Genomic DNA, 55830 nt, shown 5'->3' with positions numbered 1-55830 from the left:
AGGTGCACGACGAGCCCGACGATCGCGAGCAGCGCACCGACGACGATGATGCCGGACAGGGCGAGTGGGATGCCGCCGATCTTGGTCGCCGCACCGATCGGGGCGATGAACGCGAACGACGAGCCGAGGTAGCTCGGCAGGCGGTTGCCCGTGATGAGCAGGAACAGGATCGTGCCGATGCCGCTGAACAGCAGCGTCGTCGACGGCGGGAACCCGGTCAGCAGCGGCACCAGGAACGTGGCGCCGAACATCGCGACGACGTGCTGCACCCCGAGGCCGATCGTCCGGGGCCAGGTGAGCCGTTCGTCGGGTGCCACGATCGTCGTCGCGGAGACGGTCTTGCCGTCTCCGTGCAGCTTCCACGGAAGTCCCATGCGATGACCGTACCGGCAGCCGTCCACAGCAGGCGACCCGGATCGACCTGCCCCATGGGGTCGGTGGCTATCGTGGACCGCATGACCGACGTCGCACGTGCCTCCGGCATCCACACTGACGAACTCGACCCCGCGGTGCGCCCCCAGGACGACCTGTACCGCCACGTGAACGGGACCTGGATCGAGGCGACGCCGATCCCCGACGACAAGGCCCGGTACGGCTCCTTCACGGTGCTGGCCGAGGCTGCCGAGATCGCCGTGCGCGACATCATCGAGCGCTCGCAGCAGGCCGCCCCCGGCACCGAGGAGCGCAAGGTCGGTGACCTCTTCACCTCGTTCACCGACGAAGCGCGGCTCGAGGAGCTCGGCACCGCACCGATCGAGCACCTGCTCGCCGAGATCACCGAGATCCAGTCCGTGCGCGAGGTCATCGCCGCCGTCGGCCGCTTCGAGCGCCTCGGCCTGCCGAGCTTCCTGCAGCTCTTCGTCGACAACGACCCGGGCGACCCCGAGTCCTACGTCGTGTTCCTGGAGCAGTCCGGCCTCGGGCTGCCCGACGAGTCGTACTACCGCGAAGAGCGCTTCGCCGACATCCGCGAGAAGTACCGCGAGTTCGTCGCGGCGATGTTCCCGCTCGCCGGCCTCGACGACGGCGGTGCCCGCACCGAGCACGTCATCGCGCTCGAGACGGCGCTCGCCGCCCAGCACTGGGACAACGTCACGACCCGCGACAGCCAGAAGACCTACAACAAGCTGCCCTGGGCCGACGTCGCCGCGCTCGCGAAGGGCGTCGACCTGCAGCTCTGGTGGCAGGCCATCGACGCCCCGGCCGGCGCGTTCGAGACCGTCGTGGTGCGCGAGCCCTCGTTCATCACCGGCCTCGCCGACCTGCTGAACGACCAGCCGCTCGAGGTCTGGAAGGACTGGCTGCGCTGGCAGGTCATCCGTGGCTCCGCCGCGTACCTGACGAGTGCGTTCTCTGCCACGAACTTCTCGTTCTACGGCACCGCACTGACCGGTGCGCCCAAGCAGCGCGAGCGCTGGAAGCGCGGCGTCTCGCTGGTCGAGGGTGCGATGGGCGAGGCCGTCGGCCGCATCTACGTGCAGGAGCACTTCGACGAGACCTCGAAGGCCAAGATGGACGACCTCGTCGCCAACCTGGTCGAGGCGTACCGGCAGAGCATCACCGCGCTCGACTGGATGACCGACGAGACCCGTGCCCGTGCGCTCGACAAGCTCGACAAGTTCACACCGAAGATCGGCTACCCGGTCAAGTGGCGGGACTACTCGGCGCTGCCCGTCCGCGCCGACGACCTGGTCGCGAACGTCCGTGCCGTCGCCTCGTTCCAGGTGGACCGCGAGCTCGGCAAGATCGGCAAGCCGATCGACCGCGACGAGTGGTTCATGACCCCGCAGACGATCAACGCGTACTACAACCCCGGCTTCAACGAGATCGTGTTCCCGGCCGCCATCCTGCAGTTCCCGTTCTTCGACGCGAACCGCGACGCCGCCGCGAACTACGGCGCGATCGGTGCCGTCATCGGGCACGAGATCGGCCACGGTTTCGACGACCAGGGTTCGCAGTACGACGGTGACGGCAAGCTCGAGAACTGGTGGACCGAGGCCGACCGCGCCGCGTTCGAGGAGCGCACGAAGGCCCTCATCGCCCAGTACGACGCCCTGGTGCCGACCGAGGTTCCCGACAGCCACGTGAACGGTGCCCTGACGATCGGCGAGAACATCGGTGACCTCGGTGGCCTGTCGATCGCGTGGAAGGCGTACCTGCTGTCGCTCGACGGCCAGGAGCCCCCGGTCGTCGACGGACTCACCGGTGCCGAGCGCTTCTTCCTGAGCTGGGCCCAGGCCTGGCGCATGGCGATCCGCCCGGAAGAGGCGGCTCGACTGCTGAGCATCGACCCGCACTCGCCCAACGAGTTCCGCTGCAACCAGGTCGTGCGGAACATCGACGTCTGGTACGACACCTTCGGCGTGACCGAGCAGGACGCGATGTACCTCGACCCCGCCGAGCGCGTCGCGATCTGGTGATGACGGAGCCGGACGCGGCCCGGTCGTCGCGCCGCCGGCGACCGGATGACCGCCCAGCAGGTGGCGGCCGCGGTCGTGGGCGGCACAGCGGCCGGTCCGACGACCGCTTCACCGCCACCACGGAGGCCCTCGGTGCGCTCGCGCTCGAGGGTGCCGGAGTCAGCGCCTCGGTGATCGACACCTCCAGCGGCAAGGCCCTGCTCGCGATCGACGACACCCTGGTGCAGCCGGTCGCGAGCCTGGGCCGTGTCCTGCTGCTCATCGAGGTCGCCGCCCAGCTCGAGGACGGCCGCCTGCACGGTGACCGGCTGCAGCGGATGGCCCGGGACACCGCGACCGGCGCCGGCCTGTGGCAGTTCCTGCAGGAGCCGACCATGCAGGTGCCCGACCTGGCCACCCTTGTCGGGGCCACCGCCGACGCCTGGGCCATGAACGCGCTGCTGACCACGGTGGGCATCGACGCCGTCAGGGAGCGTGCGGAGTCCCTGGGCATCGAGCGCACGGCGTTGATCGACCGGGTGCGGGACCGCCGCGGGCCGGACGACGCCCCCGACGCTTCCGTCGCACCGACCGGGGAGCTGTCGTGGGTGATGCGCGGGCTGGCGCTCGGCGAGGTCGTCGACGAGGCGGTGTCGAACCGGGTGCTCGGCTGGCTGTCCCTGGCGAGTGACCTCACCCTGGTCGCCGGGTCGTTCGGGCTCGACCCCCTGGCGCACCGTGCACTCGACCACGGGTTGCAGGTCGTCGCGGTCACCGGGTCGAGCACGGGCGTGCGGGCGGAGGCGGGGATCTTGCGGGGGCCAGGGTCGTCGGTCAGCTACGCCGTGACCGTCACGTTCGACGACGCCTCGTTGCAGCGGCGGTTGGCCGTGGTCGAGGCGCTGCGGATCATGGGGACCGAGGTGCTCGAGGCGGTGCACGCGCCGGCTCGGCGCTGACGGCGCTGACGGCGCTGGCCGGTCGCCGCTGGCTGGCCGCCGCTCGCCGCGCGCCGCCGTCGCTCAGCGCAGGAGCACGAAGGAGCGCAGCGGCTGCGGGTCGACGTCGTGGGCCTCGACGAACCCACGTGACTCGTAGAACGCCCGCTGCCCAGGCTCCGCGTCGGTGAGGAGGACCGTCTGGCGAACGTCGGCGTACCGCTGCAGGACGGCGTCGAGGAGTGCGCCGCCGATGCCGGACCGGTGCGCGGACGGCAGGACGAGGACGTCCTGCACGTACAGGATCGTCACGCCGTCGGAGACCGTGCGGAGCAGGCCGAGCAGGTGTCCGTCGTCGTCACGGGCGGTCAGCACGGTGTGGGAGCCGGCGATCGCCGCGGTGAGGGCTGCGGGGTCCTGCGTGTACGCGGTCCACCCGACGGCGTCGTACAGCGCCACCAGCTCGTCGGTGTCCGGGCGTTCGTCGCTGATCGTCGTGCTCACGGACCCATCGTGCCCGCGCTCCGGGGGATGCGACCGACCGGCGAGTCGCGCCGGTCGGTCCCTTGACGCCCGGACCGATCCGGACGAGCATCGCTGCTGGCGACGCGTGGGGGCCCAGCGTCGCCTCGCACACGATGACGTGTGAAGTGAGCGCCGTCGTGTTGACCCGAATCCCCACGACGGCGCTCCCTGGCGTGCCCGTACCCTCGGTCACTCCAGGACATGCAGCGGGTGATGCCTCTGCTGCATGGTGATCCGGGGAGTATCGCTCGCGTGCCTGGGGGTCTCGTCCGTGCAGGCGATTCGCGGTGCCCCCAAAACGGGGTCCCCGCTCCGCGGCTGCCGAGCCCCGCCCGCGATCACCACGCGGACGGGGCCGCAGCTCAGGCCGGCGTCGAGGTCAGGTAGGCGTAGAGGATCGCCGCGATGACGTCGTAGCCCGTGTCGTTCGGGTGGATCCCGTCGTACATGTACGTGTTGCCCGCCGTGCCGGTCTGACCGAAGTACGGCGGTACGTAGGCACCGAGATCGAAGAAGCCGATCGCGACGCCCGGGTTCGCGGACCGGAACGTGGTCACCGCCTGCTGCTGAGCGGTGCGGTACTTCGCCCACTCGGTGGTCGACGCCTTTCCCAGCTGGAACGGCATGATCACGAGCAGCGCCGAACCCGGGCTCCGGTCGTGCACGAGGTCCAGGTAGTTGATGGTCTGCTGCGTCAGGACCGCGGGGGTGACCACGCCGTAGTCGTTCGTCCCCCACATCGACGTGATCAGGTCGGGGGAGAAGCGACGGAGCGCGTCCGCCCAGGTGTCGTTGCCGTTGGCGGCCGAGGACGCGAGGGAGAAGCCCTCGGTCCGCGAGGTCGACTGCGACGCCTCGAGGACGTGGAACCCGCCGCCCTCGTCGCCGTCGAAGAGCTGCCAGCCCTCGACGAAGGGCTCGCCGCTCTGCCACGTCACCGTCACGGTGCGGGTCGCGGAGGCCGACCGCGGGCTGGTCCAGGTCTGCTCACCACTGGACACCGCGGGCAGGGTGACCCTGGTGCCGTCGATGGTGACCGAGATCGCGTCACGGGTGCTCGTCGCCCGCCACGACAGCACGAACGACGTGAAGGCCTGCGTGAACGAGGCGGACCGGACGCTGGTGCCGGTCAGTGCGACGGCGCGTCGGCCGAGCCCGGACTTCGTGCTCCGGGCACCGGCGTAGGTGGCGGAGCGGAGGTCGAGCGCGGCGCCGTTCGCGCCCGTGTACGAGACGTAGGTCACCGTGGTCGGAGGCTTGTCGACCGTGGCGTACTGCGAGCGAGCGGGGACGTAGTCGAGTCCGCCGGGCGCCTGCCCGGCACGGTTGCGGAGTCGTGCCCGCACCCGTGCCGGGTACCCCTTCTGCGGCGAGGCAGCGCCGAACGCCTCGGTGATGGAGTCGCCCGCCGTGACGATGGTCGCGGTGCCGGCGGCGACCTTGCGGAAGAACCCGGCGAGCGGGTCGTTGGCCGGGTACGTCAGCCCGGACGGGATGAACGGCTTGGTGGCTGCCGCGGACGCCGGCGACGCCGCTGCGCCGGCCAGGGCCGATCCGCCGATCGTGACGGCGGCGCCCTGCAGCAGACCCCGCCTCGAGATCCCTCGGCCGCTCTTCGAACTGTGATCCGTCATGTTTCCCCCAGGAGCATCGATGCGTGGTCACGGCACGAGCGTGCTCCCCGGTCCTGCCGACGTGCGGCGACCGGAGAAGACCCCCATCCCACGATGACCATAGGCCAGTTCTGTCGGGAGCGACAGACCTGTCCACCCGGCACGACCAACGTGCCCCGCGCCCGACAACCGTCGTCGAACGTCCGACCGCTACGAGGTCGCCTGCCCCTCCGGCACGAACGCCTGCACCGACAGCAGCGAGGCATCGGCAGACGCGCACGCCTGGAAGTCGGTGTCCTTCACGAACAGGGACTGCTTCGACCCGGGCGGGTACACGCGGAAGCCGTCCGGGGTCTGCGGCGAGCAGTCGCCCGCCGAGTAGTTCTCGGCCCGGACGATCTTGAGCGGAGCGACGGCGGTCTTGCCGGGCGCCAGCGTCACGGTGGGGTGTGGCGAGCTCTTCTCCGCCACGGCCGCCGCACCGATCTGCTCGCCGTTCCCGCCCCCGACGAACGAGACGCCCGGCCACCCCTGCACGGTGCAGGTCGTCGAACCAGTGTTCTCGAGCACCAGGTGCACGACGACGCTGCCGGCGGCGCCACCGCTGCCCGCCTCGATGCGTCCGGCGAGCGACGACACCGCGCACCGGTCGCCGGAAGCCTGGCCAGTGGCACCGGATCCGGCGGACGACCCAGAACCGGACCCGTCCGACGGTGCGGCCGAGGCGGACTCCTCCGACGACTGCGGTGTGGACGCCGACGCGGACGGCGACGGCGCGGGCGCCGTGACGGTCTCGGTGGCGGCGGGCTGCCCGTCCGAGGCGCACCCCGCCAGCGTCCCGACGGCGACGAGCCCGGTCACGACGAGCAGGAACTTCGATCGGCTGCTGCGTTGCATGGTGCACAGGCAACCACCGAACGCCGCATCCGGTTCGGTCGGCGTCCAGGGACCGCGGGCACACTCCGAGGCAAGCAACCCGAGCAGCGGAGGTCGGACATGACGGGCAAGCACGAACAGGCACGAGGCGACGAGGGACGTGCGGACGGGGTCGAGCCCCGCGCCGGAGCCTTCACGGACAGCGAGATCCCGGGCGAGGAGCACGTCGAGTCGACGGAGCCGGTCGGCGAGTTCGTCTCGAGCGACATCCCCGGCGAGACCCGTCCCGACGGAGCCGGACCCGACGGTGAGTACGTCGACTCGGACATCCCCGGCGAGGCCGAGCCGGCCCAGAACGGCGAGGTCGGGGAGTACACCGACACCGACAAGGTCTGACGAACCCGAGTGGAACGCGTCCCATGATCAAGGATAGGCAGTCATCCTTGATCATGGGATGATCCATGTATGGCTTCGTACGAGACGATCCGCCGCACGGGCGACCCGGCAGCCGCGACACGCGCCTTCCGGATGCCGATGGTCTTCGACGCCTACGTGCCGGATCCGCTGCAGGGCCGAACGGTCGATCTCGGACCGACCGAACAAGCGGCCGTGCTCGAGGCCACCGCTGCGGTGACGGAAGCCGAGACGAGATCTACGCTGCTCGGCAGCGGAGACGCACTGGGCCGGATGCTCCTCCGAGCCGAAGCGGTCGGGTCGTCGATGATCGAGGGCCTCGAGGTCTCCCCGCGGAAGCTGCTCGAAGAAGAGGCGCGCGGACGGAGCCCGCTCGGGCAGTGGAGCACCGCAACCGAGGTCCTCGGCAACATCGACGCGATGACCTTCCTCACCGAGTCGGTCGGTCCGGGTTCCCCGGTGACCCTCGACCTGCTCCTCGAGGCGCACCGGCGGCTGATGGAGGCCTCGGCGACCCCCGAGGTCGGGGGCACGGTCCGAGCGGTGCAGAACTGGATCGGCGGACCGACGCCTGCCGCAGCGGTGTTCGTCCCTCCCGTGCCGGAGCGGGTGCCAGGACTCCTCGACGACCTGTTGGCGTTCGTGAACTCGAGCACGCTGCCGACGATCGCCATCGCCGCCGTCGCACACGCGCAGTTCGAGACGATCCACCCGTTCGCCGACGGCAACGGTCGCATCGGACGCGCACTGATCCACGCTGTCCTGCGGTCACGGGGTCTGACCGTCGAGTCGTCTCCACCGGTGTCCCTGGTCCTGGCGACCCGTGCTGTCGACTACGAAGCGGGGCTCCAGCGGTTCCGCTCCACCGAGCCGCCGTCATCGGAGCCAGCGCAGCGGGCCGTCGGGCAGTTCGTCCGGCTCTTCGCCGAGGCGATGGCCGAGGTCGTGGACCGGATGGCGCAGTTCGAGCACGAGCTCGTCCGGATCAAGGAGTCCTGGCGATCTGCGCTCGTCGGAGTCCGCTCTGACTCCGCTGCGTGGTCGGCGCTCGAACTCGCGCCCCGTATGCCCGTGCTCACCGCGCAGACGTTCGCCGCCGCGACGGGCCGGAGCGAGCAGGCCGCGAACACGGCCTTGGGGGTCCTCGTCGAGCGTGGCGTCCTGACACAACGATCGGCGGGACGGCGGAACCGTGTCTTCGAGGCAGACGCCGTGATCGGCGCGCTGGCACTGCTGGAACGCCGTCTCGCCTCTCCTGCCGGTGACACCGGCGTTGTGCCGCCGACCAGGCACGTGCCGGCAGCTCCGCCGCGAGCCTGACGGTCAGTCGATGAGCTCCGCCGCCACCAGGCGGCGGAGCGTCTCCACGCCTGCAGGTGGGCAGCGGTCCGCGTCGGCCGAGGTGACCCACTCCACTTCGTCCACCTCCGCCGAGGCGACGGGCGTGGCGGAGTCCAGCGGGCCTCCAGGCCGGACCAGGAACAGCGTCATCGCGACCATGGTCCCCGGAGCCTGCCCGTGGGCGGGCTCGAGCACGACGCCGAACGGGTCGACGTCGGCTGCGGCGAGCTGCAGGCCGGTCTCCTCGTACGCCTCGCGGACGGCCGCTTCGACGTCGGTCTCGTGCGGCTCCGCCTTGCCCCCGGGCAGGTAGAGCACGTCGCGCGCCCGCGCGCGCACCATCAGGACACGTCGGTCACGCACCAGCAGCAGCGCACTCACGCGCAGCGTGGGTGGTTGCGGAGCGGCCTGGAGGCTCAGCTCGCGTCCGCCTGGTCGTCGCGATCCGAGGCGGTCGGGTCCAGTGCCGTGCGGTCGGCCAGCGGGACGACGGGCGCCGGCAGCTCCGCTTCGGCCTCGGGGCGGACGCCGTACAGGGAGTCGATGGCCCCGACGAACTCCTCGCCGCGACCGGCGCGACCGAGCTCACGGGCGCGCACCGAGGGGCGGTGCAGCAGGACGCCGACCAGGTGCCGGAGGGCTCGCTCGGTGTGCTCGACGGACTCGCCGTCGGCATCCGCGCGGCGCTTGGCCCGCTCGATCTCGTCGTCGAGGATGTCGAAGACGTGCTTGCGGAACGCCACGAGCGCCGGCGTCGTCGACTGCTCCATCGCCTGCGCGCGGAACCGGGACACGGCGTCGTCGACCATCGCGCGGGCCTCGGACTCGGCATTGAGCTCGGAGATCGGGGCGTGGATGCTGATGGTCTCGAGGTCGAGCAGCTCGACGCCGTCGACACCGGCCGCCGCGGGGTCGACGTTGCGGGGGAGCCCGAGGTCGATGACGATGCGGCGGACCCCGTCGTCGAGGTCGGCCGGTGCGACGACCGGGACCTCGCTCGAGGTGCAGGTGATCAGGACGTCGCTCTCGCCGATGGCCTGGCGCAGGTCACGGGCGGCGACGAGGTCGTGCTTGGCGGCGAACCAGGGCGCCCGGCCCGAGGGCGAGAAGACCTGGATGTTCGTGGCGCCGCGGTCGCGCAGGGCGGCGATCGTGGTGGCGGCGTAGCTGCCGGTGCCGACGAGCAGCACGCGGGTGCGGGCCCAGTCGGTGACGCGGGACGACGCCAGTTCGAGGCCGAGGCGCACGAGTGACCGACCGGCGGCGCCGATGCGGGTGTGGGTCTTGACGCCGCGGGAGGTGTGCGCGGCCTCCTGGAACAGGCGCTCGAGGTCCGAGGTGGTGGTGCCGTTCGATCGGGCGTCCTCGAGCGAGCGACGGACCTGGCCGGAGATCTCCGTCTCGCCGACGACGACGGACTCGAGACCGCTCGACACGGCGAACAGGTGCTGCACGACGTCCTTGCCGCCGAGCACGTTGACGGATTCGAGGACCTCGGTGGCGTCCAGGTCGCTCGCGGCGGCCACGGCCTGCACGGTGGCGGAGACGGCGGAGTCGCTCTCGTCGCCCGCGATGTCGAGGTACGCCTCGAACCGGTTGCAGGTCGCGAGGACCACTGCACCGTCCAGGACGCCGGCATCCGTGACGAGTCGGCTGGCTGCCGCGGGTGCACCGATGCTCAGTCGCTCCAGGAGATCGAAGCTGGCGTTGCGATGCGACGCCGTGAGACAGATGAGCACGTAGTCAATGGTAACGCGCTCGATGGGAGAATCATCCGGTGACCGAAGCGACGACCACATCCCTCCCCGACTCCCACCCCCTGGCATCAGGGCGGACGAGTGGTTCCCGCCTGGTACGGGCCCTGCGGGGTGACCGTCCGGAGACGCTCCCGGTGTGGTTCATGCGGCAGGCCGGTCGCTCCCTGCCCGAGTACCGGGAGCTTCGGATCGGCACAGCCATGCTCGACGCGTGCCTCGACCCGGAGATGGCGTCGGAGATCACCCTGCAGCCGGTGCGCCGGCACGCCGTCGACGCGGGCATCTTCTTCAGCGACATCGTCGTGCCGATCAAGCTCGCGGGCGTGGACGTCGAGATCGTCCCCGGCCGTGGCCCGGTGCTCTCGTCGCCGATCCGCACCCCCGCCGACGTCGACGCCCTCGAGCAGCTCGACCCCGCGGCCCTCGCCCCCATCGAGCAGGCCGTCCGGCGCACGGTCGAGCAGCTCGGTGACACCCCGCTGATCGGCTTCGCGGGGGCACCGTTCACCCTTGCCGCCTACCTGGTCGAGGGCGGCCCGTCGAAGGACCACATCCGGGCCCGCACGCTCATGCACGCCGACCCCGAGACCTGGTCGCGGCTGCTCGCCTGGGCCGCCGAGGTGTCCGGGATGTTCCTCCGGGCCCAGGTGCTCGCCGGGGCCTCGGCCGCGCAGCTCTTCGACTCGTGGGTCGGGTCGCTCTCCCGCGCCGACTACGTCCGCTACGTCGCACCACACTCCGCCCAGGCGATGTCGCACGTCGCCGAGCTCGGGGTCCCGCGCATCCACTTCGGCGTCGGCAGCGGCGAGGTCCTCGCCGACATGACGACCTTCGGCACGGACACCGTCGGCGTCGACGCGGTCGGGGTCGACTGGCGCCTGCCCCTCGACCAGGCGGTCCAGCGCGTCGGCACCGGCGTCAGCGTGCAGGGCAACATCGACCCGGCGATGCTCTCGGCGCCGTGGGATGTCCTCGAAGCGCACGTCCGCGACGTCGTCCGTCGGGGCGGTGCTGCACGGGCCCACGTCGTGAACCTCGGCCACGGCGTCCCGCCCGAGACCGACCCGGACGTCCTGACCCGCGTGGTCGAGCTGGTCCACTCGCTCGGCGACGGCCGAGCGGACGACGCTGCAGCGCAGGACGGAGCCGGCGCGTGACCGACGTCGTCGTGGTCGGCGGTGGTGTCGCCGGGCTCGTCACCGCCCGTGACCTCGCGAAGGGCGGCGCCCACGTGGTGCTCGTCGAGTCCTCGGGCGAGCTCGGGGGCATGGTCCGTCGGCACACCGTCGGCGGGATCGACCTCGACATGGCGGCGGACTCCTTCGCCACCCGCACGGACGCCGTCGGCCGTCTGGCGATCGAGCTCGGCCTCGGCAACGACGTCGTCGCCCCCGACCCCCGCGGCGCCTGGCTGATGACCCGCGACGGCCGGACCTCCCCGATCCCGGCGACCGGGCTCCTCGGCATCCCGAGCACCCCGATGGCGGCGGACGTCCTCGCCGTCGTGGGCCAGAAGGGCGGACTCCGCGCCCAGATGGACTCGCTGCTGCCGGGGCCGGTCGGCGCCAAGGCCACGTCGCTCGGCGAACTCGTCCGGCGGCGCATGGGGGAGCGGGTGCTCGACGACCTCGTGGTGCCGATCGCCGGGGGCGTGCACTCCACCCACCCCGACCAGCTCGACCCCGACCGGGTGGCTCCGGGCCTGCGCGCCGCACTGCTGCGCGAGGGCTCACTCGCCCGGGCCGTCCTGTCGCTGCGGGCTCGTGCGGCCGCCGGCACCCCGGTGCAGGGGATCCGGGGTGGCACGGTGCGCCTGGTGGACGAGCTCGTCGCCGACCTGGAGACCTACGGGGTGGACGTCCGGCTGCACAGCCGGGCGACCCGGATCGAGGCGCACGCGGTCGAGATCGTCAGCGCCGACGGCACGACCGAACGGCTACCGGCCCAGCACACCCTGTCCTCCGTCGCCGACCCGGAGCGCACCGCCGCCCCCGACCGGACCGGCATCCAGCTCGTCACCCTCGTCGTCGACCAGCCCGAGCTCGACGCCGCCCCACGTGGCACCGGGATGCTCGTGCACCCGGACGCGCAGGCGGTGTCGGCGAAGGCCCTCACGCACGCAACGGTGAAGTGGCCGTGGCTGGCCGCCGTGACGGACGGACGCCACGTCCTGCGACTCAGTTACGCGACCACCGCGACCGACCCGGCGGGCGTCGCCACGAGCCTCCCGGTCGACCCGACCGACCCCGTCGGGTCCCGCGCGCTGCAGGATGCCTCGACCCTGCTCGGTGTGCCGATCACGGCCGACCGCGTCAGCGGCGCCGCGCGCGTCGGGTGGTACGGACCGGACCTCGCCGCCGCGGGGCTCGCCGAGGGTGTCGTCGGGATCGGAGAAGCCTCCACGGGACGGGGCTTGGCGGGCATCATCGCGGCCGCTCGGACGGCAGCCGGGCAGATCCTCGGATCCTGAGCGGACCGCGCAGCGTCCGAGGGCTACTGTTGGTGAGACCGCCGGACGTATTCCGTTCGGTGCATGACCACCGCACAACCAATGCACGGAGGAATCGCACATGCGCGGAAAGCTCCTGTTCGTCGCCGGCGCCGCACTCGGGTACGTCCTGGGATCGCGAGCCGGACGGGCGCGGTACGAGCAGATCAAGACCGTCAGCGGCAAGGTCTGGAACAGCAACGGCGTCCAGAAGGGCGTGCACGTCGCCGAGGACTTCATCGCCGACAAGACGCCGGACGTCGCCGAGTTCATCGGTGAGACGACCAAGAAGGCCGTCCGCAAGGTCGGCCAGAAGAAGGACACCACCACCTCATGACGGACACCCGCGATCGCAAGTCGCGTTCGCTGTTCGGCCTGGTCGGTGACGTCCCGAAGCTCGTCAAGGGCCTGGTCAAGGGCGAGATCGACCTGCTCAAGGCCGAGATGCTCGCGAAGGCGAAGATCTTCGGCCTGGCAGCCGGCCTGCTGGTCGGGGCGCTCGTCGTCGTGCTCTACGCGATCGGCGTCCTGCTGACCGCAGCCGTGATGGGTCTCGCGACCGTGATGCCCGCGTGGCTGGCCGCCCTGGTGGTCGCCGTCGTCATGCTCATCATCGCCGCGATCCTCGGGCTGATCGGCTGGAAGCGGCTGAAGAAGGGCCTGCCGATCACGCCGAAGCGCACGATCGACAGCGTGAAGAACGACATCAACGCGGTCAAGGGCCTCGGCAAGAAGCCGACCCCGCCGACGCAGTACGGCAGCCGCAAGCCGGACGTCGACGGCCGCTCCTGAGCGCCGACAGCCTCGACAGCCGCACCACCGACGGAGGAACCGTGACCGATCCGCACGACGATCTCGCTGCCCGCGTCGCCGCGACCCGAGCCCAGTTGTTCGACACCCTCGACGCGATCGAGGACAAGCTCAACGTCCCGAAGCAGATCGGGATCGCGGCCTCGAAGTTCAAGCGCGGCCTCGACGAGAAGCCGGTGCCCTACCTGGCCGGTCTCGCAGCCGGCGTGGCGGTGGTCGGGGGTATCGTCGTGATGGTGCTCCGACGGCGGTAGACCGCCCGAGCGCGGTCCACCGGATGCGGGGCGGCCAACACCCTGGCAACCGATAGGACAATGGATCCATGAGCTCCGACGCGCCCACGAACACCGGGCCCGTGCCCGCGCACGACCATCCCCACACGGAACCCGCCGAGACCGGTCACCCGGACTCCGGGATCGACCCGAACCTCCTGACGGCGTACGCCCTCTGGGCGGTGTTCCGCCGGCCCCTCGGTCCGGTCCACCGCGTCGGCGACGACGCCGTGGCCGAACTCGACACCGTGATCGCCAGCGCCGCCGAGCGCGGTGTCACGATCCGTGGCTTCTACGACGTCTCGGCCTTCCGTGCCGACGCCGACGTCATGGTCTGGCTGCACGGCGACGACGCGCAGGCCATCCAGGCCGTGCTGCGCGAGGTCCGTCGCACCGGGCTGTTCCAGGACGCCGAGCCGGTCTGGCACGTCATGGCCATGCACCGCGAGGCCGAGTTCAACAAGCGGCACACCCCCGCGTTCCTGCGCGGCAAGGACCCCGAGGCGTGGATCACGGTGTACCCGTTCGTCCGCTCCTACGAGTGGTACCTGCTGCCGGAAGAGGAGCGCTCGAAGATGCTCCGCGACCACGGCATCGCCGGCGCGAAGTACCGCCGCGTGCTCACGAACACCATCGCGACCTTCGCCCTGAGCGACTACGAGTGGATCCTGCCGCTCGAGAGCCCGGACCTCGTCGACCTCGTCGACCTGATGCGCGATCTCCGCTACACCGAAGCGCGCATGCACGTGCGCGAAGAGGTCCCCTTCTTCACGGGTCGTCGCGTGACGACCGCCGAACTCCCGGAGGTGCTGTCATGACCGACACCAGCATGATCACGAACGGCCAGGTCCTCGCCGCCACCCCCGCGGCGGCGTCCGGCCCCGAGCACGTCGAGACCCCGACCGCCTACGACGCGATCCTGCTCGCCGGCTTCGGTGGCCCCGAGGGCCAGGACGACGTCATCCCCTTCCTGCGGAACGTCACGCGTGGCCGCGGGATCCCGGACGAGCGGCTTGAAGAAGTGGCGCACCACTACCGTCACTTCGGCGGCGTGAGCCCGATCAACGCGCAGAACCGTGCGCTCAAGGCCGCGCTCGAGGCCGAGCTGGCGTCACGCGGCATCGACATGCCCGTGCTCTGGGGCAACCGCAACTGGGCGCCCTACCTCGAAGAGGCCTTCACCGAGGCGGCCGACAAGGGGTACACCAAGCTCGTCGCGATTGCCACGAGCGCGTACTCGTCGTTCTCGAGCTGCCGGCAGTACCGCGAGGACTACGCCCGCGTGCTCAACGAGACCGGTCTGATCGACACGATCCAGATCGACAAGATCCGCCAGTTCTTCGACCACCCCGGCTTCGTCCGTCCGTTCATCGACGGCGTCCGCGACGGCATGGCCCGCGCGATCGCCGAGAACGAGGGCCTCGACGTCGCGACCGAGCTGCAGGTGCTGTTCTCGACGCACTCGATCCCCTCGACCGACGCCGCCAAGTCCGGCCCCGACTACCGCGGGTTCGACGAGCACGGCGCGTACGAGGCGCAGCACCTCGCCGTCGGCGAGGTCGTCCTCGACCAGGCCTGGGCCGAGCTCCTCGAGCAGCCCGAGCACGCACACCTGCGGGGCACGTCGAAGCCCGGCTGGAAGCTCGTCTACCAGTCGCGCTCCGGTCCCCCGACGCAGCCGTGGCTCGAGCCCGACATCAACGACTACATGAACGAGGACCTCAAGGGCGGACCCACCCGTGCCGTGCTGATCGTCCCGCTCGGCTTCGTCAGCGACCACATGGAGGTCATGTGGGACCTCGACGAGGAAGCCACCGAGACCGCCGGTGAGCTCGGCTTCTGGTCGCTCCGCACGCAGACCCCCGGCATCGACCCGGCCTACGTGTCCGGTCTCGTCGACCTGGTGCTCGAGCGGGTCAACGGCACGCCGAAGGCCGAGCGTCCGCACATGACCGACATCGGCCCCTGGTACGACGTGTGCCGTCCGGGGTGCTGCGAGAACGTGCGAGCGGGGTTCAAGCCCGCCGCCGCGGGCGTCGCTCCGTGACCGACACGACCGTGAACGACCCCAGCGCCACGGCGCCCGACGGTCCGACCCCGATCCGACTCGGCACCCGTGCCAGCCGGCTCGCGGTCGCGCAGTCGCAGGACGTCGCCAACCGGCTGGCGAAGGCGGCCGGCCGACCCGTCGAACTCGTCACCGTCACCAGCGAGGGCGACACGAACCGTGCGTCCCTGGCCTCGCTCGGCGGCACCGGCGTCTTCGCCAGCGCCCTCCGTGAAGCACTGGTCGCCGGTGAGGTCGACGTGCTCGTGCACTCGCTCAAGGACCTGCCGACGGCTCCGTACCCGGGCCTGACCATCGGTGCCGTGCCGAAGCGCGCGGACGCCCGTGACGTCCTCGTCGCCCGGAACGGCGCCACCGTCGAGACCTTGCCCGAGGGCGCGAAGGTCGGCACCGGTTCGCCCCGCCGTGCGGCGCAGCTCCGTGCGACGCGTCCGGACCTCGACGTCGTCGACATCCGCGGCAACATCGACACCCGCCTCGGCCGGGTGGACGACGACCTCGACGCCGTGGTGCTCGCCGCCGCCGGCCTCGGCCGCATCGACCGCCTGTCGGCCGCGACGGAACTGCTCGACCTCGGCTTCTGGCCGAGTGCTCCCGGACAGGGTGCGCTCGCGGTGGAGATCCGCACGGACGAGACCGACCGCGGGTTGCTCGCCGCGCTCCGCAAGATCGAGCACGCCCCCACCCGCCTGACGGTGACGGCCGAGCGCGAGGTCCTCGCCAAGCTCGAGGCCGGCTGCTCCGCCCCGATCGGTGCGACGGCCGTCGTGGACGCCGAGCTCCTGCTCGTCTCCGCGACCGTCTACCGCCCTGACGGCACCGAGTACCGGACGGCATCGCACGCTGCCGTGCTCGACGGCTCTGCGCAGGACCGCCTCGACGAGGCGCTCGCGGTCGGTGGCCGCGTGGCGACCGAGCTCCTCGAGAACGGCGCAGCCGACCTCGCCGACCTGGCGACCACCGTCGCCGAGGACACCACGGACGGGCCGCACACCGCGGGTCCCGGCCTCGCGACGCCGTCGGAGTAGGCGGTCACCACGGAACCCTCCACCCCCGCGACGGACGAGGCGCGACCCCCGGTCGTCCTCGTCCCACGCGGCGGTGCGTGGGGGGACCGGGTCGCCGAAGCGGCGCGGGCCCGCGGGCTCGCCCCCGTCGTCGTCCCCCTCATCACGGACGCTCCGCCGTCCGACCCCTCCGCGCTCGACGCTGCGGTCCGCCGCCTGGTCACCTCCGGTGCGGCCGGGAGGAACGGATCACCGCGTTCCATCGGTGACCGAACCCCTGTGGCTGGTTACGCGTGGGTGGTGGTGACCAGTGCGACGGCCGTGACGGTCCTGTCGGAACGCGTGGCGGGCCTCCCGGCCGGGGTGCGTGTCGCCGCGGTCGGCGAGCCGACCGCCCGTGTCGCCCGTGCCGCGGGCTGGGTCGTCGACCTGGTGCCGGACGAGACGTCCGCCGCCGGCCTGGTGCAGGAGTTGCCGGACACCGACGGCACCGTCCTGTTCCCCCGCTCGGAGATCGCGGCACCGACACTCGTCGACGGGCTCCGCGCCCGCGGCATCGACGTCGACGACGTGGTGGCGTACCGTACCGTGGGGACCGGCGACGAGCCGATCACCCTCGACACGGCGCCCGCAGCGGTGCTCGTGACGAGCGGCAGCGTCGCCCGCGAGATCGCCCGCCGGATGACCCCGCTCGACCCCCGCACCGTCGTGGCCTGCATCGGTCCCGGAACCGCCGACGACGCCCGTGCCGCCGGACTGCCCGTGCACGCCGTCGGGCGCACCCGGTCCGCAGAAGCCCTGCTCGACGCCGTCGTCGAGGCACTCAACCCCACCACCCCCCACCAGGAAGGTCACCCGTGACTGGACGCTTCCCCCAGGTCCGCCCCCGTCGGCTCCGCGCCACCCCCGCGATGCGACGACTCGTGGCCGAGACCCGGCTCCACCCCGCCGAGCTCGTGCTGCCGATGTTCATCCGCGAGGGCGCGACCGACGCCGTCGACATCTCGAGCATGCCGGGCGTGCAGCAGCACTCCCTGGACTCGTTCCGCCGCGCGCTGGTCGAGGCTGCGGAGGTCGGGGTCGGCGGTGTGAACCTGTTCGGCGTCCCGACCACGAAGGACGCCGAGGGCTCGGGTGCCACCGACCCCGACGGCATCCTCAACGTGGCGATCCGCGTCGCTCGCCAGGAGGTGGGGGATGCCCTCGTGGTGCAGTCCGACCTGTGCCTCGACGAGTTCACCGACCACGGACACTGCGGTGTGCTGGCCGCCGACGGCTCCGTCGACAACGACGCCACCCTGCTGCGCTACCGCGACATGGCGGTCGCGCAGGCCGAGGCCGGCGCAGAGCTCGTCTGCATGAGCGGGATGATGGACGGCCAGATCGCCGCGGCACGTGACGCGCTCGACGGCGCCGGGCACAGCGGCACCGCGCTGCTCGCGTACGCGGCGAAGTACGCCTCGGCGTTCTACGGGCCCTTCCGCGAGGCCGTGTCGTCGTCGCTGGTCGGTGACCGCCGCACCTACCAGATCGACGCGGCGAACGGTCGCCAGGGCCTCCGCGAGGTCGAGCTGGACGTCGACGAGGGCGCCGACATCGTGATGGTGAAGCCCGCGATGAGCTACCTCGACGTGCTCGCCGAGACCGCGGCCACCTCGCCGGTCCCGGTCTGGGCGTACCAGATCTCCGGCGAGTACGCGATGATCACCGCAGCAGCGCAGAACGGGTGGATCGACCGCGACGCCGCCGCCATGGAGTCGCTCGTCGGCATCAAGCGGGCCGGTGCCGACGCGATCCTCACCTACTTCGCCGTGGACATCGCGCGGAAGCTCAACGAGGAAGCGGGCCTCCGCACCTCCGGCAGCACCGCGGACGTCGCCGGCATCGCCTCGACCGGGAAGGCCCCCGAATGACCACGAACGACCAGCTCTTCGGCCGCGCCAAGAACGCGATCCCCGGCGGCGTGAACTCCCCGGTCCGCGCCTACGGATCGGTCGGCGGCACCCCGCGGTTCCTGGTGTCCGCGAAGGGCGCCTACGTCACCGACGCCGAGGGTCGCGAGTACGTCGACCTCGTCGCGTCGTGGGGCCCCGCGATCCTCGGGCACGCGCACCCCGGCACGGTCGAGGCCGTGCAGCAGGCCGCTGCGCGCGGGCTCTCGTTCGGGGCGTCGACCCCGGGCGAGACCGAACTGGCCGAACTCGTCAAGCAGCGGGTGTCGGTGGACGGCGACGGCCCCATCGAGAAGCTCCGCATGGTGTCGACCGGCACCGAGGCCACGATGACCGCGATCCGGCTGGCCCGCGGCTACACCGGCCGCGACCTGCTCGTGAAGTTCGCCGGGCACTACCACGGGCACTCGGACTCCCTGCTGGCCGAGGCCGGCTCGGGCGTCGCGACCCTGGCCATGCCGGGCAGCGCGGGCATCACCGCCGAGACCGCCGCGCAGACCCTCGTGCTGCCGTACAACGACCTCGACGCCGTCCGCCGGGCGTTCGACGAGCACTCCGAGCGCATCGCGGCCGTCATCGTCGAGTCGGCCGCCGCGAACATGGGCGTCCTGGCACCCGAGCGCGGCTTCAACCGGGCACTCGCGCAGATCGTGCAGTCGCACGGTGCGCTGCTCATCGTCGACGAGGTCCTGACCGGGTTCCGCGTCGGCGCCGCCGGCTGGTGGGGTCTCGAGGCGTCCAAGGTCGTCCCCGACGGTGCCGGCTGGAAGCCCGACCTCATCACGTTCGGCAAGGTCATCGGCGGTGGCATGCCCCTCGCCGCCCTCGGTGGTCGGCGCGAGGTCATGGACTTCCTCGCCCCGCTCGGGCCGGTGTACCAGGCGGGAACCCTGTCCGGCAACCCGCTGGCCGTGGCCGCCGGGACCGCCACGCTCCGTGCGGCGACGGCCGATGTGTACGAGCACCTCGACCGGACGGCCTCGACGATCGCGACCGCCACGAGCGAGGCGCTGTCGGCCGAGGGCGTCGCGCACACCGTGCAGCACGCCGGCAACCTGTTCTCGTTCGCGTTCACCGAGCAGGCACCTCGGAACTACGACGACGTGCGGGCACAGGACGTGTTCCGCTACGCGCCGTTCTTCCACGCGATGCTCGACGCCGGGGTGACGCTGCCGCCGAGCGTGTTCGAGGCCTGGTTCGTCACGGCCGCCCACGACGACCGCGCGGTCGGCCGGATCCTCGACGCCCTGCCCGCGGCCGCGAAGGCTGCTGCCGCCGCGACCGCCTGACGGGCGTCGGGGCCGCGACCGCCTGACGGGCGTCGGGGCCGCGACCGCCTGACGGGCGTCGGGGCTCAGGAGCAGTCGGCCTTCGTGAACGTCGTGTCGACGGTCTTCGACGAGCCCTCGAACGCGTAGGTGTACCGCATGTCGACGTCCTCGTCGAGGAGCTTCTTGGTCTCGCTGTTCGAGCAGAGGTTCGGCCCGACGGCGTCGCGGATGACCGTCTCGGTGATCGAGGCCGGGTCGACGTCGGTCGAGACCGTGTAGTCGTAGTGGATCGCGGAGCCCTCGGCCTCGATCGCGGTCCACGTCGTGACGGAGTCGACCTGCTTGGGCAGGTTGCTCTGCTCGCGGATCTGCTCGACGGCCTTGGACACCTTCTCCTCGGTGGAGTCGCTGAAGGCTGCGTTCAGGCCCTGGCGGACGAGGAACGCCACCACCACGGCCACGACGACGCCGAGCACGGAGATCAGGACGCGCTTGCCGCGGGATGCCTTGGGCGGGGGTGCGTAGGGCGCGCCGGCGGGGGCTGCCTGGGCGGAGGGCTGCTGGGCCTGCTGCTGGCCGGAGTACGGCTGCTGCGCGTACGCCTGCCCGGCAGGCTGCTGCGCGTACGCCTGCCCGGCGGGCTGCTGCGGGTACTGCTGGTCGTTCGGCTGGCCTGCGTCGGGCTGCCCGTCGTTCGGCTGCGGCTCGGACCCCGGGTAGGGCGGCGGCGTGTTCGTCATGGTTTCCCCTGGTGACGGTCCGCGGCATGACACCGTGGTGCGCGGTGCCGGGTCCCTCCCCGACACGGGCCGCGGACACTGAACGGCCATTCAAGCACGCGTCAGGCGGATCGGCGCGCGGCCCACCGGCCCTCGGCCCGCAGGATCGCGAGCGGGAAGTCGAAGGCGTGCGAGACCGCCGACGACGTGATGACCTCGTCCGAGGTGCCCTGGGCCACCGCGGTGCCGTCGCGGAGCAGCATCGCGTGCGACGTCGAGGCCGGCAGGTCCTCCAGGTGGTGCGTCACCATGACGCTGCCGAGTTCGGGGTGCCGGTGCCGGAGCGCGTCGACGGTCTCGAGCAGGTGTTCCCGCGCGGCGACGTCGAGCCCCGTCGCCGGCTCGTCGAGCAGCAGCAGTTGCGGTTCGGACATCAGGGCCCGGGCGATGAGGGCCCGACCCCGCTCGCCCTGCGACAGCACCGGCCACCGGGCGTCCCGTCGCGGGGTCAGCCCGACGTCGGCGATGTGCTGCTCGGCCAGGGCGACCTGCTCGGCGGAGGGCTCCCACCGCATCATGAGGTCGGTCGTGCCGGTCAGCCCGGTGAGCACCGTCTCGAGCACGGTGAGCGGGGAGAGCATCCGGTGGCGGGGATCGACGTGTCCGATGTGCTCGCGGAGTTCGCGCACGTCGACGCGACCCAGTCGGCGCCCGAGGACCTCGACGGTGCCGGCGGTGGGGTGTCCCATCGCGCCGAGGACGGCGAGCAGCGTGGACTTGCCGGCGCCGTTCGGCCCGAGCAGTGCCCAGTGCTCACCGCGTCGGACGGTCAGGTCGACGTCGTGCAGCAGGTCGCGGCCGGAGCGCGTGACGCGGACCCCGGTGGCGTGGATCAGGACGTCGTCGCTCGCGTCGGTCATGCCCCCATCGTGCCCCACCGCGCCGTGACGTCGTCCACGTGTGCCCGTGCGACGCCGACGAACAGACGAGCAGCGAACCGGGCGGTCCCGACGTCCCCGCTGCCGGCGGCGCCGTCCAGCGAGAGCCAGAGCGCCTCCGCGTCCCACTGCCGGAACGCCGGAGCCTCGGGGAGCGCGTAGGCAAGCCGCGCCATCACGAGGCGCAGGGCCTCACGCGTCCAGCGGTTGCCGGACCGCTCGGACAGGAACCGGGTGACGGCGAAGGCGCTCTCCGTGTACCGGTGGTCGCGGACCTGGCCGTCGGCGCGGGCTCGTTCCACCAGTCGTCGGAACTCGTCGAGCTCGGGTCCGTGGAGCCCGGGAAGCACGTGGACGGTCGCGTGGGTGAAGACCCCGGTGAGCAGTTCCATCGTGTCCCGCCAGGTCGCGAGCGATGGTTCGACGACGCGGAACCGATCCCCGTCGCTCTCGACCAGGCCCAGGTCGTGCAGCCATCGGACTGCCTCGAGGACCGCCGGGAACGGGGCGCCCGTCCGGACCACCAGGCCCTCGAGCGAGTGCGTCGACCCGATGGGCAATGCCCTCGAGCGGAGGTCGCGGAGCAGCGCACGGTGCACCGCACCCGCACGGCGGTCGGTGGCGTCGGCGGCCGGTCGGTCCGTGCGGGGGATCCCGATGTTCCGTCGGTGGACCTCGAACAGGCCGTCGATGATCTCGCTCGCGTCGGTCGCCACGGCCGGGTCGCCGGTGTCCACCGCTCGGGTGATCGCAGCGAACCAGGGTCGGACCTCGTGGACCGACCACGGTCTCGTCGGCACACGCGACCACCGCATCCGTTCGAACGCCCGCAGCCCGAGGTCGCGCACGAGGGTGTTCGGGGAGTGCTCGAACCAGAACTGGCAGGCGGCCGAGAACGTCGTCGGGTACTCCGTCAGGCGGAGTGCAGCGGCGGTGCGGGCGCGTGCGGTCCGGCGATCGAGCTCGGCCCGCAGTTCGGGGGTGAGTGCCGGGATCGTGGCACGAAGTGCCGGACCGACGAGCGCGACCCAGAAGTCGAACGCGTCGGACAGGTCGGCGTCGGACAGCTCCTCGTACTGCCACGTGCCGTCCTGCCCGCGTGACAGGATGCCGAGGTCCTCGAGCCGGGCTGCCGCTGCACGGACGTGGCCGCGGGAGGTGTCCCACTCCCACGCCAGTGCGTCGAGGTCGACCGGCACCGGACCTCGGGGGCCGGTGCGGACGTGGGCGAGCAGGGAGGCGTAGGCGTCGTCGTTCCCCGTCGCCCAGGGATCGGCGTCACCCCACTCGCCGTCGGCCACGGTCAGCCGCGGTCTGCGCGGACCGTCTCGATGTGCTGCTCGAAGTTGCGGGTGAGGGCGCGTCCGGCCTCGGCCGCACCTTCGCCGTCGCGCTCCGTGAGGGCCTCGCGCAGGATCGAGAAGAACGCCTCGGACCCGTACTGCTCGAACGCCGGCGTGGGGTTGAGCGTGAAGCGGACCCGCTCCATGGCACCGACTGCGGCGTTCTGCACCAGGGGGTTGCCGGAGTGCTCGACCGCGAACTCGATGATCTCGGTGAGGGCGCCGCTGAAGCCGTAGTCCCGCACCTTGCGCATCCGGTCGGCCTTGTCGAGCAGCGCGCTGAGGGCTTCGACGTCCTCGTCGCTGTACTCGGGGACGCCCCAGCGGAGGCTGAGCTCGAAGAACCCGGCGGTCGCGCGGGTCGCGGTGACCCAGTCCTCGAAGGTCGGGGTGGCGACGCGGGTGTACCGGTTCGCCTCCATCTCGACCAGGCCGATGTCGACGAGCTTCGCGATCGCCTCGCGGATCGGGGTGCGACTCACACCCAGCCACTGGACCAGCTCGTCGTCGTTCAGGCGTTCGCCGTGCTGCAGTGTGCCGTCGCGAAGGGCCGCGAGCATCTTGTCGTACACGACGTCGCGCAGGAGCTTCCGGGGAGAGCTCTCCACGGTGGACTTGGGGACCGGCATGTCATCTCCTCGAGGACGAAATCGACACTCGAAATCCTAGCGTGCCAATATGCAAACGTTTGCTAAAAAACACGCTGTCCGAGCCGGGGAGTTCATCCGGCCACGGCGACGACCGTCCGCCCGTGCACGCGCCCCGCTACCACCTCGGCCCCCACCGCGATGGCCTGCTCCGGGGTGACCGTCCGTGTGACGTCGGCGAGCAGCGCCGCGTCGAGGTCGGTCGCGAGCCGGTCCCACGCTCGACGTCGGAGCTCGAGCGGGGCATCGACGGAGTTGATCCCGAGCAGCGAGACCGACCGCAGGATGAACGGCAGCACCGTCGTCGGCAGCGCAGAGTCCTGGGCCAACCCACACGCGGTCACCGCTCCTCCCCACCGGGTCGAGGCCAGCACGTTCGCCAGGGTGGCCCCGCCGACGCTGTCCACCGCACCTGCCCACGTCGCCCGCTGCATCGGCTTGCCCGGATCGGAGAGGGTGCCGCGGTCGACCACCTCGGTGGCGCCGAGTCGGCGAAGCGACTCCGTGTTGGCCGCGCGACCCGTCGACGCCGTGACCCGGTACCCGCGGGCCGTGAGGAGTGCGATCGCCACGGTGCCGACGCCGCCCGACGCCCCGGTCACGAGCACCGGCCCGTCGTCCGGCGCGACGAAGCGCTCCAACGCCAGCACACTGAGCATCGCCGTGAACCCCGCGGTGCCGATGGCCGCCGCGAACGAGTCGTCGATCGCCTCGGGCAGTACGACGAGCGACCCGGACGGCACCACGGCCTGCGTTGCCCAGCCCCCGTGCCGGGTCTCACCGAGTCCGGCACCGTTCAGCACCACCCGGTCGCCGATCGCGACCTCGTGCACACCCGGCCCGAGCCCGGAGACCGTGCCGACGACGTCGATCCCCGGCACGAGGGGATCGAGCCGGGCGACGCCGGGGTTCCTGGCGAGCGCGAGTCCGTCCTTGAAGTTGACGCTCGAGTACGTGACGTCGACGAGGGCCTCGCCCTCGGCCGGATCCGGCAGGTCGACGTCGGTGACGGTGGGCGGGGCTGCACGGGACACGAGGACGGCGCGGGTCATGCGCCGGACGCTACCCCGGGCCTCCCGGCCAGCGGTCCGTTCTTTCCCAGAACGCGCGCGATGCCTGGCGAATTCGGGCGTACCGGGCCAGAACAACCGACCTGGTACGCCCGATCCGACCAGGTACGCCCGATTTGACCGGGCGCAGAGTCGGCGGACCCGGCGGCGTGCCCGTTCTTTCCCAGAACGCGCGCGATGCCTGGCGGAATCGGGCGTACCGGGGCAGAACAACCGACCAGGTACGCCCGATTCGACCCGGTACGCCCGATTCGACCCGGTACGCCCGAAGCAGCCAGCCAGCCCGCTCCCCACCTACCCGAACATGATGGCGGCCTCGTCGAACCGCGCCTGCGGCACCGTCTTGAGCTCGCCGAGCGCCTCCTCGAACGAGACGTGCTCGATCTCGGTGCCCCGGAGCGCCACCATCCGGCCCCAGCGCTCCTCGACGACCGAGTCGATCGCCGCCAGCCCGAGCCGCGTCGACAGCACCCGGTCGTACGCCGTCGGGGTCCCACCGCGCTGGATGTGCCCGAGGGTCGTGGCCCGCGTCTCGATGCCCGTCATCTCCTCGATGAGCGGCGCGAGGCGCTCGCCGATGCCACCGAGTCGCGGGCGCCCGAATGCGTCGAGCCCGCGCTCCGTGTGCGCGGTGTCCTCGTGGTCGGGCACGAAGCCCTCGGCGACCACCACGAGCGGTGCGCGACCGCGGTCGTAGGCCGCGCGCACCCACTTCGCGATCTGCTCCATGCTCGTCTTCTGCTCGGGGATGAGGATCGCGTGCGCGCCCGCGGCCATGCCCGAGTGCAGGGCGATCCAGCCCACGTGCCGGCCCATCACCTCGGCGACCATGCAGCGGGAGTGCGACTCACCGGTGGTGCGCAGGCGGTCCATCGCCTCGGTCGCGATGGCGACGGCGGTGTCGAACCCGAACGTGTAGTCGGTCGCGCCCAGGTCGTTGTCGACCGTCTTCGGCACGCCCACGATCTTCAGGCCGGCGTCGGTCAGGCGCTTCGCGGCGGCGAGCGTGCCCTCGCCACCGATCGCGACGACGGCGTCGATGCCGTGACGCTGCAGGGTCGCGGAGATGTTCTCGACGCCGCCGTTGGCGCCTTCGAACGGGTTCGTGCGGCTGGTGCCGAGGATCGTGCCGCCCTGCTTCGCGATGCCCTGGATGTCCTTGCGGCCGAGCGGGACGATGTCGCCGTCGACGACGCCGCGCCACCCGTCGCGGAAGCCGACGAAGTCGTGTCCGTAGATGGCGATGCCCTTGAGGACGATCGCGCGGATGACCGCGTTCAGGCCGGGGCAGTCGCCTCCGGAGGTGAGGATGCCGATGCGCATGGGAACTCCGTCGTCGGGTGGTGGGGATCAGTGCCCATCATGACTGACGGTGGTTCCGCATTACCATCCCCGTGTGTCCCCGCTCGCTTCCGCCTCGTCGCCTGCTGCTGCAGGCGAGTCCGGCGACGCGACGGCAGCAGCTGGTGCGTCCGACGATGCGGCTCGCGTCGACACGGTGTACCGGCCTGGAGGCGCGGTGGACGTCGCGTCGACCCTGCGGCCCCTGCAGCGCGGCTCCGGCGACCCGGCCTTCCAGGTGGCTGGCGGCGTCGTGTGGCTCGCGCTGCGCACGCCCTCCGGTCTCGCCTCCGTGGCGATCCGGCGGGCCGGCGACACCATCGCGGTGTCGGCGTGGGGGAGTGGTGCACCGTGGGCGGTCGAGCACGCCCCCGACCTGCTCGGACGCGGTGACGACTGGTCGTCGTTCGACGTCTCGGGCAACGAGTTCCTCGCCGCCGCACGACACCGGCAGCCCGGGCTCCGGCTGCTCCGCACGAACACCGTCGTCGCGATGCTCGTGCCGGCGATCATGGAGCAGAAGGTGACCTCGCGGCAGGCGTGGGGCGCGTGGCGGTACCTGCTCCGTCGGCACGGCACCCCTGCGCCGGGCCCGGCCCCCGCGGGCATGATGGTGCCGCCGGACGCCTCGACGTGGGCGCGGATCCCGAGCTGGGAGTGGCACCGCGCCGGCATCGAACCGGGGCGCTCGGCCACCGTGATGCGTGCCGTGAAGCTGGCTCCGGCACTCGAGCGGACCCTGGCGCACGGCCGCGGCGGAGCCGAGGTGTCCGCGAAGCTCCAGTCGATCCCCGGGGTGGGTCCGTGGACCGCCGCCGAGACCGCGCAGCGCTCCCACGGCGACCCGGACTCACCGAGCGTGGGGGACTTCCACGTGCCGGCGCTCGTCGGGTGGGCGCTGACCGGTGCCCCCGTAGACGACGACGGGATGCTCGAGCTGCTCGAACCCTGGCGCGGGCACCGGGAACGTGTCGTGCGGTTGATCGGCGGCTCCGGGTTCCGGAAGCCGTCGTTCGGGCCGCGGATCACGATCCAGGACCACCGGGGGCACTGAGCGCGAGCGACGCTTCCTCAACGTCCGTACGTGCTGGTCCGCCTACCGTGACCGCCGGTCCGGGGCGCGCCCGGCACGGAGAGGACGCGATGACGACCACCACCGACGAGGACGAGCACGACAAGGTGCCCGGCGTCCCCCCGGAGATCCCCGAGGACACCGGGTCGGCCGAGACGGCTCGTGTCACGAAACGGCACGTCACCCGGGTCGCGTTCGTCGCCGCACTCGGCGGACTGCTCTACGGCTACGACACCGGTGTCATCTCCGGCACGCTCATCGAGATCGGCAAGGAGTTCTCGATCGGTTCCGCCGTCAAGGAGTTCATCACGGCGTCGATCCTGGTCGGCGCGATCCTCGGCGCACTCGTCACCGGTCCGATCTCGGCGAAGATCGGCCGGCGGCGCACCATCCTGCTCATCGCGGGCGTCTTCGGCCTGGGCGTGCTCTTCGCCGCGGTGTCGCCGAGTCCGGTGTTCCTGATCCTCAGCCGGCTGTTCCTCGGTCTGGCGGTGGGTGGTTCGACCCAGACGATCCCGACCTACATCGCCGAGATCGCCCCGGGCCCGCGCCGCGGCAGCCTGGTCACGGTGTTCAACTGCGCGATCGGCGTCGGCATCCTGTCCGCCGCCATCGTCGGGGTGGCACTGAACGGCGTCGTGTCCTGGCGCTTCATGATCGGGGTCGCCGCCGCCCCCGCCATCGTGTTGCTGCTCGGGATGCTCCGCCTGCCCGAGAGCCCGCGCTGGTTCGTGTCGCAGGACCGCATCGGTCCGGCCCGTCGGGTGCTGCGCTGGCTGCGGCCCGACCACCGTGCCGCCGAGGACGAGCTCGACGACATCCGCAAGCTCGACGAGGCCGAACCGAGCGCCGGTGCCGGGCAGTGGGCCCAGCTGCGCAAGCCGTGGGTCCGGCCGGCCCTGATCGCGGGGCTCATCGTCGCCGCGTTCACGCAGCTGACCGGCCTCGAGATGATGATCTACTACACGCCGACGATCCTCACCGACGCCGGGTTCCCGCACGTCTACTCCCTGTGGGCGAACGTCGGTGTGGGCGTCGTGTACCTCGTGATGACGTTCGTCGGGTCGCGACTGGTGGACCGGATCGGGCGTCGACGGCTGACCCTCGTGATGCTGCCGGGTGCCGCGGTGAGCATCGGCCTGTTCGGTGTGCTCTTCTACGTGCAGGACGGCAAGCCCTCACCGGTGCTCACGCTCGTGCTGATCCTGGCGTTCATGTTCTTCCAGGCCGGGGGCATCCAGGTCGTCGGGTGGCTCGTCGGTTCCGAGATGTACCCGCTGCGGATCCGAGCCGCCGCGACGAGCCTGCACGCCATGGTGCTCTGGGGTGCCAACCTGCTGGTGACCTCGACCGCGCTGACCCTGACCGGCTGGATCAGCCTCGGCGGCACGATGCTCGTCTACGCCGCGCTGAACGTGCTCGGCTGGGTGCTGGTGTTCCTGCGGGTGCCGGAGACGAAGGGCAAGTCCCTGGAACAGATCGAGCAGTCCCTGCGGGACGAGACGTTCCTGCCGCACCGGGGCGGACGCGAGCGTCGCGCGGTCGACGGGACCGCCTGACGGACGGGAGGCCCGTGGCGGTGTCGCCACGGGCCTCCAGTCCGCCTGTGGTCGCGTCGGTGCGCGTCAGGGGTGGCGGGTGCCCTCGCCGGCCAGCACGGCGCGGTAGCCCTCGCGGAACGTCGGGTACTGGGGTGTCCATCCCGTCGACCGGAGGAGCGCGTTCGACAGGCGCTTGTCGCCGCCGGCCTGCCGCGCGTCACCGTCGCCCGTCGACGGCTCGGCGACGTGGAGTTCGTCGGCCAGGAACCGCAGCACGTCGTCCAGCCGGCTCGGCTCGTCGTCCGTCCCCAGGTAGAGCGGCGCCGGGTCGGGCAGGGCCGCCAGGTGCACCAGCGCGGCGGCGGCGTCGTCACGGTGGATGCGGTTCGTGTGCGGTGAGGTGCCCGGCGCCAGTCGTGCCGAGCCGGACCGGACCTGGTCGATCAGGCGCTCCCGCCCGGGGCCGTAGACGCCCGACAGCCGGACCAGCACGGCGCCGGGAGCGCGCTCGCGCAGCAGGACCTCGGCCTCGACCAGGACCTCGGCGGTCGGCGTCGCCCCGCGCGCCGGGGTCTCCTCGGTGACCTCGCTGCCGTCCGAGACGTCGTACACGGCGGTCGAGGACACGACGAGCACCCGGGGGTCGGCCTCCGAGGCGTCGATGCCGTGGAGCACGTTGCGCAGGCCGTCGACGTAGGTGGCGCGGTACTCGTCGACATCGCGGCTGCCGGCGGCGAAGGCCACGACGACGACGCTCGTGTCGGCGGGGATCTCGGGGACCTCGTGGCGCAGGTCGACGCTCCGGCCGGTGATCGGTGCGGGGACCAGCTCGGCACGGCGGCGGAGGCCGAGCACGTGGTGGCCCTGGTCGGCGAAGCGCAGGCCGGCTTCGGTCCCGAGGTCGCCGCATCCGGCGATGACGACTGTCGTGGAGTTCTGCACGGCTCGACCCTGGCACGGCCGGTTGGTGGAAGGCGGGGAGGCACGCACATCGCGGATCACTAGGGTCGGCGCATGGGGCGGCAGCGGCGACGGGTGGTGCGTGACGTGGCGATCGCCCTGCCCCCGGTCGTCGAGATCGTGCTCGTCGTCGCCGGCTCGATCGTCTCCGTCGGAGCCGTGGGGGAGAGCGCGGAGTCGTGGGCGCCGTTGTCGTGGCCGATGTACGCCGTCCTCGTGACGTTCCCGTTCGCGGTCGGCGCGCTCGTCGCGGCGGTGCGGCTCCGCGGACTCGAGGCCAGGACACCGGCGATCTGCTTCGCTGCCCTGTCGGTGGCCGTGGGTGCCATCCCCTTCGTCGGGATGCTGAGCGTCTTCGTACCGTTCTGGATCGCCTCGTTTAGATGAGAACGGTTATCGTTTAGACGACCGTCATCCGACACTGCACCCCAGGAGCCCCATGTCCGCTCGACCTCCACGTCTGCTCCCAGCACTCGTCCTCGCGGGGCTCGTCCCCCTCGTCGCCACCGCGATCGCCGTCCCCGCGTCGGCTGCATCCGCCGTGACCCGGACCGCCCACCACAGCTGGCTCGTCACGGCTGACCCGACGGCGAAGCGCGTGTACGTCAACGACGCCGTGACCGGTCGGCGGACCGCCACCCTGAGCGGGATCGAGTTCGGCACCCACGCGGGCTCCGTGCAGCTCGGCCACGGGCGGATCGTGTTCATGGACGAGTCGAAGCCGCAGCTCGACGTCCTCGCCATCGGCCCCCGCGGCACGGCACGCATCGCCCAGCACTACGCGATCCCGAACGCCGACGGTCGCTGGGAGCGCGCCGGCTGGCTGTCGACCGACACCGCGCGCCGACACCTGGCGGTCGGCTCCGACTTCGACGGCTCCGAGCGGCAGCGGGTCACCGTCATCGACCTTCGACGGAAGACGGAGCGGACCGCCCGGATCGACACCTCGGCGGTGCAGCTCGCCACGACGGGCAAGCGCGGCACCGAGGAGCTCGAGACGTTCCTGGTCGGCAGCCCCCTGCGCCTGGTCGTCACCGCGGGCGGACGCCTCGACGCCTACTCCGTCTCCGCGATCATGCAGGGCGCGACGCACCCGCGCCCCGTGGCGACCACGCCCCTCGGCGCCTACCCGCACGGGCCGATCGTCAATGCCACCGGCACCGTGATCGGCTCCGACCTGGCCGCCGGCGTGCAGACCGTCCGGGTCACGCGGACCGGCTTCACGGGCTCCCGGTCCGTCGCCTACCCGAAGCCGAGCGTGCAGAGCTACCGACCCCGGATGGCACCGGACGGGACGACCGTGGTCGGCACCCAGGCCGGCAGCACGGCAGCCGGCACCCCGTGGAACGCCGTCCCCGCGTACCTGACCACCTCGTCGACGTCGTCCAGCAGGATCAGCAGCGTCGACCTCGGTACCGGATCCTTCACCCGGGTCGCCGTCACCGCCCGGTTCGCCGCCGTCGCGCTGACGTCGGGCGCCGGGGACTCGCTCGTCCTGGTGCGGAAGCAGGCCGACGGCGCCTACTCCGGCCCGACGACCTCGGTCGCGCTCACGTCGCTGCGGAAGGGCCCCGTCGCCGGACAGCCGGCCACCGGAGCATCGGTGCGGTTCACCGCGGCGACCGACGACGGCCGCAGTGTGTTCGTGACGCGGGGCGACGAGGGGAAGATCACCCAGATCGACACCGCCGGGGCGACGCCGTCCGTGCTCCGCACCATCACGCTGCCGACGGCGCTCGCCGGAGGTGGGTACCTGACGACGGTGGACTCGACGGTGCGCCCGTACGACCTCAGCGGTCGCTGACCGACCGGCGCTGACCGACGAGCGCTGACCGGCCTGCTCCGGCCGGCCTGCTCCGACCGGCCGCCGACCGCCCCAGGGGGTGGTCGGCGGCTAGGGTCCTGGTGTGATCGTCTGGTTGAACGGAACCCACGGGGCGGGCAAGACGACGACGAGCCGACTGCTCCAGCCGCTGCTGCCCGGGTCGCGGATCCTCGACGCCGAGAAGGTCGGCGAGGTGCTGATGGACGTCACACCGGGGCTGCCGGCGAGCGACAACTTCCAGCACTGGGACCCGTGGCGGCCGCTCGTGGTCGAGACCGCTCGCCGGGTGCACGAGTACGTGGGCGGGCCGCTCATCATGCCGATGACGGTCCTGGTCGAGGCCTACTGGCGCGAGATCGCCGCGGGGCTCGCAGCCCATGCGATCCCGGTCCGGCACTTCGTGCTGCACGTCGAAGGCCAGACGCTCCACGACCGGATCCAGAACGACCCGGTCGTGGGTCCGTCGACCTTCCGGTTCGCGTACGTCGACGCCTACGCCGAGGCGGCGCGCGGCTGGCTGCACGCCGAGGCCGAGGTCATCGACGCCACCGACGTCCCCGCCATCGAGGTCGCCCGGGCCGTCGCGGACGCGGTGGCGTCAGAGCGCTGACAGTACGAGCGCCCGGATGCCGGGGCGCTCCGGTTGCGCGTGGTCGACCAGCACCGCCCGCATCCCGGCTGCTCGGGCACCGGCCACGTCGCGCTCGGGGTCGTCACCCACGAAGAGACAGTCCGCCGGGTCGACGTCGAGCTGTCCCGCCAGGGTGTGGAACGCTCGGACGTCCGGCTTCTGGAACCCGATGCGTTCCGAGACGCAGACGACGTCGAACGCGTGGACCAGGCCGGTCCGAGCGAGCTTGTCGAGCTGCTGGCTCTCCGTGCCGTTCGTCAAGAGACCGAGGCGGTGTCCGTTTGCGCGCAGCTCGTGCAGCAGCGGCAGGCTCTGGGGGAAGAGCCGCCAGGCCTCCCGGTACGCACGCAGGTAGTCGTTGAACACCGCGTCCAGGCCGGCGTCGTCCCCGGGCACTTCGACACCCAGGTCCGGCAGGACCGTGCGGAGCCGCGCGCGTCGCTGTTCCCGGAAGCTGATCGCCCCGGACCGCCAGCGTTCGAACTGCTCGTCCTCGGCCGTGAACCAGGCCCGGATCACCGCCTCAGTCGCCTCGACTCCGAAGCCCTGCAGGAGCCGGGTCACGCCCACCCGAGCGGACCCGTGGTGGTCGAACAGCGTCCCGTCCAGGTCGAAGCAGATCGCTCGCGGAGTCGCCACGCGCCCAGGCTACGGCGCGTCCGAACGGCGCGACGGCCGCCGAGCGGGACGAGCCTGTCCGCCGCACGCAGCCTCGGGGTTCGCCACCGCCCGGATCATGCCGGAGACTGGTGCGGGTCGCTCACGAAGCGGCCCGCCCCACCACCAGCAAGGAAGGCTCCGCATGCCCGAGCTCCCCGTCGTGTTCGAAGTCGGCTCGATGATCGCCCTGGTCGCGATCCTCCTCGCCGACCTGCTCATCGTCGCGCGTCGCCCGCACGTGCCGACGCTGCGCGAATCCGGCATCTGGGTGGGCGTCTACGTCGGGCTCGCCCTGATCTTCGCGGTCCTGATGCTGGTCTTCGCCGACGGCGACTCAGCCGGGCAGTTCCTGGCGGGCTGGCTCACGGAGTACAGCCTGAGCATCGACAACCTGTTCGTGTTCGTGATCATCATGGCGCGCTTCTCGGTGCCGAAGAAGATCCAGCAAGAGGTGCTGTTGCTCGGCATCATCATCGCGCTCGTGCTCCGCGGGATCTTCATCCTGGTCGGCGCGCAGCTCATCGAGAACTTCTCGTGGATCTTCTACATCTTCGGCGCCTGGCTGATCTGGACGGCGATCCAGCAGCTCCGCGGCGAGGACGAGGACGAGCAGAAGGACACCTTCGTCGTCCGGCTGCTGCGCCGTCGAGTCCGTCTCACCGACACGTACGACGGCATGAAGTTCCGCACCCACCACGACGGTGTCCGGCACTTCACGCCGCTGCTCATCGTGCTCATCGCGATCGGCACCACCGACCTGTTGTTCGCGCTCGACTCGATCCCGGCGATCTTCGGCATCACCGAGAGCCCCTTCATCGTGTTCACCGCGAACGTCTTCGCGCTGATGGGCCTGCGCCAGCTCTACTTCCTGCTCGGCGGACTGCTCGAGCGTCTGGTCTACCTGAAGTACGGCATCGCCGTGATCCTGGCCTTCATCGGCGTGAAGCTCGTCCTGCACGCGCTGCACGACAACGAGCTGCCGTTCCTGAACGGTGGCGACCACATCGCGTGGGCACCGGAGATCAACACGTGGGTGTCCCTGCTGGTGATCGTCGCGGCGATGGCCGTGTCGACGCTTGCGAGCCTCGTGCGGATGCGCGGGGAGACCCCGGCGAGCGACGACGACGCCGTGACCCCAGACGACGCAGCGGCCGACGACGCAGCGGCGGTCGACCAGCACCGCACCGACGAGGAACGTGCTCGCACCGTCGACTGATCACCGCCCGGTCGTCGTGAGTTCGAGGCACTCATCGGCCCAGCGCGCCACGGCCGGATCGTGGGTCGCGACGACGACTGCAGCCCCAGCCTCGCGGAGCGTCGACAGCTGATGGATGATCGCTGCTCCCGTCGCTTCGTCGAGTGCTGCCGTCGGTTCGTCCGCGAACACCACCTCGGGCTGTCGTATGAGGAGCCGCGCGATGGCCAGACGCTGTCGCTCACCCCCGCTCAGCGTGTGCGTCCGTGTCCGTTCTGATCTGGCGATCTCGACCCGCTCGAGTGCTGATCGTCGGACCTGTCGGCGATCAGCGTGCCGGATGGGCGACCCGATGAACGCGACGTCGAGGTTCTGACGCACGGTCCAGTTGTCCTCGAGCGCACCGTTCTGGAACAGGTGCCCGACGGTCGATCGGTAGAGCTGTGTTCGGCGCCGTGCGGTGACCCGGGTCACGTCTTCGCCGTGCAGTCGGATCTCGCCGCCGTCGACCCGCTCCAGCAGGCCGAGGCACCGCAACAACGTGGACTTGCCGCTCCCGCTGCGCCCGGTGACGGCCAGCGCGGATCCGGCAGGAACGGTGAGGCTCACTCCTTCGAGGAGCGCATGGGAGCCGTGTGATCGTCGGATACCGCTCGCGGAGAGGACCGGACTGTGCATGGGGTTGCTTCCTCGTTCAGGGACGACTCGTGGCGCGGGTGCGGCGAGCGGTGCGGAAGATCACGGTCGCCGCGATGACGATGACCACGTCGAGCGCGACGCAGCCGATGGCTGTGACCCGGTCCGGCTCCCGACCGACCAGCAGGGCTCCGGCCGTGACGAGCGCGGCGACCGGGAGCGCGAGCAGGCCTGCCGTCACACGCACGGCGGACATCCCGTGCGTCCAGGAGATCGTCGCGCGGCGGTGGCCGATCATCGTCACTGCTCGGGCGGTCACCGCGGCGGAAGCGGCGAGCCCGAGGACGAGGACCCCCATCGCGGCGAGGTCCTGGTGCAGGTCGCGATCGATCACCGTGGACCGGTAGGAGACCGGGTCCCGGAGCGGCTCGATGGTCGCCACGCTCTCCGTCAGGCGGTGCTGCTCGAGGTCGGACCGGAGTCCGACGGGGTCGGTGAAGACGACTTCCCCGGTCGTCATGTTCGAGATGATGAAGTTCTCGGAGACGGACGGTGTGGCCGACGGCAGGACCGCGACGACTGCGTCGCTCTGTGTGCTGGTCGCACCGAGGTCGTCGGTCGCGTAGGTGAACACGCGTTGCGCCTCCATCGGCCGGAGGTCGAGCTCGATGGCGGTGGGGATCCTGCTCGGATCGGCCGAGTTGCTGCGCTGGAAGTGCAGGAAGGCGCGCCATGCCTCTTGGTCGGACGCCGTGACCGCCGCGCCCTCGGGCACGAGCAACGTGAGCGCGCGCGGGTCGAGGTCCGCAGGCAGGAGGCGGGACCCAGCAGGTGACCGCAGCGTCTGCTCCACGAGGTACTGCGCGTTGACGATCACGACGTTGCCCGCGTCGGGGTCGTGACTCGAGCGATCTGCTGCGATCGCGTGGTCGGCCAGGACGGCGCTGCCGGCTCGGTCGAGGCGGTCGTACATCGCTGCCAGTTCAGGTTGTGCTGCATCGAGTTCGCTGTTCGACGACTCGAAGGTGAGCCGGACGTCCTCGAGCGACGGGGCCCACATGCTCCGTTCGGCAGCGTCGTCACGAGCCAGGGTGATGCTCGCGCTGGCGGATGCGGCTGCTGCCGTCGAGAGCGCGAGGACGAGGACGTTGCTGACCAACGACACGGTGAGCACACGTTTCCAGGGCCGTGCACCGTCGATCCCGCGCGTCACCGACCCGGACGTGCAGACTGCGGCCACGAGGGCAGCGGCAGCGGCGAAGGCGATCGTGCCCGTCAGGACGACTGCGCCGGCCCCGAGGAACAGGTCGAGCCGATCAGGTCGTCCGCCGAGCGCGAGGAGCGCGACGGACAGGGCGAGGCCTCCCGCTCCGGTCGCTGCGATCGCGGAGGACAGCACGCCGAGGTCCCTGCCGACGGACGCGCTGGTCGGTCGACCGAACACCGTGGTGACGGAGCGGATGTTCCGCCGAGAGCCTTGCCACGCGACAGCTCCGACGACGATGACGAGGAGCATCGTGCCGCTGATCGGGACGAGCGGGGCTTCCGACGTCGCCCAGAGCAGGAGCGACATCGGCGAGAGTGGGTGCACGGTCACCGTGACGTCCTCGGCGGTGAGCGCCGATGCGAAATCCCTGGCTGCTCCGGTCCCCGCGTCGGTCAGGTAGGTCCCGTTGATGCGGTTGGACGGGAGGTCCGAGAACGGACGGAACCGGGTCACGAGGGTCGGATCGAACCCGGGGACGTCGTCCTGCGAGAGCTGGAACGTCCTCGCCGCGTCGGGGTTGACCACGTACTCGTGCCGCACCACGCCCGACGACCCCTCGGTCCTCGACTCCTTGAGGACGGTCATGTCGTGCGCGGCGGCTGCGCGTTCGACGAGCGCTCGGAACGAAGCGGAGTGCGACGACGGGTGGTCCCACACCGTGATCACGTCGGTCGAACCAGCTGGTGCGAGCTCATCGAGCACCTGCACGAGGAGGAACGTGATGCCGAGGACCAGGGCAACCGTGCCCCCGACGAAGAGACGGAACATGAGCCCGACAGCGATGTGTTACCCGACGAACCGGTAGTAGGCGTGGTTGCCGGCGTAGGTCTTCCGGATCGACGACTCGGCGGTCGCTCCACCGGCGGTGTCCTTGCGAGCGTTCATGGTGCTCGAATATGCCGGTGAAATGCCAGATGCACAACCCGTTGTCGGACCTCGCGGAAAAACCGGTTTGAACGATCCGCCCTGCCGTCTCGTCGTTGAGGGTATGGCACTCCGCAAACGAACCAAGGTCATCATCGGGATCTCCGCCGGCGTCGTCGTCGTGGCGGCAGCAGCCGTCATCGCCGGCCCGGTCATCTACGCGAACACCGTCAACGGCCAGGCCGCCGCAGCACCCTCGCTGTCGGCGTCCTCGTCCGGCACCCTCGACGCGAAGGACGCCGACGGCACCTGGACCAGCAAGAGCAGCTCGTACGCCGGGTACCGGGTGCACGAGGTCCTGCAGGGGAATGATGTGAACGTGGTCGGTCGCACGAAGGACGTCAAGGGCACCGCCGTCGTCGACGGCGGCTCCCTCGCCAAGGCGACCGTCACCGTCCAGGTCGGCAAGATCACCACGCCCGAAGCCGCCCGCGACGAGTACTTCCGCTCCACGGCGCTGCAGACCGACAAGTACCCGACGGCGACGTTCGAGCTCACGAAGCCCGTCGACGTCACGAAGGCGCTCGACGGTTCCACGCAGGACGTCACCCTCACCGGCACGATGGACCTGCACGGCGTCGAGAAGCCGGTCACGGCCGACGCCCAGGTCGCGGTCGGCAAGGGCGGGACCGTCCAGGTCGCCGGCACCGTGCCGATCACATTCGCCGACTACGGCGTGAAGGCCCCCTCGCTCGGCTTCGTCACCGTGGACGGGAAGGGCTCCGTCGAGTTCTCCCTCGACCTCGGGAAGTGACCGTGACGAGTCGTTCCGCGGACGAGTTGCTCGCGACGTTGTACCGCGAGCACGGCGACGCGCTCACGCGGTACGTCCGGCACCTGACGCGGGACGGCTCGACGGTCGAGGACGTCGTGCAGGAGGCGATGGTCCGCGCCTGGCAGCGTCCGGCCGTGCTCGAACGGGCACCCGACAGCGCGCGGGCGTGGCTGTTCACGGTGGCGCGCAACCTGGTCGTCGACGAGGCACGGTCGGCACGCAACCGCCGCGAGCGCAGCACCGAACACCAGGTGGAGCGGATCGAGTCGGACAGCACGGACGCCGTGCTGGACCGGATCGTGGTCGCCGACGCACTCGCGTCGCTGACCCCGGACCACCGTCGCGTGGTGGTGGACGCGTACTGGCTCGGGCACACCGTGCCGGAGATCGCACGACGACACGACATCCCGGAGGGCACCGCCAAGTCGCGGCTGCACTACGGGCTGCGAGCCCTCCGGCTCGCGCTGCAGGAACGAGGAGTGACCCGATGAGCGACGACAAGTACGCAGAGTGGGATGCGGCGTACGTCCTGGGGTCGCTCCCGGCCGACGAACGACTCGAGTACGAGCGGCACCTCGAGACGTGCGACCGCTGTGCGGCCGCAGTCGCCGAGCTGGTCGGTCTGCCGGGTCTGCTCGGCAAGCTGCCGGCCGACCAGGCGATCGAGATCGCAGAACCGGACGGGAGGCCCGACACCGGTTCCGAGAGCGACCTCGCCTCCGTCGCCCACCGCGTCCGACACCGCCGCCGCCGTCGCCGGGTGTGGGTCGCCGCCACCGCGGGGCTCGCGGTGGTCGCCGCCGTCCTCGGCGGGCTCGCGGTCGGGGCAGCGGGGGAGCGCACCACGGTTCAGGCCGGTGCCGCTCCGACGGCAGCGGCCACCGCTGACCGGTTCGACATGACCGGCGTGCAGGGACTCGACGTCGAGCTCGCCATCAGTGGCGAGCAGTGGGGCACCCGTTTCGACTGGGGGTGCTCGTACGGCGGCAAGGAGTGGTCCGCCGACGGCTCGATCCTCTACGACCTCGTGGTCGTCCGGACCGACGGCTCGGCCCAGACCGTGGGGTCGTGGACGGCTGCCGGTGCCGACGCGCGCGGACTGTCGGCCTCGACCGACATCCCGCGTGACGAGATCAAGAGCGTGCAGGTCCGGCTGCGCGGTGAGCGCGGCGCGCTCGCCGTCGTCGAGCTCTGACGGTCGTCGAACGCTGGCCGGCACCGTGCACTAGCCGGCGTCGGCCTCGTCCGCGTCGTCCGGGCCGATCGCGTCCTGGACGCGCGCGCTGACGGACCGCAGCGTCTCGGCGTCGGTCCCCACGGGCCTCCAGAACAGGTCCTCCAGCGCACCGGTGTGCGCTCGGATGCCGGCGAGCACCGCGCGACGACCGTCCGTGGTCATCACCACCCAGCTGCCGCGGCCGTCGCTCGGGCAGTCCGCCCGCTCGACCAGGCCACGGGAGACCATGCGCGTGACCTGGTGGCTGACGCGCGACTTCTCCCAGCCGATGCCGGCGGCGATGTCCCGGACGCGCAGACGGTGGTCCGGGTCACGGTGCAGGCCGATCAGGATCTCGAACTCGGGGATGGAGATCCCGGCTCCGGCCTGCACGGCCTGGTCGAGCGCCCGGTCCAGGCGTCGCCAGACGTCGTGGTACGCGTCCCAGGTGGCCCAGTCGTGGCCACCGTTGCCCTCCGTCGACATGCCGACCAGCGTATCCACCGGGCGGACGGTCGGTCAGCGGCGGCAGCGCTTTCATCCGCTCGGATGACTCCTGGCCGACGTACGGCGCGCTCCGAGGTCGCGTCGGACGTCCGGCATACGATCGGAGGATGCCGAGTGCTCGCCTCCAGGACACCACCGACGACGCCGTCGCGCTCGTGCGCCGGTGGCTGGCGGCCTCCGCCGGGGTGAAGCCCGACCCGGGCGCGGCTCGTCTGGCCGAGGTCCTGCGCGACGAGCAGGGCCTCGGCTTCACCCGTGGGTTCGTGGACAAGGTCATCCGCCCCGAAGACCCGCGCGTCGCCGCGCGCAACCTCGAACAGCTGAGCCGCGACGTCCCCGACTTCCTCGCCTGGTACCTCCGCGGGGCGGTGACCCTCGGTGGCGGCTTCGCCACCATGGCGCCGTGGGCCGTGATCCCCACCGCGCGCCGGATCCTGCGCCGGATGACGGGGCACCTGGTGATCGACGCGAGCACCAGCAAGCTCGGGCCGGCCCTCGCCAAGGTGCGCGGGCCGGGCACCCGGCTCAACGTCAACCTGCTCGGCGAAGCCGTCCTCGGCACTGCCGAGAGCGACCGCCGCCTGCAGGGCACCATGGACCTGCTCGCCCGCGACGACGTCGACCACGTGTCGATCAAGGTCAGCTCGGTCGTGCCACAGACGTCGGCGTGGGCCTTCGACCAGACGGTCGAGCGCGTCGTCGACCGACTCGTCCCGCTGTACCGCTCCGCCGCGGCGCCGATGGCCTCCGGCCGACCCGCCAAGTTCATCAACCTCGACATCGAGGAGTACCGCGACCTCGACGTCACCCTCGCCGTGTTCCGGGCGCTGCTCGACCGTGACGAGTTCGCCGACCTGCCGGCCGGCATCGTGCTGCAGGCCTACCTGCCCGACGCCGCGGGAGCACTTGACGCGCTGACCGAGTGGGCGCAGGAACGCCGGGCGCGCGGCGGAGCCCCGATCACGGTGCGGCTCGTCAAGGGCGCGAACCTCGCCATGGAGCACGTCGACGCGATCCTGCACGGGTGGCCCCTCGCCACCTGGGGCAGCAAGCGCGAGACCGACACGGCCTACCTGCGGATGCTCGACGCCGCGCTGACGCCGGAGCGCACCGACGCCGTGCGCATCGGGGTCGCCGGGCACAACCTGTTCGACCTCGCCACCGCGTGGGTGCTCGCGCAGCGCCGCGGGGTCACCGACGCCGTCGACGTCGAGATGCTGCTCGGCATGGCGTCGACGCACGCGCAGGCCGTCCGTGCCGACGTCGGGCAGATCCTGCTCTACACGCCCGTCGTGCAGCCGGACGAGTTCGACTCCGCCATCGCGTACCTCGCCCGTCGCCTGCAGGAGAGCGCGAGCCCCGAGAACTTCATCGCCGCCGCGTCCGACATCGACCACGACGCCAGCGTGTTCGAGCGGGAGCACGCCCGGTACCTGGCGTCCGTCGCGGCGCTCGACGAGCCCGTCCCCGCGAGCCACCGCACGCAGGACCGCCACCGTGCGCTCGGCGAACCCGTCCTGCGGGACGCGTTCCGCAACGCCCCGGACACCGACCCGTCCGTCGCCGCCAACCGTGCGTGGGCGCTCGACGTCCTGCGCCGGGTGCCGCGCTCGCAGCTGGGTGCGCAGACGATCCGCGGCGCGAAGGTCGCCGACCGCTCGAAGCTCGAACGGATCATGGCCCGCACGGCCCAGGCCGGTGTGAACTGGGGGCGGCAGGACCCGTCCGACCGCGCCGAACTCCTCGACCTCATCGGACACGAACTCGAGACCCGCCGGGCCGACCTGATCGAGGTGATGGCCGCCGAGACCGGCAAGACCTTCGGTGAGGCCGACACCGAGGTCACCGAGGCCGTCGACGCCGCCCATTACTACGCCGAGAGCGCCCGCCGCCTGGGCGACATCGAGGGCGCGCAGTACGTGCCGCCGCGGCTGACCGTCGTCGTGCCGCCGTGGAGCTCCCCCGTCGCGGTCCCCGCGGGCGGCGTGCTGGCGGCGCTCGCCGCGGGCAGCGGTGTCGTGCTCAAGCCCGCGCCCGAGGCGAAGCGCTCCGGTGCCGTGCTCGCCGACGTGCTCTGGGACGCCGGGGTGCCGCACTCGCTGCTGCAGCTCGTCGACCTGGCCGAGGACGAACTCGGCCGCGACCTCATCGGCCACCCCACCGTCGACCGCATCATTCTGACCGGCTCGTCCGACACCGCCCGCTCGTTCCGCTGGTGGCGCGCCGGCCTGCCGCTCACCGCCGAGACGAGCGGCAAGAACGCGATCGTCGTCACGCCGAGCGCCGACCTCGACCTGGCGGTGCAGGACATCGTGCAGTCCGCGTTCGGGCACGCGGGACAGCAGTGCTCGGCGGCGTCCCTCGTGATCCTGGTCGGGTCGGTCGGCGAGAGCGAGCGGTTCCAGCGGCAGCTCGTCGACGCCACCCGCACACTCCGGGTCGCGTGGCCCGACGATCCCACCGCACAAGTCGGTCCGGTCATCGCCGAACCGCAGGGCAAGCTGCGCCGGGGCCTGACCGAGCTCGGGCCGGGGGAGTCCTGGCTCGTGCAGCCCGAGGCGGTCGACGACTCCGGCCGGCTCTGGTCGCCCGGCATCCGCGACGGCGTCCGCCCCGGCAGCGACTTCCACCAGACCGAGTTCTTCGGCCCGGTGCTCGGCGTCATGCGCGCCGAGACCCTCGAGCAGGCGATCGCGATCCAGAACGGCACCGACTTTGGGCTGACGGCGGGCATCCACTCGCTCGACGTGGACGAGGTGTCCGAGTGGCTCGCCCGGGTCCGTGCCGGCAACCTGTCCGTCAACCGCGGCATCACCGGTGCCGTCGTGGGACGGCAGCCGTTCGGCGGCTGGAAGGGCTCCTCGGTCGGCACCGGCACCAAGGCCGGCGGCCCGATGTACGTCGCGACGCTCGGCCGCTGGCTGCCCACGCCCCGCACGGTGCACCGGAGCATCCAGCTGCACGGCCTGCCCCCGCGCGTGACCGCCGTCATCGAGGCGGCACGCAGCGGGCTGTCGTTCGAGGAGTTCGACCGCGTCCGCGCGGGGGCCCTGAGCGACGTCCGCGCACGAGAGACCCTGTTCCGGTCGCAGGACCTGTCCGGGCTCGTGGTGCAGCGGAACGTGCTGCGCCACCGGCCCCAGTCCGTCATCGTCCGCCAGGCCGAGGACGCCTCGACCGTGGACCTTGTCCGGACGCTCGTCGCAGCGACCTCGGCACGTGCGCACATCCTGCTCAGCACGGCTCGACCGCTGCCTGGTCCGCTCACGCAGCTGCTGGCGTCGAACCGGTCCCCGCTCGACGTCGTCGACCACCTGGTGGAGTCCGACCAGGACTTCCACGCCCGCGCATCGTCGGGGGCCGTGTTCCAGGCGGACTGGTCCAGTGGCCAGGACGAACAGCCCGTCGACGCGCTCGAGGCCGTGTTGTCACAGGGGCAGGACCGCCCGGCGCACACGGCGTTCGGTGGTCCCGGTGCACGCATCCGGTTGCTCGGCGGCGACCCCCTCGCCCTCGAAGAAGCCCTGGGTGCGAGCATCGACGTCGCGATCCACGACGCCCCGGTGGTCGAGGCCGGAGTGATCGAGATGCTGCCGTACCTGCGCGAGCAGTCGGTGTCGATCACCGCGCACCGGTTCGGCGACGTCGACAGCGACTTCTCCGAGCTGCGGGTCTAGGCACTTCCGCTTCGCGCGTTGCGCTGCGTGCGTTCCGGGTCGTGAGCAGAAGAGGTCGGGTCCCGTGTGGGGACCCGACCTCTTCTGCTCACGAAGTGACCCGAGGATCAGTCCTCGCCGTCCCCGCCCTCTTCGTCCTCGACGCCGGTCTCGTCCATGCGGTCCCGGAGGTGGTCCGCCATCGCGCCGGCACCTTCACCCGCGTGGTCGTGGTCGACCTGCTCGATCAGGCCCTGCAGCTTCTCGTGGTTCGTGGCATCGGTGGCACCGTCCATGACGGGCTCGGTCTGCTCGTTGTCGCTCATGCTCCGGACGCTACGCCGCGGTTGCTGCGGAACGGTAGTGGAGCTCGACCGCTCCGCCGTCGAACGGCGTGGTGCCCACGAGCTCGAACACCGGGGTCGGTGCGGCGACCGGCAGCAGGGGTGCTCCGGCACCGAGCGCGACCGGCATCACGGTGACGCGCAGCTCGTCGAGGATGCCCGCCTGCTGGTACTGCGCCGCGAGCAGTCCGCCGCCGACGACCCAGACGTCACGGCCGTCGGCGACACGCTCGAGGTCGGCCTGGTGGTCGCCGACCGCGCCGGACACGAACCGCACGTCGGCTCCGTCGGGCACCGGCAGGTCGCGGGTCGTGAACACCCAGGTCGCCCGGTCCGGGTACGCCCACGTGTCGTCGTGTTCGAGCAACCACTCGTACGTCGTCGACCCCATCGCGATCGCGCCGACGCCGGCGAAGAACCGGTCGTGGTGCTCCTGGAACGGCTCGAACCCGAACTGCAGCAGCCAGTCGAGGTCGTCGTCGGGCGCTGCGACGAAGCCGTCCAGCGAGGACGCGACGGAGTAGATCGTGCTCATGCCGGGGACGCTACCGAGCACCCCCGACAGGACTCAGCGGCGTCCTCCGCGACCGACGACCGCTGCCTCGGCGATCGCCAGGACGGCGGCGATCCAGAGCTGGTCGCCCGCGAACCGGCGTCGACGGGGATCGGCGACGGCCAGCGGCACCATCGTCGCGCCGTGCAAGGTGTCCACGACGGCGCTCAGGGTGTGCGCGTTGCCGGAACCAGCCCGCGCGACGAGGACGGCCTGTGCGACCTGCCGGACCCCGAGCACGCCGTGCAGGACGGCCTGGTCAGACCCTCGGGCCGCACGGCTCAGGTGCCACAGGCCGAGCCCGGCCCGGGCCAGCTCGACGACGGCTGTCCCGCTCACGGTCGACGACCGGCGGCTCATCGTCGGCGTCCCGCGACGAGTGCGACGGCCCCGGCGACACCGAGCACGGCCCCGATGATGCCGTTGCCGACCCGGCGGTGCTCCACCCACCAGGTCTGCGGCGACCACGCGTGCGCGGACTCGTCGAAGACCCCGTGCGCGCCGTGGTCGCCCGGAACCGGCTCGTACAGGTTGTCCCGCATCTCGAGGCCGTCCTTGTCGGGGGCCTGTTGCCCGTCGACCAGGGTCTTGGCGGCGTACCAGTCGGCGAAGCGTCCGCTGATCCGGTTGCCGAGGATCGTGTAGACCGTCGACTCGCCCACCCAGGTGCGGCTGCGCGGTCGTTCCGCCACGGCGGCGATGGCGCGGGCGCCGACCTCGGGCTGGTAGATGGGGGCGACCGGCTGCGGGTGGTGCGGCAGCTTCGACTTCACCCACTGGAACTGGATCGTGTTGAGGGCCGGCATGTCCACGCGGGACACCTTGACCTTGCTGCCCTGTTCGCGCAGCTCGGAGACGACGGACTCGGTGAACCCGACGATCGCGTGCTTCGCACCGCAGTACGCGGCCTGCAGGGGGATCCCGCGGAACCCGAGCGCCGAACCGACCTGGATCACGTGCCCACGGCCGCGGGGGACCATCCGCGACAGCGCCGACCGGGTGCCGTTCACGAAGCCGAGGTAGGTCACGTGCAGCGCCCGCTCGAAGTCCTCCGGGGCGGTGTCGAGGAACTTCCCGAACACCCCGACCATCACGCCGTTCACCCACAGGTCGATCGGTCCGAGCTCCTGCTCGACCCGGTCGGCTGCGGCCTCGACGGCGTCGCGGTCGGAGACGTCGGCGACCAGGGCCAGCCCGCGACGCCCGGCGGCCTCGACCTCGGCGACCGCCGCGTCCACGCCCTCCTGCCCGCGGGCCAGGACGGCCACGTCCCACCCCCGTGCGGCGAGCTCCCGGACGGTCGCCCGTCCCAGTCCTGCGGATCCACCGGTCACCACTGCCACTCGAGTCATGGCTCCCTTGTACCTGCGGTCGGCCGTGCACCACTCAGCCGCTGTCCCCCGATGCGGCAGCAGCCCGCCCTCAGCGCCCCCGACCGAACCGCGTCGTGACCCCCGGCGAGTAGAGCACCGAGTCCGGCTCGAGCTCCGTCAACCCGAAGGGCAGCCCGGCCGCGCCGACCAGGTCGTCCCGCAGCGACACCACCGAGGCCCGGTGCAACGGCCACGACTCGTGCTCGTTCGGCCAGAACCGCGTCCGCCCGGCCCGGTGCACGTGCATGCCCCACCGCGCCGTCAGGAACGTCTCGAGGGGCCCCGGCTCGTCGAGCACCTCGCCCACACGGACGTCGAGCATCGACCGCAGGTGGGTGCCGTGCCGACGCATCGCGTACCCCACGCGGCCGTCACCGCTGCGCGACTCCGCGACCGCCCACCGGTACGGCAGTCCGGTCGCGACGCGTGCGCCGATGGTCGGCAGGAGCTTGCCGGCGTCGAGCGACAGGAACACGACCCCGCGCTGCCCCTGTTCGTCGACCGTGTAGACGCGGACGTTCAGCTCGACGAAGTCACCGATGCTCCCGGTCGAGAACGGCGGGAACCGGGTGTCCTCGAACCGGAACGCGATGAGGCCCACCCAGGTGGTCACCCCGTCGTCGGTGCCGTCGAGCGCCATCGTGTCGGGTCGGGTGCCGGCCGGCAGCAGCGGGGCCACCGCCGACACGTCGACGCGCCAGTGCACGAAGACGACATCGAGCCAGTCCTGCGAGATCCAGGGGCGGCCCGGCAGGCCGGGGGCGACGGCCGGGAGGCCCGGGGTGCTCTGGGTTGGTCGGGTGTCGGTCACGGTGTGGTCGCCTCCGGTTCGATGTGGGCTGCGACGGGTGCGTCGTCCCACCCGCGCTGCGGGGTGTCGCAGGTGCCGCGGAACACGTATTGCGAGGGCCGCTTCCGCTCGCTCGACGTCCAGTCGATGGCTGGCCGTCGTCGTTCCGGCGGCAGGTACCCGATCCGGTAGACGGCCATCAGCTCGAGCGACTCGGGCACGCGGAGCAGTCCCTCGATCTCCTCCCACGCGCCGGGGGTCTCCATCGGGAATGACACGAACTGGATCCCCAGGCCGAGCTCGGTCGTCGCGAGCCAGATGTTCTCCATCGCCGCGCCCATGCTGAACACCGAGTAGAAGCCGGACAGCTCCTCCTTCCGGTACTCGTGGCGGTCGAGCATCACGCCGAGCAGCAGCGGCGACCCGGCGACGAGCTTCCGGTTCTCCTCACCCAGGGTCTGCGGTACCCGGAGCGTGTTCATGAGCAGCTGCCCGCGCTTCGTGAACACCTGCTTCGTGAACGGCCGCAACGGCCCGGGGAGCTTGTCGAACAGCATGCCGTCGCGCCGCTCGTCCATCTCGGCCTTCGAGAACCGGAAGTACGGCTTGTACCGCTCGAAGAACGTGCCCTCGGCCATCGTGCGGGTCATCGAGCTGCCGCTGATCTCGGCGACGCGGTCGATCGTCTGGCGCTCCTCGATCAGCACGAAGCGCCACGGCTGGCTGTTGAGCTGCGACGGTGCCCGTCCGGCGAGCTCCATGAGCAGCCGCTGGTGCTCGTCCGAAACCGGATCGGGCAGGAACGGCCCGTTCGTCGTGCGTCGTCGTCGGATGGCCTCGAACAGCTCCACTGCTCACCTCTCTGATCGCCTGCGGGCGAGCACGGCCCCCAGGTAGGACGGTGCGGCGGCGACCGCGACCTTCCAGTGTGCTCCGGAGCGCGGGTTCGTGCGTGGAGCGACCGCCAGGGGCACCAGTGCCGGCAGCAGGAACAGTGCGGTCCGGTCACGCGTCCACACAGGGGTCGTCGCGGCGACGCCGGTCAGGGTCGCGGTCACGACGAACAGCCCGTGGTGCACGACGCGGAGCTTCTTCGTGCGGATCAGCCGCACGGCGACCGCGGTGCCCCACAGGCAGTTCGCGACGTAGGCGACGCTCGCAGCGGTGACCAGCTGCCGGGCCGGGCGCGATCCCGTGGGTGCCGAGTCGCGCCTCCAGACCGTCTTCCGTCCCATGCGTGGGACGTTACGCGGTCTCTCGACTGACGAGCTTGGAGAGCACGATCGCGGAGCGGGTGTGGTCGACCTGGGGTGCGAGGCGGACCTTGTCGAGCGCCTCCTCGAGCGCGGAGAGGTCCTTCGAGCGCATGTGCACGACGGCGTCGGCGCTGCCGGTGACCGTGCCGGCGTCGATGACCTCGGGGACGGTGTCGAGCAGGGCACGCAGCTCGTCCGGCGAGACGGTGCCGCGGCAGTAGAGCTCCACCCAGGCCTCGGTGCCGCGGTCCTCGACGGCGGGGTCGACCTTGATCGTGAAGCCCTGGATGACGCCGTCACCGACCAGCCGGTCGACGCGGCGCTTCACGGCCGAGGCCGAGAGTCCGACCACCGACCCGATGTCGCCGTAGCCGGCGCGGGCGTTGTCCCGGAGCTGATCCAGGATGCGGTGGTCGAGCGTATCCATTTGTCCCCTATCGTACGCCGACTTCTTGCGAGCGCGGTGGTTCTCGCGCACGAAACGTGCGTCACCCGAACGGGTGTCACGGTCCCGCAGGCGGGGGACTGCACTCGGTGGACGGTCTGTGGAAGGACCGGAGTGGCGTCGATGCTTGAGTGTCACTGTTCCGCTGCGGTGAGTCTGTGGAAGGATCGACTCGGCGTCGACCTGGTCCGCTGCGGTGAGTGAGCCTGCATCTCACCGGAGCTCTTCTCCTCGTTCCGTTTCGGTTCCTGGCAGGCTCGGGCCCCGGTCCCTTCCAGGAGGACTGATGTCGAACACCGCACCCTCGACCACCGATGCACCGGCCCGTACCGCGACCAAGCGGACGATCCTGATGTGCAAGCCGGACTTCTACACCGTGAGCTACCGGATCAACCCGTGGATGCACCCGGAGGAGCCGACCGACACGTCGAAGGCCGTCGAGCAGTGGGAGTCGCTCGTCGCCGTCTACGAGCGGCTCGGCTTCGACATCTCGTACATCGACCCCATCGACGGCCTGCCGGACATGGTCTACGCGGCCAACGGCGGGTTCGTCCTCGACGGCATCGCGTACGGCGCGAAGTTCCAGTACCCCGAGCGCCAGCCCGAGGGCCCCGCGTACATGGACTGGTTCCGTCAGGCCGGTCTGACCGTCGCCGAGCCGGAGCAGACCAACGAGGGCGAGGGTGACTTCCTGCTCATCGGGGACACGATCTTCGCCGGCACCGGCTTCCGGTCCGACAGCACCTCGCACGACGAGCTCGCGACGATCTACGGCCGCGAGGTCGTCACGCTCAAGCTCATCAACCCGAGCTTCTACCACCTCGACACCGCCATCGCCGTGCTCGACCCGGAGCCTGCCGCCGACGGGACGAGCAACATCGCGTACCTCGAGAGCGCCTTCGACGAGCCGTCGCTGGCCATCCTGCGCGAGCGCTTCCCGGACGCGATCATCGCCACCGAAGAGGACGCCGCGATCCTCGGCCTGAACTCGTACTCCGACGGGTACAACGTCGTGATCGCCGCCCGGGCTGTTCGGTTCGCCGAGCAGCTGCGCGAGAAGGGCTACAACCCGATCGGCGTCGACCTGTCCGAGCTGCTGCTCGGCGGCGGCGGCGTGAAGTGCTGCACCCTCGACCTGCACCCGGTCGGCACCGGCACCTCGGTCGCGCGTTCGCTCGGGGTCAGCTGATGTCGGCGGCAGCGTCGCTCGGGGTCAACACCGCGGCGGCGCTCGCCGTCGAGGACCGCGCCCTCGCGCACAACTACAGCCCGCTGCCCGTCGTCATCGCGTCGGGTGCCGGAGCCACCGTCACGGACGTCGACGGCAAGCAGTACCTGGACGGCCTCGCCGCGTACTCCGCGGTGAACTTCGGCCACGGCAACCCGCGGCTGCTCGACGCCGCACGGGCGCAGCTCGACCGTGTGACGCTCACGAGTCGCGCGTTCGTGAACGACCAGCTCGGGCCGTTCGCCGCAGCACTGGCGGCGTTGACGGAGACCGAGATGGTCCTGCCGATGAACACCGGTGCCGAGGCCGTCGAGTCCGCGATCAAGGTGTCCCGCGCCTGGGGCTACCGCGTCAAGGGCGTGCCGGCCGAGCGGGCGACGATCATCGTCGCGTCCGGGAACTTCCACGGCCGCACCACGACGATCATCTCGTTCTCGGACGACCCATCGGCCCACGACGACTTCGGGCCGTTCACGCCCGGCTTCCGCACGGTGCCGTACGGCGACGCTGCGGCCCTGCGCGAGGCGATGGACGAGACCGTCGTCGCCGTGCTGCTCGAGCCGATCCAGGGTGAGGGCGGCGTGGTCATCCCGCCGGAGTCGTACCTCCCTGAAGTCCGGGCGGTCTGCGACGAGTTCGGTGCGCTGTTCATCGCCGACGAGATCCAGTCCGGCCTCGGTCGCACGGGGCACACGCTCGCGGTGCAGCGTGTCGGCGTGCGCCCCGACCTCATCACGCTCGGGAAGGCCCTCGGCGGCGGCATCGTGCCGGTGTCGGCGGTCGTCGGTTCGGCTGCCGTCCTCGGGGTCCTGCGTCCCGGCGAGCACGGGTCGACCTTCGGCGGCAACCCGCTCGCGGCGGCCGTCGGTGCCGAGGTCGTGGCGATGCTCGGCGAGGGCACGTTCCAGCAGCGGGCCCTCGACGGCGAACCGCTGCTGCGCGGCCTGCTCGACGAGCTCATCGGGCACGGCGTCGTGTCCCACCGCGTGGCCGGACTCTGGGCCGGGATCGACATCGACCCCGCACTCGGCACCGGCAAGGCGATCGCGAAGGACCTCGCCGACCGCGGGCTCCTGGTGAAGGACACCCACGGGTCGACGATCCGCTTCGCGCCGCCCCTGGTCGTCACCGACGACGAGGTGCGCTTCGCGGTCGGAACCCTGGCTGACGTCCTGACGGCGCGCGCCTGATCTGATCCGCAAGACACCGGTGTTCGCGCGTTGAACCCCCGCATCCCGCGGTGCGGAGCGCGAACACCGGTGTCTTGCGTGCGCGCCGCGACTCACACGGCCCAGCGCGCCGCCAGCTCGTCCATCAGGGCATCGAGCCGCTCGTCGACGACCTGCTCCTCGGGGTGCGCCTCGTACCAGGCGATGACCTCGCGCACACCCTGCCGGTAGGTCGTGCGCGGCCGGTACCACGGCACGAGCGACCGGACCTTGCTGTTGTCGAACACCGAGCTGTTCGCCTTGTCGCCGAGCAGCGCCGCGCCCCACTCGGGGTCGACCGCGTTGATCGCGTCCGCCGGCACGTGCACGATGCGCAGGTCGTCGACTCCGGCCGCAGCAGCGATCTCGTGGGCGATGGCGTTCCACGTCGGCGCCTCGTCGCTCGTGATCGTGAAGGGTTCGCCGATCGCCTCGGCCCGGTCGAGCAGCCCGGTGAACCCGACCGCGAAGTCACGGCTGTGCGTCAGGGTCCACAGCGAAGTGCCGTCGCCCGTGATGATCACCGGCTTGCCGGCGCGCATCCGGGCGACCGCGGTCCACCCGCCGGTCAGCGGCAGCTTCGTCTCGTCGTAGGTGTGCGACGGCCGCACGATCGTCACCGGGAAGTCCTGCTCCCGGTACGCCTGCATCAGCAGCTCCTCGCACGCGATCTTGTCGCGCGAGTACTGCCAGTACGGGTTCTTCAACGGCGTCGACTCCGTGATCGGCAGGTGCGTCGCCGGCGTCTGGTACGCCGAGGCCGAGCTGATGAACACGTACTGCCGCGTCCGCCCGGCGAAGAAGTCGACGTCGGCCTGCACCTGGTCCGGCGTGAAGGCGATCCAGTTCACGACCACGTCGAAGCGCTGGTCGCCGAGTGCGTCCGCCAGTGCGCTGCGGTCCGAAACGTCGGCCTGGAGGCGCGTCACACCCTCCGGGATCGGCCTGCCCCCGGTGGTCCCCCGGTTGAGCACGGTCACGTCGAACCCGTGCTCGACGGCTTCCCGGACGCAGGCGGCGCTGATGACGCCGCTCCCGCCGATGAACAACACGCTCGCTCCGGTCATGGATGCTCCCTCGCTTCCGGCGGCACCGCTCCGTGCCGCAACCCTTTCGATCCTGCACCTCAGAGGCTGGGTCGGGCATCGAGCACCGTGCCGAGCATCGTCACGTCCTGTGCCCAAGCCGCGGCGGCGGGGTGGATCCATCCGAGCAGTTCGATCGCGTAGTCGTGGTCCCGCCGAAGATCACGCCCATGGATCGGCTCGTGGTGCGCGGCGCGGTTCCGCACGAAGTGCAGTTGCTGCATCCGCGTCCGAACCTCGCGCTGGCGAGTCAGCGCATCCGCCGGGCCGTGTGGGAACGCGCGGTGGAGTGTTGGTGTCCACAGGGCCGTCAGGTAACGAGACTCGAACAGGTACCGCCAGAACCCGAAGCTCAGTTCGGCGACGACTCGCCCGTGCACTTCTGCTCGTTTCCCCCCTCGCGTGGCACGTCGTCGCGCGACGACCAGATCGTTCTTGCCTTGGGCGTCGAGGGGAACGACGTCGAGCCAGGATGAGCCGGGGTGACGAGCAGTTGCCCAAGCGCGGAGCTGCACGTCTGCGGCGTTGCGCACCACGATCTCGACCGCCCCGGTCAGCTCCATCACGGCAGCTGCAGCTCGCATGTTCCATTCGTAGAGCCCGACAGCGCGTGCGTCGTCGGGCACAGCGTGGAAGTAGGAACGAAGGCGTTCCCGGGTCAGCAGGTCCACGACGTCCGCCGGCTCCACGCGACCTCCAGTTGACATCGAACGCTCGCCCCGTAAACTCATATATCGAAGACCCCGGAACGATCACTGGCTCAGGCCACATCGCCGGGGTTTCGTCTTTGCAGACCGTTCCTGAAACATCAGCGTACAGTGCCGCGCCGCCTCGCCGAGTGCGCGGCGACGACGTCGGACTACCGTCACGGTTCGGGTCGCACCGACGCGCCCCACGACAGGAGTGACACGCACATGGAGTACCGCTACCTCGGCAACTCGGGCCTCAAGGTCTCCGAGATCACCTACGGCAACTGGCTCACCCACGCATCCCAGGTCGAGAACGACGCGGCGATCGCCTGCGTCAGGGCGGCCCTCGAGGTCGGCATCTCGACGTTCGACACCGCCGACGTCTACGCCAACACCGGCGCGGAGACGGTCCTCGGCGAAGCGCTCAAGGGGGAGCGGCGCCAGTCCCTCGAGATCGCCACGAAGGTGTTCGGGCCGACCGGTCCGAAGGGCCACAACGACACCGGGCTGTCCCGCAAGCACATCCTCGAGTCGATCGACGGCTCGCTGCAGCGACTGCAGACGGACTACGTCGACCTGTACCAGGCGCACCGCTACGACCACGAGACCCCGCTCGAAGAGACGATGCAGGCCTTCGCGGACATCGTGCGTCAGGGCAAGGTCCTGTACGTCGGCGTCAGCGAGTGGACCGCGGACCAGCTGCGCGCGGGTGCTGCGCTCGCGAAGGACCTCGGCTTCCAGCTCATCTCGAACCAGCCGCAGTACTCGGCACTGTGGCGGGTCATCGAGGAAGAGGTCGTCCCCACCTCGAAGGAACTCGGCATCTCGCAGATCGTCTGGTCCCCGATCGCCCAGGGCGTGCTCACCGGCAAGTACAAGCCGGGTCAGCCGCTGCCCGAGGGCTCCCGCGCGACCGACGACAAGGGCGGCGCGGACATGATCAAGCGGTTCATGCGTGACGAGGTGCTGTCCTCGGTGCAGGAGCTGCAGCCGGTCGCCGACGAGCTCAACCTGTCGATGGCGCAGCTCGCGGTCGCCTGGGTCCTGCAGAACGAGAACGTCGCCTCGGCGATCATCGGGGCCTCGCGTCCGGAGCAGGTGCACGACAACGCGGGCGCTGCCGGCGTCACGATCCCGGCGGAGCTCATGTCGCGGATCGACGATGCCCTGGGCGCCGTGGTCGAGCGCGACCCCGCGAAGACGAACGACAGCAGCCCGAAGACCCGCGAGGCCTAGCCACCGAAGCCGGCCGGACAACGGAAAAGGCCCCCTGCCGAAGCAGGGGGCCTTCACCGGTGGCTGGACACGGCATCGATCCGTGGACCTTTCGATTTTCAGTCGAACGCTCTACCAACTGAGCTATCCAGCCGTGGCGACCCTGACGGGACTTGAACCCGCGACCTCCGCCGTGACAGGGCGGCACGCTAACCAGCTGCGCTACAGGGCCATGTTGTGTTGTGGGTACTGCGTGTTGTGTCTTGCTGTGGTGTTGTTCAGTACTACTTGCTCGCTCACTCAAGGAGTGACCCCAACGGGATTCGAACCCGTGCTGCCGCCGTGAAAGGGCGGTGTCCTAGGCCACTAAACGATAGGGCCGCAAGCAGTGCATCGCGCTACCGATGGACAAGCATACGGATGCCCCCGGGGTTTCACAAATCCGGCCCCGCCAACCGTGCATCCCCGGCGTGTCGCGCTCCCGGCACACGGTGCTCGGAAAGGTGTCGGTGCGAGCATCGTGGGCGGTCGCGCCCCTCTTCCGAGGGGCTGTCGAGCCTGCGACCCCTGTTGTTACTGTTGCAACTGTTAACAGTGTTACGTGCGTGAGCCTTGCCGCGCTGTTACGAAATCGAGATACATGTCGACCTCCACACCGCTCTCCCTCCGCACCCGCAGCCGCCTCGTCGCCGCTGCGGTCGCCGTCGCGCTCACCGCCGGCACGCTCGCGGCCCTCGCGCCCGCGTCGTCGGCCAGTGCGGCGAGCTACCCCAGCTGGGACGAGGTGCAGCAGGCGAAGTCCTCGACCAGCGCCCAGCAGGCAAAGGTCGGCGAGATCAAGTCGCTCATCTCGTCGCTCAAGAGCGAGGCGGCGGCGAAGCAGAAGGCCGCACAGACCGCCGGTGAGGCGTACCAGGCGGCGCAGAACAAGTACGACGAGGCGACACTCAAGCAGAAGAAGTTCCAGTCGCAGGCGAACGAGGCCGAACAGACCGCCGCGCAGTCCGAGGCGCAGGCCGGCCAGCTCGCCGCGCAGCTCGGCCGGGCGGGCGCCAACGACGTGACGACCGACATCCTCACGCACCCCTCGGACTCCGGAGACCTGCTCTACGAACTCGGCGCCATGTCGAAGCTCAGCGAGCAGTCCGAGGGCATCTACTCGCAGGCCTCGCAGGACCAGGGTGTCGCCCAGGGTCTCGCCGACAAGGCCGACCGTGCCAAGAACGCCCTCGGGGACCTCGCCGACGCCGCGCAGTCGAAGATGCAGGAAGCCCAGGGCGCTGCCGACGCGGCACAGACCGCCGTCGACGCCCAGAACGACAACGAGGCCCGGCTCGAAGCGCAGCTGACCGCCCTCACCTCGAAGCAGCGTGGCGTCGAGGCCGACTACCGCAAGGGCGTCGCCGCCGAGAAGGCCCGTCAGGCCCGCATCGCCGCAGCCGCCGCGAAGGCAGCCGCGCACGCCCCGGCGACCAGCCAGGGCGGTGCCGGTGGCGGCAGCGCCAACGCCTCCGGGTGGGTGCGACCCGCCGGCGGGTTCCAGACCAGCCCCTACGGCTACCGCGTCGACCCGTACACGCACGTCAGCGCCCTGCACGCCGGGGTCGACCTCGCCCCCGCCTGCTACGCCCCGATCTACGCGGCGCACGACGGCACCGTGACCTTCGCCGGCAACGGTGGCGGCTACGGCAACGAGGTCATCCTCGACAACGGCGGCGGCATCTCCACGGCGTACGGCCACGTCGTCGACGGCGGGATCATGGTCACCGCCGGCCAGCACGTCACCGCGGGACAGCAGATCGCCAAGATCGGCTCGACCGGATGGTCGACCGGGTGCCACCTCCACTTCGAGACCCGGATCAACGGCGCTGCCGTCGACCCGGTCCCCTTCATGGCAGCGCGGGGGATCTCGGTATGAGCATCAGCGCCACCAGAAGGCGTCGACCCACGTCATGACCACCTCCGCTCGCTCGTTCTCCTGCGGGATCGCGACCATCGCCGTGCTCGGCATCGGCCTGTCGGTCGTCATAGCCGGACCGGCCCAGGCCGCACCCTCGGGTCCGTCATGGGACGACGTCAAGGCCGCCAAGTCCGATGCGGCCGACGCCCAGCAGACGGTCGACGAGCTGAGCGACCGGCTCAGCACGCTGCAGGACGCCGCGGACCAGGCCGGTGTCGCCGAGCAGCAGGCCGGGCAGGCGTACGCGCTCGCGGTGTCGCAGCAGCAGGACGCGAAGGACACCCTCGCCGACCTGTCCGCGCAGTCGAAGCGTGCGAAGGCCCGGGCGGAAGACTCGGCCGGCCAGGTCGCCGGCCTCGTGGTCGAGCTGTCCCGCACGGGCGGCGGTGACCTGTCGACGACGATGCTCGTGGACGCGTCCGGCTCGAAGGACCTGCTCTACCGCGTCGGCACGATGTCGCACCTGTCCGAGCGCTCCGCGACGGTCCTGGCCGAGGCACGCGCCGACCAGAAGACCGTCGAGTCCCTGGCCGCCCAGCAGTCCGCGGCCGAGAAGGCCCTGAGCAAGGCGACCGAAGCGACGAAGACCACCTTCGCGACGGCCAACGACGTGGCCGCAGGTGCCCAGGCCCGGGTGCAGAAGGAACAGGGCCAGCAGGCCGAGGTCCTGCGCCAGCTCGCGTACCTGAAGGGCACGAGCGTCGCGACGGAGACCGCGTACTGGAACGCGCAGCAGGCGAAGACCGCCGCGGCGGCCATCGCGAAGCAGACGCGCGACGCCGGCGGCAACAGCGGCGGCAGCGGCGGCAGCACGACCGGCACATCCGGTGGCGGCAACACCGGCACCGGCGGCAGCACCGGCGACGGCACCTCCAGCCCGGCCCAGCCGAGCACGCCGTCGAACCCCGGCACCCCCGCGAAGCCGAGCACCCCGAGCAAGCCGAGCACCCCGTCCAGGCCCAGCACGCCCAGCACGCCCAGCAAGCCTGCGCCCGCTCCGGCGCCGTTGAGGACGTAGGCGTCGCCGAGC

At 71.2% G+C, this 55830-nt stretch carries 57 protein-coding genes and 3 tRNA genes (1 of these 60 only partly in view); 30 read left to right on the top strand and 30 right to left on the bottom strand.

The window, feature by feature from the left end:
- Positions 1-374: the start of a uracil-xanthine permease family protein gene (locus tag KK097_RS03775; protein WP_214543753.1), read on the bottom strand. 964 nt of this gene lie to the left of the window's left edge; the window shows 374 of its 1338 coding nt (coding positions 1-374); its start codon is at positions 372-374; its stop codon lies off the left edge, out of view.
- An 81-nt stretch (positions 375-455) separates the two neighbouring features.
- Here KK097_RS03775 and KK097_RS03770 point away from each other — a divergent pair, with 81 nt between their 5' ends.
- Entirely contained in the window at positions 456-2420 is a 1965-nt protein-coding gene (locus tag KK097_RS03770) for a M13 family metallopeptidase (RefSeq protein ID WP_214543752.1), read from the top strand.
- Complete coding sequence (locus KK097_RS03765; RefSeq protein WP_214543751.1) at positions 2420-3358, top strand: serine hydrolase; 939 nt, start codon at positions 2420-2422, stop codon at positions 3356-3358. The genes KK097_RS03770 and KK097_RS03765 overlap by 1 nt, the downstream gene beginning before the upstream one ends.
- A gap of 63 nt (positions 3359-3421) precedes the next feature.
- Here KK097_RS03765 and KK097_RS03760 read toward each other — a convergent pair whose 3' ends face one another.
- The 3 genes from KK097_RS03760 to KK097_RS03750 form a co-directional block, all read right to left on the bottom strand.
- The gene (locus tag KK097_RS03760) at positions 3422-3841 is read right to left on the bottom strand and encodes a GNAT family N-acetyltransferase (protein WP_214543750.1); all 420 of its coding nucleotides are present in this window, start codon (positions 3839-3841) and stop codon (positions 3422-3424) included.
- Positions 3842-4224: 383 nt separating this feature from the next.
- On the bottom strand, positions 4225-5496 hold the full coding sequence (locus KK097_RS03755; protein WP_214543749.1) for an SGNH/GDSL hydrolase family protein: 1272 nt from the start codon (positions 5494-5496) through the stop codon (positions 4225-4227).
- A gap of 189 nt (positions 5497-5685) precedes the next feature.
- Entirely contained in the window at positions 5686-6372 is a 687-nt protein-coding gene (locus KK097_RS03750; protein ID WP_214543748.1) for a DUF4232 domain-containing protein, read from the bottom strand.
- 99 nt (positions 6373-6471) lie between these two features.
- On the opposite strand from KK097_RS03750, the gene KK097_RS03745 reads away from it, so the two are divergent.
- Positions 6472-6747, top strand: a complete 276-nt coding sequence (locus KK097_RS03745) for a hypothetical protein (RefSeq protein WP_214543747.1) — start codon at positions 6472-6474, stop codon at positions 6745-6747.
- Between the two features lie 69 nt (positions 6748-6816).
- The gene (locus KK097_RS03740; protein ID WP_206647597.1) at positions 6817-8085 is read left to right on the top strand and encodes a Fic family protein; all 1269 of its coding nucleotides are present in this window, start codon (positions 6817-6819) and stop codon (positions 8083-8085) included.
- A 3-nt stretch (positions 8086-8088) separates the two neighbouring features.
- Here the strand turns inward: KK097_RS03740 and KK097_RS03735 are convergent, their stop codons facing one another.
- Together KK097_RS03735 and KK097_RS03730 are read right to left on the bottom strand one after the other, a co-directional pair.
- The gene (locus KK097_RS03735; protein ID WP_214543746.1) at positions 8089-8487 is read right to left on the bottom strand and encodes an NUDIX hydrolase; all 399 of its coding nucleotides are present in this window, start codon (positions 8485-8487) and stop codon (positions 8089-8091) included.
- Between the two features lie 35 nt (positions 8488-8522).
- Entirely contained in the window at positions 8523-9845 is a 1323-nt protein-coding gene (locus KK097_RS03730; protein ID WP_214543745.1) for a glutamyl-tRNA reductase, read from the bottom strand.
- A gap of 38 nt (positions 9846-9883) precedes the next feature.
- On the opposite strand from KK097_RS03730, the gene hemE reads away from it, so the two are divergent.
- The 11 genes from hemE to hemL all read left to right on the top strand — a co-directional run bounded on the left by hemE (position 9884) and on the right by hemL (position 19749).
- Positions 9884-11020, top strand: a complete 1137-nt coding sequence (hemE, locus tag KK097_RS03725) for a uroporphyrinogen decarboxylase (protein WP_214543744.1) — start codon at positions 9884-9886, stop codon at positions 11018-11020.
- Complete coding sequence (locus KK097_RS03720; RefSeq protein WP_307858393.1) at positions 11017-12333, top strand: protoporphyrinogen/coproporphyrinogen oxidase; 1317 nt, start codon at positions 11017-11019, stop codon at positions 12331-12333. Before hemE ends, KK097_RS03720 begins: the two co-directional genes overlap by 4 nt.
- Before the next feature lie 100 nt (positions 12334-12433).
- Entirely contained in the window at positions 12434-12688 is a 255-nt protein-coding gene (locus KK097_RS03715; protein ID WP_017887727.1) for a hypothetical protein, read from the top strand.
- Positions 12685-13143 (top strand): phage holin family protein, encoded by a 459-nt coding sequence (locus KK097_RS03710; protein ID WP_214531306.1) that lies wholly within the window; start codon positions 12685-12687, stop codon positions 13141-13143. Before KK097_RS03715 ends, KK097_RS03710 begins: the two co-directional genes overlap by 4 nt.
- A gap of 41 nt (positions 13144-13184) precedes the next feature.
- On the top strand, positions 13185-13415 hold the full coding sequence (locus KK097_RS03705; protein ID WP_027467026.1) for a DUF3618 domain-containing protein: 231 nt from the start codon (positions 13185-13187) through the stop codon (positions 13413-13415).
- 68 nt (positions 13416-13483) lie between these two features.
- Positions 13484-14251: a hydrogen peroxide-dependent heme synthase gene (gene hemQ, locus KK097_RS03700; RefSeq protein WP_250896420.1), complete on the top strand. Its 768-nt coding sequence runs from the start codon at positions 13484-13486 to the stop codon at positions 14249-14251.
- Positions 14248-15480: a ferrochelatase gene (locus tag KK097_RS03695; RefSeq protein WP_214543743.1), complete on the top strand. Its 1233-nt coding sequence runs from the start codon at positions 14248-14250 to the stop codon at positions 15478-15480. The genes hemQ and KK097_RS03695 overlap by 4 nt, the downstream gene beginning before the upstream one ends.
- Complete coding sequence (gene hemC, locus KK097_RS03690) at positions 15477-16529, top strand: hydroxymethylbilane synthase (RefSeq protein ID WP_307858394.1); 1053 nt, start codon at positions 15477-15479, stop codon at positions 16527-16529. Before KK097_RS03695 ends, hemC begins: the two co-directional genes overlap by 4 nt.
- 258 nt (positions 16530-16787) lie before the next feature.
- Positions 16788-17369 (top strand): uroporphyrinogen-III synthase, encoded by a 582-nt coding sequence (locus KK097_RS03685; protein ID WP_307858395.1) that lies wholly within the window; start codon positions 16788-16790, stop codon positions 17367-17369.
- Entirely contained in the window at positions 17366-18421 is a 1056-nt protein-coding gene (gene hemB, locus KK097_RS03680; RefSeq protein ID WP_307858396.1) for a porphobilinogen synthase, read from the top strand. Before KK097_RS03685 ends, hemB begins: the two co-directional genes overlap by 4 nt.
- Positions 18418-19749: a glutamate-1-semialdehyde 2,1-aminomutase gene (gene hemL, locus KK097_RS03675; protein WP_214543742.1), complete on the top strand. Its 1332-nt coding sequence runs from the start codon at positions 18418-18420 to the stop codon at positions 19747-19749. The genes hemB and hemL overlap by 4 nt, the downstream gene beginning before the upstream one ends.
- A gap of 65 nt (positions 19750-19814) precedes the next feature.
- Here hemL and KK097_RS03670 read toward each other — a convergent pair whose 3' ends face one another.
- The 6 genes from KK097_RS03670 to KK097_RS03645 form a co-directional block, all read right to left on the bottom strand.
- Positions 19815-20471, bottom strand: a complete 657-nt coding sequence (locus tag KK097_RS03670) for a hypothetical protein (protein ID WP_214543741.1) — start codon at positions 20469-20471, stop codon at positions 19815-19817.
- A gap of 101 nt (positions 20472-20572) precedes the next feature.
- On the bottom strand, positions 20573-21370 hold the full coding sequence (locus KK097_RS03665) for an ABC transporter ATP-binding protein (RefSeq protein ID WP_214531301.1): 798 nt from the start codon (positions 21368-21370) through the stop codon (positions 20573-20575).
- On the bottom strand, positions 21367-22689 hold the full coding sequence (locus KK097_RS03660; protein WP_214543740.1) for a hypothetical protein: 1323 nt from the start codon (positions 22687-22689) through the stop codon (positions 21367-21369). The genes KK097_RS03665 and KK097_RS03660 overlap by 4 nt, the downstream gene beginning before the upstream one ends.
- Positions 22690-22691: 2 nt before the next feature.
- Positions 22692-23360, bottom strand: coding sequence for a GntR family transcriptional regulator (locus KK097_RS03655; protein ID WP_214531299.1), 669 nt, complete (start codon positions 23358-23360; stop codon positions 22692-22694).
- Between the two features lie 92 nt (positions 23361-23452).
- Positions 23453-24430 (bottom strand): acrylyl-CoA reductase family protein, encoded by a 978-nt coding sequence (locus KK097_RS03650; RefSeq protein WP_214543739.1) that lies wholly within the window; start codon positions 24428-24430, stop codon positions 23453-23455.
- 312 nt (positions 24431-24742) lie between these two features.
- Positions 24743-25771 (bottom strand): 6-phosphofructokinase, encoded by a 1029-nt coding sequence (locus KK097_RS03645; protein WP_214531437.1) that lies wholly within the window; start codon positions 25769-25771, stop codon positions 24743-24745.
- Positions 25772-25844: 73 nt separating this feature from the next.
- Between KK097_RS03645 and KK097_RS03640 the strand changes: the two genes are divergently transcribed.
- A complete protein-coding gene (locus KK097_RS03640) occupies positions 25845-26843 on the top strand; it encodes a DNA-3-methyladenine glycosylase family protein (protein ID WP_439647645.1) in 999 nt (332 codons plus the stop codon).
- Between the two features lie 89 nt (positions 26844-26932).
- Complete coding sequence (locus tag KK097_RS03635; protein ID WP_214543738.1) at positions 26933-28420, top strand: sugar porter family MFS transporter; 1488 nt, start codon at positions 26933-26935, stop codon at positions 28418-28420.
- Positions 28421-28486: 66 nt separating this feature from the next.
- Here the strand turns inward: KK097_RS03635 and KK097_RS03630 are convergent, their stop codons facing one another.
- Complete coding sequence (locus tag KK097_RS03630) at positions 28487-29344, bottom strand: NAD-dependent epimerase/dehydratase family protein (RefSeq protein ID WP_214543737.1); 858 nt, start codon at positions 29342-29344, stop codon at positions 28487-28489.
- Positions 29345-29416: 72 nt separating this feature from the next.
- On the opposite strand from KK097_RS03630, the gene KK097_RS03625 reads away from it, so the two are divergent.
- The 3 genes from KK097_RS03625 (at position 29417) to KK097_RS03615 (ending at position 31797) form a co-directional block, all read left to right on the top strand.
- A complete protein-coding gene (locus KK097_RS03625; RefSeq protein WP_214543736.1) occupies positions 29417-29749 on the top strand; it encodes a hypothetical protein in 333 nt (110 codons plus the stop codon).
- A gap of 52 nt (positions 29750-29801) precedes the next feature.
- Complete coding sequence (locus KK097_RS03620) at positions 29802-31166, top strand: hypothetical protein (protein ID WP_214543735.1); 1365 nt, start codon at positions 29802-29804, stop codon at positions 31164-31166.
- A 103-nt stretch (positions 31167-31269) separates the two neighbouring features.
- Positions 31270-31797: a DEAD/DEAH box helicase family protein gene (locus tag KK097_RS03615; RefSeq protein ID WP_214543734.1), complete on the top strand. Its 528-nt coding sequence runs from the start codon at positions 31270-31272 to the stop codon at positions 31795-31797.
- Here KK097_RS03615 and KK097_RS03610 read toward each other — a convergent pair.
- Entirely contained in the window at positions 31786-32457 is a 672-nt protein-coding gene (locus tag KK097_RS03610; RefSeq protein WP_214531443.1) for an HAD family hydrolase, read from the bottom strand. The two genes, KK097_RS03615 and KK097_RS03610, sit on opposite strands and share 12 nt — an antisense overlap.
- Positions 32458-32620: 163 nt before the next feature.
- Here KK097_RS03610 and KK097_RS03605 point away from each other — a divergent pair, with 163 nt between their 5' ends.
- Positions 32621-33694, top strand: coding sequence for a TerC family protein (locus KK097_RS03605; protein WP_214543733.1), 1074 nt, complete (start codon positions 32621-32623; stop codon positions 33692-33694).
- Here KK097_RS03605 and KK097_RS03600 read toward each other — a convergent pair whose 3' ends face one another.
- Both KK097_RS03600 and KK097_RS03595 read right to left on the bottom strand, forming a co-directional pair.
- On the bottom strand, positions 33695-34351 hold the full coding sequence (locus KK097_RS03600) for an ATP-binding cassette domain-containing protein (RefSeq protein ID WP_214531445.1): 657 nt from the start codon (positions 34349-34351) through the stop codon (positions 33695-33697). It abuts the gene before it with no gap.
- A 16-nt stretch (positions 34352-34367) separates the two neighbouring features.
- On the bottom strand, positions 34368-36344 hold the full coding sequence (locus KK097_RS03595) for a bacteriocin-associated integral membrane family protein (RefSeq protein ID WP_214543732.1): 1977 nt from the start codon (positions 36342-36344) through the stop codon (positions 34368-34370).
- 220 nt (positions 36345-36564) lie between these two features.
- Here KK097_RS03595 and KK097_RS03590 point away from each other — a divergent pair, with 220 nt between their 5' ends.
- The 3 genes from KK097_RS03590 to KK097_RS03580 are packed head-to-tail and all read left to right on the top strand — an operon-like array spanning position 36565 to position 38470.
- Positions 36565-37254: a YceI family protein gene (locus KK097_RS03590; protein ID WP_214543731.1), complete on the top strand. Its 690-nt coding sequence runs from the start codon at positions 36565-36567 to the stop codon at positions 37252-37254.
- Positions 37251-37766, top strand: a complete 516-nt coding sequence (locus tag KK097_RS03585) for a sigma-70 family RNA polymerase sigma factor (RefSeq protein WP_214531448.1) — start codon at positions 37251-37253, stop codon at positions 37764-37766. The genes KK097_RS03590 and KK097_RS03585 overlap by 4 nt, the downstream gene beginning before the upstream one ends.
- The gene (locus KK097_RS03580; RefSeq protein WP_214543730.1) at positions 37763-38470 is read left to right on the top strand and encodes an anti-sigma factor family protein; all 708 of its coding nucleotides are present in this window, start codon (positions 37763-37765) and stop codon (positions 38468-38470) included. The genes KK097_RS03585 and KK097_RS03580 overlap by 4 nt, the downstream gene beginning before the upstream one ends.
- 30 nt (positions 38471-38500) lie before the next feature.
- Here the strand turns inward: KK097_RS03580 and KK097_RS03575 are convergent, their stop codons facing one another.
- Positions 38501-38977 (bottom strand): MarR family winged helix-turn-helix transcriptional regulator, encoded by a 477-nt coding sequence (locus KK097_RS03575; RefSeq protein WP_214543729.1) that lies wholly within the window; start codon positions 38975-38977, stop codon positions 38501-38503.
- Positions 38978-39105: 128 nt separating this feature from the next.
- On the opposite strand from KK097_RS03575, the gene KK097_RS03570 reads away from it, so the two are divergent.
- Complete coding sequence (locus KK097_RS03570; RefSeq protein WP_214543728.1) at positions 39106-42675, top strand: bifunctional proline dehydrogenase/L-glutamate gamma-semialdehyde dehydrogenase; 3570 nt, start codon at positions 39106-39108, stop codon at positions 42673-42675.
- A gap of 107 nt (positions 42676-42782) precedes the next feature.
- Here KK097_RS03570 and KK097_RS03565 read toward each other — a convergent pair whose 3' ends face one another.
- The 8 genes from KK097_RS03565 to KK097_RS03530 all read right to left on the bottom strand — a co-directional run bounded on the left by KK097_RS03565 (position 42783) and on the right by KK097_RS03530 (position 47397).
- The gene (locus KK097_RS03565) at positions 42783-42980 is read right to left on the bottom strand and encodes a hypothetical protein (RefSeq protein WP_214531452.1); all 198 of its coding nucleotides are present in this window, start codon (positions 42978-42980) and stop codon (positions 42783-42785) included.
- 10 nt (positions 42981-42990) lie between these two features.
- A complete protein-coding gene (locus tag KK097_RS03560) occupies positions 42991-43533 on the bottom strand; it encodes a dihydrofolate reductase family protein (RefSeq protein ID WP_214531453.1) in 543 nt (180 codons plus the stop codon).
- A 33-nt stretch (positions 43534-43566) separates the two neighbouring features.
- Positions 43567-43890, bottom strand: coding sequence for a hypothetical protein (locus tag KK097_RS03555; RefSeq protein ID WP_214543727.1), 324 nt, complete (start codon positions 43888-43890; stop codon positions 43567-43569).
- A gap of 17 nt (positions 43891-43907) precedes the next feature.
- Positions 43908-44903 (bottom strand): SDR family oxidoreductase, encoded by a 996-nt coding sequence (locus KK097_RS03550; RefSeq protein ID WP_214543726.1) that lies wholly within the window; start codon positions 44901-44903, stop codon positions 43908-43910.
- A gap of 70 nt (positions 44904-44973) precedes the next feature.
- On the bottom strand, positions 44974-45735 hold the full coding sequence (locus KK097_RS03545; RefSeq protein ID WP_214543725.1) for a YqjF family protein: 762 nt from the start codon (positions 45733-45735) through the stop codon (positions 44974-44976).
- A complete protein-coding gene (locus tag KK097_RS03540) occupies positions 45732-46565 on the bottom strand; it encodes a nitroreductase family protein (RefSeq protein WP_214543724.1) in 834 nt (277 codons plus the stop codon). The genes KK097_RS03545 and KK097_RS03540 overlap by 4 nt, the downstream gene beginning before the upstream one ends.
- Positions 46566-46568: 3 nt before the next feature.
- Complete coding sequence (locus KK097_RS03535; protein WP_214543723.1) at positions 46569-46949, bottom strand: hypothetical protein; 381 nt, start codon at positions 46947-46949, stop codon at positions 46569-46571.
- A 10-nt stretch (positions 46950-46959) separates the two neighbouring features.
- The gene (locus tag KK097_RS03530; RefSeq protein WP_017887694.1) at positions 46960-47397 is read right to left on the bottom strand and encodes an Lrp/AsnC family transcriptional regulator; all 438 of its coding nucleotides are present in this window, start codon (positions 47395-47397) and stop codon (positions 46960-46962) included.
- Positions 47398-47701: 304 nt separating this feature from the next.
- Between KK097_RS03530 and ddaH the strand changes: the two genes are divergently transcribed.
- Both ddaH and rocD read left to right on the top strand, forming a co-directional pair.
- A complete protein-coding gene (gene ddaH, locus KK097_RS03525; RefSeq protein ID WP_214543722.1) occupies positions 47702-48604 on the top strand; it encodes a dimethylargininase in 903 nt (300 codons plus the stop codon).
- The gene (rocD, locus tag KK097_RS03520) at positions 48604-49833 is read left to right on the top strand and encodes an ornithine--oxo-acid transaminase (protein ID WP_214543721.1); all 1230 of its coding nucleotides are present in this window, start codon (positions 48604-48606) and stop codon (positions 49831-49833) included. Before ddaH ends, rocD begins: the two co-directional genes overlap by 1 nt.
- A gap of 92 nt (positions 49834-49925) precedes the next feature.
- On the opposite strand, the gene KK097_RS03515 is transcribed toward rocD, so the two are convergent.
- Positions 49926-50918 (bottom strand): NAD-dependent epimerase/dehydratase family protein, encoded by a 993-nt coding sequence (locus KK097_RS03515; RefSeq protein WP_214543720.1) that lies wholly within the window; start codon positions 50916-50918, stop codon positions 49926-49928.
- A gap of 59 nt (positions 50919-50977) precedes the next feature.
- The gene (locus KK097_RS03510; protein WP_214543719.1) at positions 50978-51607 is read right to left on the bottom strand and encodes a hypothetical protein; all 630 of its coding nucleotides are present in this window, start codon (positions 51605-51607) and stop codon (positions 50978-50980) included.
- A 243-nt stretch (positions 51608-51850) separates the two neighbouring features.
- Here KK097_RS03510 and KK097_RS03505 point away from each other — a divergent pair, with 243 nt between their 5' ends.
- On the top strand, positions 51851-52861 hold the full coding sequence (locus tag KK097_RS03505) for an aldo/keto reductase family protein (RefSeq protein WP_214543718.1): 1011 nt from the start codon (positions 51851-51853) through the stop codon (positions 52859-52861).
- A 60-nt stretch (positions 52862-52921) separates the two neighbouring features.
- Here KK097_RS03505 and KK097_RS03500 read toward each other — a convergent pair.
- The 3 genes from KK097_RS03500 to KK097_RS03490 form a co-directional block, all read right to left on the bottom strand.
- Positions 52922-52994, bottom strand: a tRNA-Phe gene (locus tag KK097_RS03500).
- A 1-nt stretch (position 52995) separates the two neighbouring features.
- Positions 52996-53072 (bottom strand) — tRNA-Asp (locus tag KK097_RS03495).
- A gap of 76 nt (positions 53073-53148) precedes the next feature.
- A tRNA-Glu gene (locus KK097_RS03490) sits at positions 53149-53221 on the bottom strand.
- A 259-nt stretch (positions 53222-53480) separates the two neighbouring features.
- Here KK097_RS03490 and KK097_RS03485 point away from each other — a divergent pair.
- Together KK097_RS03485 and KK097_RS03480 are read left to right on the top strand one after the other, a co-directional pair.
- Positions 53481-54758 (top strand): M23 family metallopeptidase, encoded by a 1278-nt coding sequence (locus KK097_RS03485; protein WP_214543717.1) that lies wholly within the window; start codon positions 53481-53483, stop codon positions 54756-54758.
- Between the two features lie 34 nt (positions 54759-54792).
- Positions 54793-55818, top strand: a complete 1026-nt coding sequence (locus KK097_RS03480; RefSeq protein ID WP_214543716.1) for a coiled-coil domain-containing protein — start codon at positions 54793-54795, stop codon at positions 55816-55818.
- The last annotated feature ends 12 nt before the right edge of the window (positions 55819-55830 follow it).

The organism is Curtobacterium flaccumfaciens (assembly GCF_018598405.1).
In the GTDB taxonomy this organism is placed as follows: domain Bacteria; phylum Actinomycetota; class Actinomycetes; order Actinomycetales; family Microbacteriaceae; genus Curtobacterium; species Curtobacterium aurantiacum.
This window is presented reverse-complemented; position numbering and strand designations above follow the sequence as displayed.

What these genes read in the sequence shown, in the direction of transcription:
- KK097_RS03770 (WP_214543752.1), top strand. Translation starts at nt 456, where the DNA reads ATGACCGACGTCGCACGTGCCTCCGGCATCCACACTGACGAACTCGAC.
- KK097_RS03765 (WP_214543751.1), top strand. Translation starts at nt 2,420, where the DNA reads ATGACGGAGCCGGACGCGGCCCGGTCGTCGCGCCGCCGGCGACCGGAT.
- KK097_RS03755 (WP_214543749.1), bottom strand. Translation starts at nt 5,496, where the DNA reads ATGACGGATCACAGTTCGAAGAGCGGCCGAGGGATCTCGAGGCGGGGT.
- KK097_RS03750 (WP_214543748.1), bottom strand. Translation starts at nt 6,372, where the DNA reads ATGCAACGCAGCAGCCGATCGAAGTTCCTGCTCGTCGTGACCGGGCTC.
- KK097_RS03745 (WP_214543747.1), top strand. Translation starts at nt 6,472, where the DNA reads ATGACGGGCAAGCACGAACAGGCACGAGGCGACGAGGGACGTGCGGAC.
- KK097_RS03740 (WP_206647597.1), top strand. Translation starts at nt 6,817, where the DNA reads ATGGCTTCGTACGAGACGATCCGCCGCACGGGCGACCCGGCAGCCGCG.
- KK097_RS03715 (WP_017887727.1), top strand. Translation starts at nt 12,434, where the DNA reads ATGCGCGGAAAGCTCCTGTTCGTCGCCGGCGCCGCACTCGGGTACGTC.
- KK097_RS03710 (WP_214531306.1), top strand. Translation starts at nt 12,685, where the DNA reads ATGACGGACACCCGCGATCGCAAGTCGCGTTCGCTGTTCGGCCTGGTC.
- hemQ (WP_250896420.1), top strand. Translation starts at nt 13,484, where the DNA reads ATGAGCTCCGACGCGCCCACGAACACCGGGCCCGTGCCCGCGCACGAC.
- KK097_RS03695 (WP_214543743.1), top strand. Translation starts at nt 14,248, where the DNA reads ATGACCGACACCAGCATGATCACGAACGGCCAGGTCCTCGCCGCCACC.
- hemL (WP_214543742.1), top strand. Translation starts at nt 18,418, where the DNA reads ATGACCACGAACGACCAGCTCTTCGGCCGCGCCAAGAACGCGATCCCC.
- KK097_RS03670 (WP_214543741.1), bottom strand. Translation starts at nt 20,471, where the DNA reads ATGACGAACACGCCGCCGCCCTACCCGGGGTCCGAGCCGCAGCCGAAC.
- KK097_RS03665 (WP_214531301.1), bottom strand. Translation starts at nt 21,370, where the DNA reads ATGACCGACGCGAGCGACGACGTCCTGATCCACGCCACCGGGGTCCGC.
- KK097_RS03655 (WP_214531299.1), bottom strand. Translation starts at nt 23,360, where the DNA reads ATGCCGGTCCCCAAGTCCACCGTGGAGAGCTCTCCCCGGAAGCTCCTG.
- KK097_RS03650 (WP_214543739.1), bottom strand. Translation starts at nt 24,430, where the DNA reads ATGACCCGCGCCGTCCTCGTGTCCCGTGCAGCCCCGCCCACCGTCACC.
- KK097_RS03645 (WP_214531437.1), bottom strand. Translation starts at nt 25,771, where the DNA reads ATGCGCATCGGCATCCTCACCTCCGGAGGCGACTGCCCCGGCCTGAAC.
- KK097_RS03635 (WP_214543738.1), top strand. Translation starts at nt 26,933, where the DNA reads ATGACGACCACCACCGACGAGGACGAGCACGACAAGGTGCCCGGCGTC.
- KK097_RS03625 (WP_214543736.1), top strand. Translation starts at nt 29,417, where the DNA reads ATGGGGCGGCAGCGGCGACGGGTGGTGCGTGACGTGGCGATCGCCCTG.
- KK097_RS03620 (WP_214543735.1), top strand. Translation starts at nt 29,802, where the DNA reads ATGTCCGCTCGACCTCCACGTCTGCTCCCAGCACTCGTCCTCGCGGGG.
- KK097_RS03605 (WP_214543733.1), top strand. Translation starts at nt 32,621, where the DNA reads ATGCCCGAGCTCCCCGTCGTGTTCGAAGTCGGCTCGATGATCGCCCTG.
- KK097_RS03600 (WP_214531445.1), bottom strand. Translation starts at nt 34,351, where the DNA reads ATGCACAGTCCGGTCCTCTCCGCGAGCGGTATCCGACGATCACACGGC.
- KK097_RS03595 (WP_214543732.1), bottom strand. Translation starts at nt 36,344, where the DNA reads ATGTTCCGTCTCTTCGTCGGGGGCACGGTTGCCCTGGTCCTCGGCATC.
- KK097_RS03590 (WP_214543731.1), top strand. Translation starts at nt 36,565, where the DNA reads ATGGCACTCCGCAAACGAACCAAGGTCATCATCGGGATCTCCGCCGGC.
- KK097_RS03580 (WP_214543730.1), top strand. Translation starts at nt 37,763, where the DNA reads ATGAGCGACGACAAGTACGCAGAGTGGGATGCGGCGTACGTCCTGGGG.
- KK097_RS03575 (WP_214543729.1), bottom strand. Translation starts at nt 38,977, where the DNA reads ATGTCGACGGAGGGCAACGGTGGCCACGACTGGGCCACCTGGGACGCG.
- KK097_RS03570 (WP_214543728.1), top strand. Translation starts at nt 39,106, where the DNA reads ATGCCGAGTGCTCGCCTCCAGGACACCACCGACGACGCCGTCGCGCTC.
- KK097_RS03565 (WP_214531452.1), bottom strand. Translation starts at nt 42,980, where the DNA reads ATGAGCGACAACGAGCAGACCGAGCCCGTCATGGACGGTGCCACCGAT.
- KK097_RS03560 (WP_214531453.1), bottom strand. Translation starts at nt 43,533, where the DNA reads ATGAGCACGATCTACTCCGTCGCGTCCTCGCTGGACGGCTTCGTCGCA.
- KK097_RS03550 (WP_214543726.1), bottom strand. Translation starts at nt 44,903, where the DNA reads ATGACTCGAGTGGCAGTGGTGACCGGTGGATCCGCAGGACTGGGACGG.
- KK097_RS03535 (WP_214543723.1), bottom strand. Translation starts at nt 46,949, where the DNA reads ATGGGACGGAAGACGGTCTGGAGGCGCGACTCGGCACCCACGGGATCG.
- KK097_RS03530 (WP_017887694.1), bottom strand. Translation starts at nt 47,397, where the DNA reads ATGGATACGCTCGACCACCGCATCCTGGATCAGCTCCGGGACAACGCC.
- ddaH (WP_214543722.1), top strand. Translation starts at nt 47,702, where the DNA reads ATGTCGAACACCGCACCCTCGACCACCGATGCACCGGCCCGTACCGCG.
- rocD (WP_214543721.1), top strand. Translation starts at nt 48,604, where the DNA reads ATGTCGGCGGCAGCGTCGCTCGGGGTCAACACCGCGGCGGCGCTCGCC.
- KK097_RS03515 (WP_214543720.1), bottom strand. Translation starts at nt 50,918, where the DNA reads ATGACCGGAGCGAGCGTGTTGTTCATCGGCGGGAGCGGCGTCATCAGC.
- KK097_RS03505 (WP_214543718.1), top strand. Translation starts at nt 51,851, where the DNA reads ATGGAGTACCGCTACCTCGGCAACTCGGGCCTCAAGGTCTCCGAGATC.
- KK097_RS03485 (WP_214543717.1), top strand. Translation starts at nt 53,481, where the DNA reads ATGTCGACCTCCACACCGCTCTCCCTCCGCACCCGCAGCCGCCTCGTC.
- KK097_RS03480 (WP_214543716.1), top strand. Translation starts at nt 54,793, where the DNA reads ATGACCACCTCCGCTCGCTCGTTCTCCTGCGGGATCGCGACCATCGCC.